This is a genomic window from Marinobacter sp., from assembly GCF_040904845.1.
Lineage (GTDB): Bacteria > Pseudomonadota > Gammaproteobacteria > Pseudomonadales > Oleiphilaceae > Marinobacter.
The window spans coordinates 1-55,327 of record NZ_JBBDSR010000003.1; the positions used below are offsets into that span (position 1 = coordinate 1).

Annotated in this window: 51 protein-coding genes and 1 pseudogene; 24 read left to right on the plus strand and 28 right to left on the minus strand. The window is 59.1% G+C overall.

Annotated elements, in window-relative coordinates:
- The coding region (locus WD429_RS00390) for a DNA cytosine methyltransferase (protein WP_368420184.1) at window positions 1-1,064 on the minus strand (1,064 nt) is incomplete at its 3' end.
- Between the two features lie 162 nt (window positions 1,065-1,226).
- Between WD429_RS00390 and WD429_RS00395 the strand changes: the two genes are divergently transcribed.
- The gene (locus tag WD429_RS00395) at window positions 1,227-1,355 is read left to right on the plus strand and encodes a hypothetical protein (RefSeq protein WP_368420185.1); all 129 of its coding nucleotides are present in this window, start codon (window positions 1,227-1,229) and stop codon (window positions 1,353-1,355) included.
- Window positions 1,356-1,409: 54 nt separating this feature from the next.
- Entirely contained in the window at window positions 1,410-2,030 is a 621-nt protein-coding gene (locus WD429_RS00400) for a type IV toxin-antitoxin system AbiEi family antitoxin domain-containing protein (RefSeq protein WP_368420186.1), read from the plus strand.
- 172 nt (window positions 2,031-2,202) lie between these two features.
- On the opposite strand, the gene WD429_RS00405 is transcribed toward WD429_RS00400, so the two are convergent.
- The 7 genes from WD429_RS00405 to WD429_RS00435 form a co-directional block, all read right to left on the minus strand.
- Window positions 2,203-2,640 carry a hypothetical protein gene (locus WD429_RS00405; protein WP_368420187.1) on the minus strand — a complete coding sequence of 146 codons (438 nt, stop codon included), beginning with the start codon at window positions 2,638-2,640 and terminating at the stop codon, window positions 2,203-2,205.
- 18 nt (window positions 2,641-2,658) lie between these two features.
- Window positions 2,659-3,009: a hypothetical protein gene (locus WD429_RS00410; RefSeq protein ID WP_368420188.1), complete on the minus strand. Its 351-nt coding sequence runs from the start codon at window positions 3,007-3,009 to the stop codon at window positions 2,659-2,661.
- Window positions 3,010-3,079: 70 nt separating this feature from the next.
- Window positions 3,080-3,598 (minus strand): Hcp family type VI secretion system effector, encoded by a 519-nt coding sequence (locus WD429_RS00415; RefSeq protein WP_368420189.1) that lies wholly within the window; start codon window positions 3,596-3,598, stop codon window positions 3,080-3,082.
- A 245-nt stretch (window positions 3,599-3,843) separates the two neighbouring features.
- Window positions 3,844-4,593 carry an energy transducer TonB gene (locus tag WD429_RS00420; protein ID WP_368420190.1) on the minus strand — a complete coding sequence of 250 codons (750 nt, stop codon included), beginning with the start codon at window positions 4,591-4,593 and terminating at the stop codon, window positions 3,844-3,846.
- Window positions 4,590-5,003 (minus strand): ExbD/TolR family protein, encoded by a 414-nt coding sequence (locus WD429_RS00425; RefSeq protein WP_368420191.1) that lies wholly within the window; start codon window positions 5,001-5,003, stop codon window positions 4,590-4,592. The genes WD429_RS00420 and WD429_RS00425 overlap by 4 nt, the downstream gene beginning before the upstream one ends.
- Window positions 5,000-5,401, minus strand: coding sequence for an ExbD/TolR family protein (locus WD429_RS00430; protein ID WP_368420192.1), 402 nt, complete (start codon window positions 5,399-5,401; stop codon window positions 5,000-5,002). Before WD429_RS00430 ends, WD429_RS00425 begins: the two co-directional genes overlap by 4 nt.
- The gene (locus tag WD429_RS00435) at window positions 5,388-6,188 is read right to left on the minus strand and encodes a MotA/TolQ/ExbB proton channel family protein (protein WP_368420193.1); all 801 of its coding nucleotides are present in this window, start codon (window positions 6,186-6,188) and stop codon (window positions 5,388-5,390) included. The genes WD429_RS00430 and WD429_RS00435 overlap by 14 nt, the downstream gene beginning before the upstream one ends.
- A 200-nt stretch (window positions 6,189-6,388) precedes the next feature.
- Here WD429_RS00435 and WD429_RS00440 point away from each other — a divergent pair, with 200 nt between their 5' ends.
- Window positions 6,389-8,734, plus strand: a complete 2,346-nt coding sequence (locus WD429_RS00440; RefSeq protein ID WP_368420194.1) for a GGDEF domain-containing protein — start codon at window positions 6,389-6,391, stop codon at window positions 8,732-8,734.
- An 11-nt stretch (window positions 8,735-8,745) separates the two neighbouring features.
- Here the strand turns inward: WD429_RS00440 and WD429_RS00445 are convergent, their stop codons facing one another.
- Window positions 8,746-9,504, minus strand: coding sequence for a sulfite exporter TauE/SafE family protein (locus WD429_RS00445; protein ID WP_368420195.1), 759 nt, complete (start codon window positions 9,502-9,504; stop codon window positions 8,746-8,748).
- A 13-nt stretch (window positions 9,505-9,517) separates the two neighbouring features.
- Window positions 9,518-10,636 (minus strand): hypothetical protein, encoded by a 1,119-nt coding sequence (locus tag WD429_RS00450; RefSeq protein WP_368420196.1) that lies wholly within the window; start codon window positions 10,634-10,636, stop codon window positions 9,518-9,520.
- A gap of 52 nt (window positions 10,637-10,688) precedes the next feature.
- Between WD429_RS00450 and WD429_RS00455 the strand changes: the two are divergent.
- Window positions 10,689-12,162, plus strand: a pseudogene (locus WD429_RS00455) (amidase).
- Between the two features lie 108 nt (window positions 12,163-12,270).
- The gene (locus WD429_RS00460) at window positions 12,271-12,888 is read left to right on the plus strand and encodes a hypothetical protein (protein WP_368420197.1); all 618 of its coding nucleotides are present in this window, start codon (window positions 12,271-12,273) and stop codon (window positions 12,886-12,888) included.
- 17 nt (window positions 12,889-12,905) lie between these two features.
- Here WD429_RS00460 and WD429_RS00465 read toward each other — a convergent pair whose 3' ends face one another.
- From WD429_RS00465 to WD429_RS00480, 4 genes are all read right to left on the minus strand, one after another.
- A complete protein-coding gene (locus WD429_RS00465) occupies window positions 12,906-14,051 on the minus strand; it encodes a HupE/UreJ family protein (RefSeq protein WP_368420198.1) in 1,146 nt (381 codons plus the stop codon).
- A complete protein-coding gene (locus WD429_RS00470) occupies window positions 14,048-15,139 on the minus strand; it encodes a hypothetical protein (RefSeq protein WP_368420199.1) in 1,092 nt (363 codons plus the stop codon). The genes WD429_RS00465 and WD429_RS00470 overlap by 4 nt, the downstream gene beginning before the upstream one ends.
- A 109-nt stretch (window positions 15,140-15,248) precedes the next feature.
- Complete coding sequence (locus tag WD429_RS00475; protein ID WP_368420200.1) at window positions 15,249-15,467, minus strand: hypothetical protein; 219 nt, start codon at window positions 15,465-15,467, stop codon at window positions 15,249-15,251.
- Between the two features lie 12 nt (window positions 15,468-15,479).
- Complete coding sequence (locus WD429_RS00480; protein ID WP_368420201.1) at window positions 15,480-16,937, minus strand: DUF4331 domain-containing protein; 1,458 nt, start codon at window positions 16,935-16,937, stop codon at window positions 15,480-15,482.
- 196 nt (window positions 16,938-17,133) lie between these two features.
- Between WD429_RS00480 and WD429_RS00485 the strand changes: the two genes are divergently transcribed.
- On the plus strand, window positions 17,134-17,691 hold the full coding sequence (locus WD429_RS00485; RefSeq protein WP_368420202.1) for a sigma-70 family RNA polymerase sigma factor: 558 nt from the start codon (window positions 17,134-17,136) through the stop codon (window positions 17,689-17,691).
- Window positions 17,688-18,389 (plus strand): anti-sigma factor, encoded by a 702-nt coding sequence (locus tag WD429_RS00490; protein WP_368420203.1) that lies wholly within the window; start codon window positions 17,688-17,690, stop codon window positions 18,387-18,389. The genes WD429_RS00485 and WD429_RS00490 overlap by 4 nt, the downstream gene beginning before the upstream one ends.
- 27 nt (window positions 18,390-18,416) lie before the next feature.
- Here the strand turns inward: WD429_RS00490 and WD429_RS00495 are convergent, their stop codons facing one another.
- Window positions 18,417-19,805, minus strand: a complete 1,389-nt coding sequence (locus tag WD429_RS00495) for an HDOD domain-containing protein (protein ID WP_368420204.1) — start codon at window positions 19,803-19,805, stop codon at window positions 18,417-18,419.
- A gap of 239 nt (window positions 19,806-20,044) precedes the next feature.
- Between WD429_RS00495 and WD429_RS00500 the strand changes: the two genes are divergently transcribed.
- The 4 genes from WD429_RS00500 to WD429_RS00515 all read left to right on the plus strand — a co-directional run bounded on the left by WD429_RS00500 (window position 20,045) and on the right by WD429_RS00515 (window position 24,114).
- Window positions 20,045-21,052, plus strand: a complete 1,008-nt coding sequence (locus WD429_RS00500; RefSeq protein ID WP_368420205.1) for a methionine ABC transporter ATP-binding protein — start codon at window positions 20,045-20,047, stop codon at window positions 21,050-21,052.
- Complete coding sequence (locus WD429_RS00505; RefSeq protein ID WP_368420206.1) at window positions 21,052-21,717, plus strand: methionine ABC transporter permease; 666 nt, start codon at window positions 21,052-21,054, stop codon at window positions 21,715-21,717. Before WD429_RS00500 ends, WD429_RS00505 begins: the two co-directional genes overlap by 1 nt.
- Window positions 21,718-21,899: 182 nt before the next feature.
- Window positions 21,900-22,682 carry a MetQ/NlpA family ABC transporter substrate-binding protein gene (locus tag WD429_RS00510; RefSeq protein WP_368420243.1) on the plus strand — a complete coding sequence of 261 codons (783 nt, stop codon included), beginning with the start codon at window positions 21,900-21,902 and terminating at the stop codon, window positions 22,680-22,682.
- A 166-nt stretch (window positions 22,683-22,848) separates the two neighbouring features.
- Entirely contained in the window at window positions 22,849-24,114 is a 1,266-nt protein-coding gene (locus WD429_RS00515; RefSeq protein ID WP_368420207.1) for a YncE family protein, read from the plus strand.
- 63 nt (window positions 24,115-24,177) lie between these two features.
- On the opposite strand, the gene WD429_RS00520 is transcribed toward WD429_RS00515, so the two are convergent.
- Both WD429_RS00520 and WD429_RS00525 read right to left on the minus strand, forming a co-directional pair.
- On the minus strand, window positions 24,178-24,831 hold the full coding sequence (locus WD429_RS00520) for a peroxiredoxin (RefSeq protein ID WP_368420208.1): 654 nt from the start codon (window positions 24,829-24,831) through the stop codon (window positions 24,178-24,180).
- A 97-nt stretch (window positions 24,832-24,928) separates the two neighbouring features.
- Window positions 24,929-26,296: an alanine/glycine:cation symporter family protein gene (locus WD429_RS00525; RefSeq protein ID WP_368420209.1), complete on the minus strand. Its 1,368-nt coding sequence runs from the start codon at window positions 26,294-26,296 to the stop codon at window positions 24,929-24,931.
- A 216-nt stretch (window positions 26,297-26,512) separates the two neighbouring features.
- Here WD429_RS00525 and WD429_RS00530 point away from each other — a divergent pair, with 216 nt between their 5' ends.
- The 3 genes from WD429_RS00530 to fghA all read left to right on the plus strand — a co-directional run bounded on the left by WD429_RS00530 (window position 26,513) and on the right by fghA (window position 28,889).
- Complete coding sequence (locus WD429_RS00530; RefSeq protein WP_368420210.1) at window positions 26,513-27,478, plus strand: alpha/beta fold hydrolase; 966 nt, start codon at window positions 26,513-26,515, stop codon at window positions 27,476-27,478.
- A gap of 104 nt (window positions 27,479-27,582) precedes the next feature.
- Window positions 27,583-28,014: a CBS domain-containing protein gene (locus WD429_RS00535; RefSeq protein WP_368420211.1), complete on the plus strand. Its 432-nt coding sequence runs from the start codon at window positions 27,583-27,585 to the stop codon at window positions 28,012-28,014.
- 29 nt (window positions 28,015-28,043) lie between these two features.
- Entirely contained in the window at window positions 28,044-28,889 is an 846-nt protein-coding gene (gene fghA / locus WD429_RS00540; protein WP_368420212.1) for an S-formylglutathione hydrolase, read from the plus strand.
- 11 nt (window positions 28,890-28,900) lie between these two features.
- Here the strand turns inward: fghA and WD429_RS00545 are convergent, their stop codons facing one another.
- On the minus strand, window positions 28,901-30,022 hold the full coding sequence (locus tag WD429_RS00545; RefSeq protein ID WP_368420213.1) for an HD-GYP domain-containing protein: 1,122 nt from the start codon (window positions 30,020-30,022) through the stop codon (window positions 28,901-28,903).
- Window positions 30,023-30,300: 278 nt separating this feature from the next.
- Between WD429_RS00545 and WD429_RS00550 the strand changes: the two genes are divergently transcribed.
- Window positions 30,301-31,311 (plus strand): GGDEF domain-containing protein, encoded by a 1,011-nt coding sequence (locus WD429_RS00550; protein ID WP_368420214.1) that lies wholly within the window; start codon window positions 30,301-30,303, stop codon window positions 31,309-31,311.
- A 6-nt stretch (window positions 31,312-31,317) separates the two neighbouring features.
- Here the strand turns inward: WD429_RS00550 and WD429_RS00555 are convergent, their stop codons facing one another.
- Window positions 31,318-32,715, minus strand: a complete 1,398-nt coding sequence (locus tag WD429_RS00555; RefSeq protein WP_368420215.1) for an MATE family efflux transporter — start codon at window positions 32,713-32,715, stop codon at window positions 31,318-31,320.
- A gap of 178 nt (window positions 32,716-32,893) precedes the next feature.
- Between WD429_RS00555 and WD429_RS00560 the strand changes: the two genes are divergently transcribed.
- On the plus strand, window positions 32,894-33,763 hold the full coding sequence (locus WD429_RS00560) for a carboxylate/amino acid/amine transporter (RefSeq protein ID WP_368420216.1): 870 nt from the start codon (window positions 32,894-32,896) through the stop codon (window positions 33,761-33,763).
- A 47-nt stretch (window positions 33,764-33,810) separates the two neighbouring features.
- On the opposite strand, the gene WD429_RS00565 is transcribed toward WD429_RS00560, so the two are convergent.
- Both WD429_RS00565 and WD429_RS00570 read right to left on the minus strand, forming a co-directional pair.
- Window positions 33,811-35,220 (minus strand): TolC family outer membrane protein, encoded by a 1,410-nt coding sequence (locus tag WD429_RS00565; RefSeq protein ID WP_368420217.1) that lies wholly within the window; start codon window positions 35,218-35,220, stop codon window positions 33,811-33,813.
- Complete coding sequence (locus tag WD429_RS00570; RefSeq protein ID WP_368420218.1) at window positions 35,217-35,840, minus strand: TetR family transcriptional regulator; 624 nt, start codon at window positions 35,838-35,840, stop codon at window positions 35,217-35,219. The genes WD429_RS00565 and WD429_RS00570 overlap by 4 nt, the downstream gene beginning before the upstream one ends.
- Window positions 35,841-36,024: 184 nt before the next feature.
- On the opposite strand from WD429_RS00570, the gene WD429_RS00575 reads away from it, so the two are divergent.
- The 3 genes from WD429_RS00575 to WD429_RS00585 all read left to right on the plus strand — a co-directional run bounded on the left by WD429_RS00575 (window position 36,025) and on the right by WD429_RS00585 (window position 41,834).
- Window positions 36,025-37,227 (plus strand): efflux RND transporter periplasmic adaptor subunit, encoded by a 1,203-nt coding sequence (locus WD429_RS00575; protein ID WP_368420219.1) that lies wholly within the window; start codon window positions 36,025-36,027, stop codon window positions 37,225-37,227.
- The gene (locus WD429_RS00580) at window positions 37,227-40,343 is read left to right on the plus strand and encodes an efflux RND transporter permease subunit (RefSeq protein ID WP_368420220.1); all 3,117 of its coding nucleotides are present in this window, start codon (window positions 37,227-37,229) and stop codon (window positions 40,341-40,343) included. Before WD429_RS00575 ends, WD429_RS00580 begins: the two co-directional genes overlap by 1 nt.
- Before the next feature lie 108 nt (window positions 40,344-40,451).
- Entirely contained in the window at window positions 40,452-41,834 is a 1,383-nt protein-coding gene (locus WD429_RS00585; protein ID WP_368420221.1) for a sodium-dependent transporter, read from the plus strand.
- Window positions 41,835-41,920: 86 nt separating this feature from the next.
- Here WD429_RS00585 and WD429_RS00590 read toward each other — a convergent pair whose 3' ends face one another.
- The 6 genes from WD429_RS00590 to dctP form a co-directional block, all read right to left on the minus strand.
- Complete coding sequence (locus WD429_RS00590; RefSeq protein WP_368420222.1) at window positions 41,921-43,495, minus strand: methyl-accepting chemotaxis protein; 1,575 nt, start codon at window positions 43,493-43,495, stop codon at window positions 41,921-41,923.
- Between the two features lie 179 nt (window positions 43,496-43,674).
- Entirely contained in the window at window positions 43,675-44,280 is a 606-nt protein-coding gene (locus WD429_RS00595) for a hypothetical protein (protein WP_368420223.1), read from the minus strand.
- Window positions 44,281-44,345: 65 nt separating this feature from the next.
- On the minus strand, window positions 44,346-46,202 hold the full coding sequence (locus WD429_RS00600; RefSeq protein ID WP_368420224.1) for a methyl-accepting chemotaxis protein: 1,857 nt from the start codon (window positions 46,200-46,202) through the stop codon (window positions 44,346-44,348).
- Between the two features lie 69 nt (window positions 46,203-46,271).
- The gene (locus WD429_RS00605; protein WP_368420225.1) at window positions 46,272-47,582 is read right to left on the minus strand and encodes a TRAP transporter large permease subunit; all 1,311 of its coding nucleotides are present in this window, start codon (window positions 47,580-47,582) and stop codon (window positions 46,272-46,274) included.
- The gene (locus WD429_RS00610) at window positions 47,579-48,124 is read right to left on the minus strand and encodes a TRAP transporter small permease subunit (protein ID WP_368420226.1); all 546 of its coding nucleotides are present in this window, start codon (window positions 48,122-48,124) and stop codon (window positions 47,579-47,581) included. Before WD429_RS00610 ends, WD429_RS00605 begins: the two co-directional genes overlap by 4 nt.
- 79 nt (window positions 48,125-48,203) lie before the next feature.
- Window positions 48,204-49,250: a TRAP transporter substrate-binding protein DctP gene (dctP, locus tag WD429_RS00615; protein ID WP_368420227.1), complete on the minus strand. Its 1,047-nt coding sequence runs from the start codon at window positions 49,248-49,250 to the stop codon at window positions 48,204-48,206.
- 172 nt (window positions 49,251-49,422) lie between these two features.
- Here dctP and WD429_RS00620 point away from each other — a divergent pair, with 172 nt between their 5' ends.
- Window positions 49,423-50,163, plus strand: a complete 741-nt coding sequence (locus WD429_RS00620) for an enoyl-CoA hydratase/isomerase family protein (protein ID WP_368420228.1) — start codon at window positions 49,423-49,425, stop codon at window positions 50,161-50,163.
- Between the two features lie 16 nt (window positions 50,164-50,179).
- Here WD429_RS00620 and WD429_RS00625 read toward each other — a convergent pair whose 3' ends face one another.
- Window positions 50,180-51,772, minus strand: a complete 1,593-nt coding sequence (locus tag WD429_RS00625) for a class I adenylate-forming enzyme family protein (protein WP_368420229.1) — start codon at window positions 51,770-51,772, stop codon at window positions 50,180-50,182.
- 140 nt (window positions 51,773-51,912) lie between these two features.
- Between WD429_RS00625 and WD429_RS00630 the strand changes: the two genes are divergently transcribed.
- The 4 genes from WD429_RS00630 to WD429_RS00645 all read left to right on the plus strand — a co-directional run bounded on the left by WD429_RS00630 (window position 51,913) and on the right by WD429_RS00645 (window position 55,307).
- Window positions 51,913-52,707 carry an SDR family NAD(P)-dependent oxidoreductase gene (locus WD429_RS00630; protein WP_368420230.1) on the plus strand — a complete coding sequence of 265 codons (795 nt, stop codon included), beginning with the start codon at window positions 51,913-51,915 and terminating at the stop codon, window positions 52,705-52,707.
- A complete protein-coding gene (locus tag WD429_RS00635; protein WP_368420231.1) occupies window positions 52,707-53,147 on the plus strand; it encodes a PaaI family thioesterase in 441 nt (146 codons plus the stop codon). The genes WD429_RS00630 and WD429_RS00635 overlap by 1 nt, the downstream gene beginning before the upstream one ends.
- 24 nt (window positions 53,148-53,171) lie before the next feature.
- Window positions 53,172-54,374 carry an acyl-CoA dehydrogenase family protein gene (locus tag WD429_RS00640; RefSeq protein ID WP_368420232.1) on the plus strand — a complete coding sequence of 401 codons (1,203 nt, stop codon included), beginning with the start codon at window positions 53,172-53,174 and terminating at the stop codon, window positions 54,372-54,374.
- Window positions 54,375-54,539: 165 nt separating this feature from the next.
- Entirely contained in the window at window positions 54,540-55,307 is a 768-nt protein-coding gene (locus WD429_RS00645; protein ID WP_368420233.1) for an SDR family NAD(P)-dependent oxidoreductase, read from the plus strand.
- The last annotated feature ends 20 nt before the right edge of the window (window positions 55,308-55,327 follow it).

Genomic DNA, 55,327 nt, shown 5'->3' on the forward strand with positions numbered 1-55,327 from the left:
ACGGCAACGCCATCGCCCGCCAGGCGATAGGCATCGTTGTATTTCTCAGGCAGCTTGTAGGTGTCGGGAAGTCCCATCAGTCTTGCCGCTTCGCGGGTCGATAAAAGCCGCGATCTGATTGAGTCGCGCTCCACCACCATAATGACCTGCCGGCTCGAGCCACCGGCTGGCGTCCGCAAACACCCTGCAACGTCGTCAAACCGGACTTCCGCGCGTTGGATGCGACCACCCTTGCCGTCTGGCCTTGTGCGCTTGTAGATGGTGCCGACTTTTTTAGTGCCGGCGTGTTGCGCTGCTTTTACTTTCTCCAGGTGAAGGTCACTCATCATACCCAGAAGCTTTTTTGTTTCTTCCTCTGTGTGCCACCTGGTTCCCGTTGGGGTTTCCTCAACAAGGTCAGAGAATGCCGTCTGACGGTGCGGTGGGGCGGGTAAATTCCACCACACCCACTTTGACTGGTGAGGTTGCGGCACTTTCAGACACGCTTCTTTTAACGTCCTTGGGTGCCAGGGCATCAGGGGGCCGTTGCTTGTCACGATGCTATTGATGGCGATTGAAGAATCCACTGCGATAATGAAAAGACGCGGGCGCGATTGAGGGACGAAATCCACAGCATTGGCGACTACAGCGCCAAACTGATACCCAGCTGACCCCAGCGCGCTGCAGATTGCGGAAAAATCCTTTCCCTCATGGGAGGTGAGTGCCCCGCTTACATTCTCCAGAACGATCATGCGGGGAGCGCGGCTTTCCTCTTTCAGCTGCAGCATAAGCTTCCAGAATGACCAGAAGGTTCCGGACCTCTTTCCTTGCAGCCCTGCGCCAGCTCCGGCCAATGACAGGTCCTGACAGGGGAACGATGCCCAGGCGAGATCAGCGTGCCCCGGCAAATTGTCTGATGTCAGATTGGCCACATCCTGATGAATCATGTCCTCATCGCCCCAGTTTTCAGCGTAAGAGGCGGCCTTTTTGGCATCGAAATCGTTAGCGAACAAACACTGCCAATCTTGCCCCAAGCCAGCGCGAGCCATGCCTCCACCGGCAAAAAACTCGTAAAATGTACGCATTGCCCATGCTCTCCCTGACGAAAATGGCGGGTTCTTTTTATCGGTAACCCTGTACGCGGCGCGGATTTTCTGCGAGCTTAGCACATGTATGAAAGCTGTGCATTTGTACAGTATAAAGTGAGGAGTACCCCTCCCCTCAACCCGGCGTCCTGGCAGCGAGGCATGTTGCAGTTACTGGACGTGTTGGATGACACACAGGGCAAACAGGCCTTGGGCGAACTGGTCAGTCAGTGGCAGGGCCTGAAAGCCCTGCAGCAGGCCAGCGATGCCTACACCGAAGTTGCCGCTTGAACCCTCAACGGTAATCAGACAAAATGTCACCAGATATCAATAAGTGGTGACATTTTGTCTGATTTCGGCTCTGCCCGATCTTCCCGGGTACAACTTCAAACCCTGTTCCGCCAGCACGGCGGCCAGCTTCGTCTGAGCGAGGCGCTGGTCCGGGGCTTTAGTCGGTATCAGTTCTATCAGCTCCGGGATGAGGGCTTAGTCGAGCCGGTCAGCCGGGGTCTCTACCGGCTGGCGGATCTGCCACCCATTGAAAACCCGGATCTGGTGGCCGCCGCCTGCCGTTTTCCTCATGCGGTGCTGTGCCTGATTTCCGCCCTGGACTGGCACGGCATCACCACGCAGATTCCCCATCAGGTGCATCTGGCAGTAGAGCGGGATGCCCGCCTGCCGGTTCTGGATTATCCGCCAGTGGCAGGTTACCGGTTTTCCGGGCGTTCGTTCAGTGAGGGTATCGAGCGGGTGGATGCGGATGGCATCACGCTGCAGGTTTACAGCCCCGAGAAAACCCTGGCGGACTGCTTCAAGTTCCGCAACCGCATTGGCATGGATGTGGTGCTGGAGGCGCTAGAGCTCTATCGCACCCGGAAAGCCTTCCTGCCCGGCAAGCTGATGGAGTACGCCGGAATCTGCCGGGTCGCCAATGTGATGGCACCCTACGTGGAAGCCAAGCTGTGAAGGGAACCACTCTGTAAAGGCTGCCATTGAAGAAGTCTTGTATAAGGATTTTCCGGACAGCTACGACCGGGTGGCTCTCAAGGAAAAGTGCGACAACGTGTTTGAGCTCGTGGTGGAGTTTGCAGCCTGTGGCCGGAAGTGGGTAGCGTAATCCGGATGCTCCGGGAACCCTTTAGATACCGGAAGAAATCGTGTCAGTCACTTCCTCGAACGTACCCTCTGGAAAGCTGAGTATAAGGATGACATCTGGATCTTGTTCATTTATCAGATACCCCGTCTGATAATCACCAACCTTTGCAGAGAACCCATTAAACCCAGGGGAAACTTCAAGCGTCTTGGTTTGGACGGTGTCAGACTCTGAGGCCGATTTCAGGGTAGACAGAAATTCTGATGTGGGAGGGGCGTCGGCGGGGACTGGCTCCACCCGAATGAATCCCAAGGCCTTTCCCTCGTTGAATAATGTTATGTCATTGTTGTCGATACGGACGGCATCAAATAATTCTGCTCGGACCGATACTGCGTAATCCTGGCTTGGTGAGAACTGGATTGACTGTGTCGAGGCGCACCCGGCCAAGATCAGGGCTAAAACGATTGATGCGATGACTTTCATTTTTTTAAGAGTCCCTGTTTAACGCAACGAAGCTTCCAGCAGGCTTCTGAACTGTAATCCGCGAGTAAGTTTGCAGGTGTAGTTAATTTTTATGGTACCACGTGCAAACGGCTCGCCGGCAGCCCTGATTACCCGGATTGCCCACTTACGAATGCTATTTGTTGGAGTCAGAAGGTCTTTGGGATTTGGAACAGCATCAATCCATTTGCTGCATACTTCAGTTCCGGTGATGAGTTGTGCAGCAAGTTCCAGTGTTTGCGCCGTTATGCTGCCGGCGTGGTAACGGTTTGCGACCCGTTCACCGTAAAATGCGGTGACGATCGCTTGAACTGCTGCAACTTCTTCCTCAGTGAGATTAACGTCGCTCACTATCAAGCTCCTTTTGATAGTAGGGAAAGGGAGGGCAGTTGCCGCTCCCTCTTTGTCGTCGAGGCTGAATTTACGCCTCGAACGGCGAACGCCAGTCGTCTGCACCGGAAGTACCGGCAACAGCGTGTTCCCAGGTGACTTTGCGGTAGGAAACGGACACGGTGACCAACTGAGTGAAGTCAGCATTGCCGGCGTCCTGGCAGTGAGGCATGTTGCAGTTGATGTCGATAATGGTGGCGTCTTCGAGGATGGTGGAGAAGAAGTGCTCCTGCTTGCCTTCCACGGAGGTGCGGTACCATTTCATTTCAACTTTCGGCAGCATTTCACCGGAAGCCAGAGCGTTGTACATAAGCGGGGTGGCTTTGTTCAGCGCCGAGGTGAACTTGAACGGCTTGTGAACGCGCTGACCGGACGGCTGACCAGACTGCGGGTCGGTCGGAACGGTTACAACGTGGCTGAATTCCTGGACCAGCACTTCGTCTTCGTGGCCTTCCACGTAGATGTTACCGACGGAATCGGAAGTGAATGCGCCCGCGGTGATGTTTCCCTGGGTCTGGCCTTCGATGCTGATATAACAAGGAGTTGGCATAGTCTGCTCCATGACGTGTAAATGAGTTGTTGTCCTCGGGCTCTTCCCTGGACGAACAGACTAACTACAAGACCTGTGCCAATTATAAAAAAGCGATAAAAAACAATAAGAAAACATTTTTTTTGACATGTCCGAAAGCGTTAAGGGCAATACCTTGCTTGGGGCTGGGCGAGAGTTTGCTGGCTGGGCGAAAAGTTGCCCGAACGTCGGGGTTTAACCTGGGCCGACCACGCCCAAGGCAGAAGTCAGCGTAGGCTGAAGCGCACGGGCAAGGCGTACTGGAAGGTTGACCCTTTCATGGCGTCAGGCACTTCGGGCAGTGGCGCGGCCTGTTGGAGCATCTCCATGGCGGCATCGTCCAACAGGTCGTGTCCGGACCCCTCTCGAAGAGAATGGCGGATCAGCGTGCCATCGCGGCTGAACTCGAACACGATGACGGGTGCCCCTTCCTGCCCCAACCGGCGTGCCCGCCTGGGGTATTCGTAGAACTGGCTAAGGTGCCGGCTGAGTTTGGTCAGGTATTCATCAATATTTGAGGAGTCGCCAGCGCTGAGTTCCACCTGCTGATTTTCGCTGGTGTCTTGCGCGCTGTCTTCCGTCGGCTCCTCGGTACTGTCTTCTGCTTCTGGGAGGTCAACTTCCTCAACAGGCTCCGGCACCGGTTCCTTGGCGGGCTCTGGTTCAGGTTCAGGCTTTGGTTCAGGCTCGGGTTCTGGTTCTGGTTCTGGTTCTGGTTCTGGTTCTGGTTCTGGTTGTGGTTCTGGCTCCGGCTCCGGCACTGGCTCAGGTTCCGGTGCCTCGGCCGGGTCTTCCGCCGTCTCGTTGCGGGGTGCGCCGGCCAGGGAAATTTTCATGGCCGGTGCGGAGTTGACGGCGGCTTCGCCCAGTGGTTGCAGCGTGGGTATCCGGGCCGGCGCTGCGATCACCACGGCCACAATGGTGATGAGTACCGACAGCAGTAACAGTGCGAGACGTGTTTTGTAGCCAGCCGTCATTGTTCCGAGGGCTCCGTGAGCAGGATGACTTCGGAATAGCCGTTGTCTTCCAGTATGGACAGCAGCTCTTCCAGGTCAGACATGGCGACGTCTTCGCCAGCCGCAATTTTGAGTGGAGCGCTTTCATCGGGAGCTGGCAACTGTGTGGTTAGCGTTTCCCGGGACACGCTTTCACCGTCAACCTGCCATTTTCCGTCGGCCAACACCATCAGGTCCGCATCCGGGGCCTGTCGCTGTTCGGCCTGGGAGGCGGCGGGCAAATCCGGTAGGGGCGTGTCGGCTAACTGGCCGGCCACGATGAAAAACATCAACAACAGAAACACCAGGTTAATCAGCGGCAGCAGCGCGTCTTCTACCCGCTCCATCAGTGATTTTCCAGACGTCGCGGGCGGCGGTACCAGATCGCTCATGGCTGACTTCCCGGGGCGTTCTCACGCTTCCAGTGTGCGGTGATGTCCTTACTCCTGAGCGTGCTCAGGGTTTGGGTGAAATCGCTCAGTGCCGTCTCGCTTGCGGTGCTGACATTCACCTCCGTGATGTTCTGCGAACGAAGGCTGCCTCCCAGGTCGCTCAGCGACAGGGTGTTGCCGTCCCATTCGACTGCCCCATCGCTGAGCACACGAATTTCCGGAATGGGGTCGCCGGTGCTTGGGCTGGTATTGGCCGTCTGATTGGCCAACTCGAGGTGATCCACCGGTAACAACCGGCTGGTCAGCATGAAAAATACCAGCAGGATAAACACCACGTCGATCAGCGGGGTAATGCGGATCGGCATCGGGCGGTTTGGTCTGGGCTCAACCAGCTGCATGGGCAAGGCGGCTATTGGGTTCGGTGGTGTCGTACTCTGGCCTGGCACCGGCCGGTTTGCGGGCAACCGGTTGGGCTGGCTCGACCACATCAACGTCCTGGCTGACGGTGTGGTCCGTAAGCTCCACGCTGAGAACACTGACCAGTGCCCCGTTGATGGTTTTGTGGATGCGGCGTAAACGGAACTCAATCCAGGCTGCCAGCGCGGCAAAGGGTATGGCCACTACCAGCCCGGCGGCGGTTGTGGTCAGTGCTTCGTAGATACCACCGCTGAGTTGAGTGGCGTTGGCGCGGCCTTCGGTGGCGGCCATGGCGCTGAAGGCTTCCATCATGCCCAGAACCGTGCCCAGAAGCCCGAGCAGCGGTGCCAGTGCGGCGATCACTTCAATGATTTTCAGCGGGGCTTCAAACGGCTCCAGCGCTTTCTGGGCATCCCTTGCTGCCGTTTCCCGTACTTGCTGAGGGCTGCGTCGGGCCAGCTGGTTCTCCATGGTATCAATCGTCAGATGATGGAGAGGATTCAGGCGGCACCAGAATGTCTGCTGCTGCCGAAGTTGCTCAGGTGCCTGTTCCGAGGGATTCTGTTGCCAAAAGGTAATCGTTTTTTTTAGTTTGGCCGTCAACCGCGGCGTGAAAAACGTGCCAAACAGAATCATGTAAATGAACGTGATGACGCCAGCAACCGCCAGTGCAAGCAGCACCAGCATGACCGGGCCACCCATGTCGATCAGCTGCCCGAGCGGCGTCGCGAACGATTCCGGCGCGTTAGTGAGTGGCATATCAGACATGGCGGTGCCCCGATCTCAAAAGTAGAAGTAAATAATAACGATTATCACTAAAATTTCAAGCCCGTAACGTCGGTACCGCCCCGGGTCTGTTAAAATGTTGAAACAATGCCAGTTCAATAAACGTCTTTATACGAATCTATGTTCAGGAAACCGAATTACCGCAGGCCACCCATGGCCTGTCTGTCCGGAGTAACGCTGTTGTGCTGATCAAGCGCTGGTTTGGCAGTCTGGTAAACCGGGCCGTCGCTTTTATCGTTCTGGCCGTGGTGCTGTCGGCCGTGGTGGTTACCGTTGCTGGTACCTTGATGAGTCGGGGTGAGCTGCAGTCCCAGGCCGAAGCCGAGGTCGCGAACATTGCCCGGCTGGTCGCGGAAGATCTGGACGAAAAACTGGCCCAGCGCCTCGAGATCCTCAGTCACATCGCCTCAGGCATGACCATGAGCGGCGATGTGTTCAACGTGCGGGCGAAAACACTGATCCGTCGCGAGGTAGCGCTTCGTCATCTGTTTAATGCGTTCTATCTGATTGATGCCGAGGGCGAAGTGCTTGCGGAGTACCCGGAGGCTTATGCCCAAACGGGAGCCGATGCCAGCCAGCGGCAGTACTTTCGTGAGACCACCCGGCAGTTGACCCCCCTTATCAGTCAGCCGTTCCATTCGTTTCACCAGGGCCAGCCTGCCATCATGATCACCGCCCCGATTTTTGACCATCGGGGTCGCTTGATTGGCATGATCGGCGGAGCCACTTTACTGGGTGAAAACAACTTCATGGGCGAAGTGAACAGCTTACGGATAGGCCGGTCTGGTTACCTCAGTGTGGTGACCCGTGAAGGAACCACACTGGCGCATGGCGGCGGCGGACAGGTCATGGAACCTGTGCTCCATCAGGGCGTGCCCATGCAAAAGGCCATGGTGGGGTTCGAGGGTGTGCTGCACGCCAGAAACGCCGACGATAAACCGACCATCAATGCGGTTCGTCAACTGACTCAGGTGCCCTGGTTTGTGGTCGCTGTTTGGCCCTCAAAAGAGGCCTTTGCGCCGGTGGGGCGTTTGGTCGACAGCCTGTTGTGGGTGTTGCTGGCGGTGTTGGCGGTGCTGGTTCCACTCGCCTATTTCGTGTTCCAGCGGCTGATGGCACCGATGCGGTCACTCGGCCGCCAGATAACGGAGCGGCACCTGGGGGTGCGGACTGAACCCGTGAATGTCTCCGGTGTCCATGAGATTCTTCAGGTGGCGGAAACCTTCAATACGGTCATGGATGAGCGGGACGAGGTGCTGGCCTCGATGGTGGAGCGGGAAGCCTTTTTCCGTTCACTCACTCAGAGTGCGCCCATCGGCATCGTGCAGACCGACGTGCTGGGCCGGATCGAGTTCGTGAATCCTGCGTTTGAGGTCATCAGTGGTCGGGACGCTTCCTCATTGCTCCACCATTATCTGATCGCTGGTGTTTATGAAGAAGATCGGCCGGGTATTATCGAACAGTGGTATGCGGCGATTAAAGCGCATCGCGTATTCCGGGGGCAACTGCGGTTACAGGGCCGGGGTGCCGGGGAAGTCATTTGGGCGGACGTGATGACTTCGGCGATTGAAACCCCCGAAAAATCCCTGGGGACCATTACCGTAGTGCGGGATATCACCCACGAACTGAAAGTCGAGGAGGCGCTGCGGGAGGAGCAGCAGCGGGCTGACAGCATTCTGGGGGTGTTGCAGGATGGCGTCCTGATGGTGGATGTCAGCGGAACGATCCGTTACGCCAACCGGGCCGCCTGCGCATTTATCGGTAGGGGTGAAAACTGCGAGGACTACAACTTTTTTGACCGGGTCACCATTGAGGATGAAACCCGGCAATGGGGCACGGAAGATTTTCTCGCTGGGGAGGACTTCGATAACCGGTACGTAACTCTGCGCAACAGTCGTGGCCAGCTGTTCGATATTGACTTCACTATACTGCACCTGCGCAAAGGCCGTGAAAACGAACGGCTGGTGTTCGTGCTTCGGGATGACAGTGAGCGCCGGCGGCAGGAAGAACGTCTGTCCTGGGAGGCCACGCATGACAGCCTGACCCAACTGATGAATCGACGGGCATTCAATGCCGCGCTGGTAAAAACTCTGAGCCAGGCTGGTATGCCGGGGGCGGAAAGTGTGCTGGTGCTGATTGACCTGGACTACTTCAAGCCGGTCAACGACAAGGGTGGCCACTTGCTGGGGGATGACATGCTCCGGCGGTTAGCGGACCTGTTCAAGGACTCCGTGCGCCAGTCAGATACCGTGGCCCGTCTTGGTGGTGACGAGTTTGGCATTATCCTCCCCGCCTGTGGGCTGGAGCGGGCCGAGGTTCTGGCGGAAACCATTCGATCATCCGTGCAGAACCTGCGTATAGAACATAATGGCAAGTCCTACGGCGTCACCACCAGTATCGGGCTCACCGTCCTGTCGGCGGGTGATTCGGGGCCGAGGGCGGCTATGGCCCGAGCCGATGAAGGCTGCTATAGCGCGAAGGATCAGGGCCGTAACAAGGTAGTCGTAGTGCCTGTACCGGCCGCCTGACAGGCCGGTTTTCACAGCAAAGCACTGACAGCCTGCCAGAGCAGCCGCAGCGCGAGCACTGTCAGCAACAGGTTAAAAATCTGGCTGAAACGCCGATTGGTTATAGTTCTGAGCAGATGAAGCCCGATCCAGGTGCCGGCAAAGCCGAAGGCGATCATGCCAAGGATAAATGCCAGCCATTCCCGGAACACAAAACCGGCGAGTCCGAACACCAGTGCCTTGGGTGCGTGTTGCAGGCACATCGCAGTGGCGAAGGTGGCCACCGTGGTAAACCGGTCGGCGTGCATCTGCTTGATAAACGCTGCGACCAGAGGGCCGGTGGCCCCCACAAACAGGCTGACAAAACTGGTGATGGTGGATGCGACAAACACGCCGAATGGCCCGAATGCGGCCTTTGGAAGTGCCGGCCCCCAGCACAGGTACAACACAAACAGCGCGATAGACAGCTGCCACAGGTGCGCTGGTAATTCCACCAGTAACCAGGCACCCAGGCCGGCTCCGGCGAGCACACCCGGGGCAAATGCCGCTATGGTTTTCCAGTCGGTGTGGTGCCGGGTCAGCACCGCCCGACCGCTGTTGGAGCCGAGCTGGATCATGCCATGGACAGGAATGATCGCTGCCGGTGGCACCCACATCGCCATCAGCAACAGCAGCAGGACCCCGCCACCGGCACCCAGGCTGGCGGTGATCATCGATGTGACCGCCGATGCCAGCAACAAACATAGGGCTACGGAGGCTCCCAGGCTCTCCGGAATCAGAGTCAGTTCCAAAGCGGTTCCTTCTTTATGGCTGGCAGAAGCCGGTATCCTTGAGCTCAGAGTTTTTGCACAGGGCTTCGGTGGCCAGTTGCACATCCGCCACGTAATACAATGAGGCCAGCCCGAGCCGGTCCCTGCCAAGGTTATGGAAGATCATGCCGAACGCAATGTCACCCGCGGTGTAGGCCTCATGGTGTTTGGCGAAGTAGGCAGCCGGTTTCGACAGAGTCTCATCCGCCATCAGCGCCCTGACGCGTCCGGCACCGCCGTGGTAGGCCTGCACCAGCAGCAGCGTGAACAGTCGATCCTGCTTCTTCTGCGGCAGATGTCCGAAACGATCCTCGAAATCCGCCCGGAGATTGCGGGCATTCTGGTTCATCAGCCGCAGGGCGCAGTCTATCTGGGCCAACCGGTGCCAGTAGTTTGCCGGCTGGATCCGACAATCGCTCAGCGCGGCGGGCGACAATTGCAGAATGCCGCGAGCGTTGGCGGTGGAGTGCGCGCGCTGCCGGCCGCCGCTTTCAATCAAAATCTGGGAGCCCAGATAGAGTGGCAGCTCCGGTGGAAGCGTCAGCCGTTGCCCCCCGGACCGTGCGGCGTACACATAGCGCAGCGCGTCGTGGAGCGAGCCGGGCTCCTCGGCGGAGGCAAAACTGAGGTCATCCCAGGCACCCCACACACGGTCCGCCGGCCCGGTGCCCAGATAGCGCGCCATGGCGTCGCTAAGGTCTACGTGAGGTTGGTCGCAGGCCAGCGCGAACGGGTATCCGGTGGTGTCGGGCCCGCCTTTCGCCCAGGCATCCACCCGGTTGCTGGCTGCCAGCCGCGCCCGGGTATCGTTCAGCCGCTGCTGGGTCTCCTCACGGCTGGCACCGTCTTCCATGTAACCGAGAAACTGCCCGCGCATGTTGTAGAGAATGTGCCGTTCGCTGTCGGAACAATAGCCCGTCTCCTTCAGCACCCAGCGACGTATGGTCACAATGTTGTCGTAGACTCCCTGGCTGACCCAGTAGGGTGAGCTGCGGACGACGGACTTCCAGTCCTCTACCGGCTCGGCGGCCCCGGCCACGCGGGCTAGGGCCATCAGTAGCATGATCGGTACGAGTGGGACAAACCGCCGCCAGCTATTGAGTCTTGTGTTCATAAGCGTTATACCCGTGATTCTCCAACGATCAGAATAACAAATGGACGCGACCATGAAGCAAACTGATTATCTCCGATACGACGCCGTTGCCCTGGCTGATCTGATTCGCCGAGGAGAGGTGTCAGCCCGGGAAGTCTGTGACGCCGCGATCGAGCGTGCGAGCCGGGTTAATGGACGCCTCAACGCCATTTGCTACCCACAGTTTTCCAGCGCGCTTGAGCAACCCTACCCGAAAGATGCGGTGTTTTCCGGCGTGCCGCTGTTGCTGAAAGATCTTGCCCAGGAACAGGAAGGTCAACCCTGTACCTATGGCAGCCGGAGTCTGAAAGACAACATTGCCGCCAAAAATTCGGAGTATGTTCGCCGGGCTCTGGAAGGCGGCCTGGTTATACTCGGGCGTACGGCAACGCCAGAATTCGGCCTGAAAGGCGTGACCGAGTCCCGGCTCTGGGGGCCTTCGCGCAACCCATGGGATTCCCGCCTCACGCCAGGGGGTTCCAGCGGCGGCTCCGGGCATCGTGCCCATGGCCGGTGCCAACGATGGCGGTGGTTCCATTCGCATTCCGGCGGCCTACAACGGGCTGTTCGGTCTCAAGCCTTCCCGTGGCCGCATTTCATCCGGTCCATCAGTGGGAGAAGCCTGGACCGGCGCGTCCACCGATCATGTCGTCAGCCGCACGGTTCGCGACAGTGCCACGATGCTTGATGTGCTCTCCGGGCCGGCATCCGGGGACCCATTTGTGATTTCGCCACCCCGTCAGCCCTACGCTGACCTCATGCAGCAAACGCCGAGGCCACTGCGAATCGGTGTGTTCACATCGTCACCTTACCAGACGGACGTGGCCCCGGAATGTGTGGCGGCCGTGGAGGAGACCGCGCGACTGCTGGAAAGCCTGGGCCATCACGTCGAATACGCTCGCCCGGAATTCGATGGCATGGCACTGGCGCGCTGCTATCTGGGGCTGTACTTCGGGGAAGTCTCGGTGCTGATGGAAAAAGCCCGGACCCAACTGGGGGCCAAAGACGACGATTTCGAACTGGATACACGGCTGATTGCTATGCTGGGGCAAACCATGCCGTTGCCGGAGTACGTCAGCCGGCGCCAGCAGTGGAACGATTTCGCCCGCGCCCTGGGTGCGTATTTCAGCCAGTATGACCTATACCTGAGCCCCACCACCGGGCAGCTGCCCGCACGAATCGGTGAACTCGACACCCCCGCGCACCTGCAGTTTGCAGCCCGACTGATGCTGACGCTGAAAGCCGGCAAACTGGTGCACAGAAGCGGCCAGGTCGATCAGATGGCATTGGAAAGCCTGGCGCGAACGCCGTTTACCCAGTTGGCAAATCTGACGGGCACACCCGCCATGTCGATGCCCCTGCACTGGACGGATGGGGGGCTGCCGGTCGGCGTGCAGTTCGGCGGGCCACACGGCAGTGAAGACACCCTGCTGCAACTGGCCGCGCAGCTGGAAGAGGCAAACCCCTGGTTTTCCCGTTACGAACGCCTTGATGATGGCGTTGCGTAAATGGACAATGCCACGTTTATCTTTATGGCCGTAACAGGCTATGCTGTCACTCAGGAGGGCGTAAGTTTTCCTGACAGACCCTGATGGCATCGAGGAGGCGAGCGCATTATGAACCAACCGATGGCAATCGACGAACTGGTGTCCGTAGCACAGGCCGAGGCCATGGGGGAGCTTGATGCCCCAATGATGGCCATCGTACTGTCCAGTGAACAAAGCTACGACTTGCCCATCAATTCCCTTGAAACCGATGCCGACAAGGCCCGCTGGGGGTTAATCCTCCGCGCTGCCCGAGAGCATGTGGAAGCGGATGCCGTGGCGGTGCTCTATCCCGCCTGGACCACCATTCGTCACAAAAAACCGGAAAATGAAGCCGAGGAATCGGCTGTGGAAATGACGGAAGACATCAGCGAGGAGCCGGAGCCGTCAGGCCCGATCGACACCCTGTTCGTGCAGTTGCATACCCGTGAACACGTTTACTGGCGGGGCTTTGAGCAGATCCGTGATCCCAAGCACCAGCGCATCATCGGGTTCCGCCGTATCAAGGCGCTGTCCACCGACTACAAGCGGGATGAAGCCCCGTCGGTGACGGCATGGCTGAGCACGCTGTTCGAGCCATTACCCGACGAAGGCGAAGAAACCGATGTGGACCGAGAGCTGGCGGACCTGCTCGAGGAGCCGGAAGTGAGCGCCGCCCTCTACCCAAGGCAGATGCGCGCTCTGCACTGACCTTTTTGTATGGGCGATCAGATGGCGGTCGCCCGCTCCGCCACCCAGTACAGGCTCAGGGCACCCACCATCAGCAACATGGCGGGTACAGCGGCGCGTTCATAAAGCCGGAAACGGCCGCACAGGTACAGCACCGGAAACAGAACCACCAGCAACCCCAGTTGCCCCAGCTCCACACCGAGGTTGAAGCCCGCAAGAGCGACCACCGTTTGTGACACGCCGGAGGTCAGGTCCCCCAACACGCTGGCGAAACCGAAGCCGTGGATCAGCCCGAACCCGAAGGCCAGCTTCCACGTTTTGTGCCCCAGGAACGGCCAGAATACGTTCAATGCCGCAACCGCAATGGACAACGCAATGACGGTTTCCACCCAGGCAATGGGCAGCGTCACAATATTCAGAGCCGCCAGCGCCAGGGTGATGGAATGAGCCACCGTGAACGCAGTGACAATGCCTACAAGCTCCAGCAGCCGCACTCGCAGGTTGTCGCGATGACGGGTCATCTCGGCCGGTTGGCGGGGTTTTAACGGCAAGGTGGCCGGTAGCATCAGCACCAGCAAAAACAAGATATGGTCGAGCCCGATCAGCAGGTGGATGACGCCCTCGTAGAGGAAGGTGCCAAACAGCTGAAAGCTGCTTCCCAGGGTGCCGGTGTTCACGTCCAGTGCCAGCTTCTGCTCATCGGGAGCGAGCACGGCCAAACGCTCGCCCTGACCGTCACTGATACTGACGAGCCCACGGTGCAGCGGGTCCTGATCAAACAGCAGCGAGTACTCCATCGAGGCCGGTGGTTGACTGTCCGGGCACGCCACCTGGTACTGCCCGGCGGCATAAGGCCCATCGCTGTGACGGGACAGCCCCCATTGCTGACCCACTAACTGGCAGCGACCGCTGGCGTTGCTCAGCGTCAAACCGCCATCGACCAGGCGCGTTATGGCGTCACGGCTCTGGCGTACTTCGGCCCCGTTGAGTTGACCATCGTTGTTGCGGTCCAACGGCAAGATCAGCGCCAGGTCCCGGAGCGCCAGGTCGATGCGCAGCTGAGGCTCGCTCTGGTCGACGTAGATAAAGCTGTCACTGGCTTTGTGGGCCCAGGATGTCAATGGCAGTGTCATCAGCAACAACAGGCCAAGGCTTGTGGTCAGCCTTTGAATGATCGGCGTCATGACTCCCCCTCCGGATAACGGGCATCCTGTTGATTGTGCCCGTTCAACCAGGCGCGGACGTCTGCGATGATCGAGTCCTCACTGGCGGCTTTTGCGGCGCGCAGCAGCAAGCGGGTGTCGAGGGGTTCTCGCTGGTCCTGCCAGTTGGCCCGGGCGTAGGTCAGGGCGGTGTCAGTATTGCCTTCGATGTCCAGGGCGTAGCGTGCGAGATCGCGCTGGTGTAACAGGTTGCCACGCCACCGGGCCTCGTTGAATCGCTCCTCTAACCGATCGGCAAGGGGGGCGGCATCGACGTGCTCGAGCCGTTTCAGCGCGATTGCGCGGATAACAGCGAGGCTGTCCACCTGCTCATAGCCATCGGTCAGGTTGATCACCGCCCTGGCGTCGCCTTGCTCCAGTAGCCAGTCAGACAGTTGGGCTCTGGCGTAGAGGTCGTCGGGTGTCAGCGTGAGCACCCGGCGCCAGTGTTGTTCGGCTTCGGGGCGGCCGAGCTGGGCGGCGATATCGGCCAGGGTGCCCTCTGCCCAGCTCAGGCTGACCGTGTCACTGGTGGATGAGCGTTGGGTTCGGGCCAGCAGTGATTTATAGGCGGTTTGCGCGCTGCCGGTTCGCGCGTCTACCTGGGCCTGACAGCTGGTGGCGATCAGACCGGGAAGCGCACTGAATAATTGCTCACAGTGCTCCCGGGCCGGGGCATAACGCCCTTGTACCAGCTCGAGGTTGGCCAGGGTCAGGTGTGCCTGGATGACCTGCTCGCGATCAGTCGATTGGTTGATGACGTCGGTCAGTTGTTCGCGGGCGGGTTCAAATTGGTGGAGGCTCTGGTTGAGGGACGCGTTGAGAATAACCAGCCGATCCGTCATCCGTTGTTCGGGCCAGCGGTCCAGCAATGCGCGGGCATAGCCAAGGTAACGGGGGTCGCCCTGGGTGCGAGCCTGAATCAGGTAGGTCTGTATCTGGTCTGCTGCTTTGTTGGCGTCAGCGGGTGGGGTGTCCGTTGCCACTGCCCCAGTTGGCAGGGTGATCAGTATTTCCTGATCGTCAAAATCGGTTTCAATCGCTGTGGGTGCTGCCAGTGCCGTTCCCATGGACAGCGCGGAAGTCAGCGCCAGTAAGGAAAAGACCCCGCGCCGAAGCGCGGGGTGAAGGGCCGTCAGCCCCGGATCACAAACAGGCCGACGGCGGAGCCCACAGGATTTAAAACAAGTCGTCAAAGGCTTGTTCGTTGTCCTGGTCATTGAAGCTGAACTCCAGTTGGTTGATGTTGACCGCTTCGCGGTCGTCCTCGGTGTTTTCGATTTCGCCTTTAACAAAGGTGGTGAAATCAACCGCCAGGACCGGTGCCCGGCTTGAGCTGTCGGAACAGCCAGCCAGCACCAGGGCGGTAAGCACAGTAAGCGCTATTCGAAGCATCATGATCGACCCCCTTTATGCGTCGTTGGGTGAACCGGCGATGGGCGTCGCGAGGTAAGGAAACACCTCCTGAAGCTCCGTCGGGTCCAGTTGAACGCCGTCAGTGAACTCAGCGTCCTTGTTGGGGGCATCGTCGGTCAGCGCACCCATAACGACCCTGAGTGCGATATCGACGGTGTCATCCACCGGACGGCGGCCGTTGGGGAAGCCGGCGTTATCGCCCCCGAGCACACCCAGATCATTCTGGGCACCCGCCATGGTTGCCGGGATGCTGGGGTTAAGCCTCAGCATTTCCGAGGTGGTGACACCCTCCGGGCTGTTCACATCCGGCACACCGGTCAGGAAGGCTGTAACCAGATCGTTGCGTGGTGTGGCCGGTGCAACCGCGGTTCCCGCGAACAGGATTTCAAGCAAAGCCGGCAGCGTGGGGTTGGTCACGTAAGTGGCGAACTGGCCGTCGTCCTTCGGTTCACTGGCGTTGAATCGGTCCTTGTCTTTCAGGCCGATCACCACCTCGTTGACCAGCGGCATGCCCAGCCGCGATACCTGGGTGTAGGCTCCGCCTTCCACGGTGGCCCCTTTACCATCGGCGGTCGGCGCTGGGTTGATCACCCGGGCTTGCCGCACGCTGGCGGTGGTCCAGCCACCAATGACAGGATCACCGGATGCGGTCTGGGCGCTGCCGGTCAGACAGGCACTGGGCAGTTCCAGAGCGAAGGAAGTGGTGTTCTTGTCCGCCAGGTCCCCCGCACCTTCGCCGTCGCGTAGCCCGAGCGGATTGGTATTGACCAGGTCAAAGATTTCACCCAGGTTGACGGCAAAGGCTTCTTTGCGCTGGCCGACGAACACTTTGCCCTCGGTGCTGCAGCCCGGTACGGCAATGTCGAAGATGTGCTGGTCGGCGTAGGCACCGTAATCAGCAAAGGACTTGCCACCAATATTGTCCAGCGGCTTGGCAAAGGTGCCCTGGCCGGTGGTGGCGTTGGTCGCGGTCTGGCGTGTTCCTGTGCGGCGATCACCGCGAATGACCGTCACCGTATATTCCTGGCGCATCTGGACATTGGCGTTGTCGGTGGCATCACCGATATTTTTCAGGGGCACGGAGACCATTTCCCCGCCGATATCCAGCTGGATGTCGTTCATCACATCCTGCATCTGGAACTGGAAGGTGATGTCTTCGCGGGCATTCCCGGAATTGTCGATATGAATTTCATAAATGGCGTCTTCGTCCAGATCGAAATAGTTCGGTCCGCCATAGGCATCCTGCAGTGGCAGGTAGTTGGCAATCAGGGTGACGAAATTCTCCCGGTTGGCTTCATAGCTCCGGAACATGTAAAAGTCAGTACCATCAACCTTGGGAATTTCGGTGATGAAGGGTGCCTCCCGGTGGCTGGAGGCATAGGTTGTGCCGGCTGTCAGACAGACTCCGGCAATCGCAAGGGCGAGGCCGGAGCGTTTTATCACTGCGTTCATGATGTTTTCCTCGTTTTTGTAGGATTACCTACAGGAAACGGGGCGGTTGCGAATAAAGATGCAGGCGTGAAGCAAAAAAAATGACATAAAAATGTGAATAAAAAACGGTGCCGGGATTTCAGCCGTCGATGCATCCCGATCCAGCTGATGAACGTATAGTTCACAGATAAGTTGCGGAGTAGCCATGGAGAAAACAATGACAACCCGTGAATTAAGCCAGGAAGAACTGATGAGTCTGCTTGTGTTGGTCGCCAGGGGTGATCGGCAGGCGTTTCAGGCCTTGTATCGGGCGATATCGGCTAAAATGTTTGGTCTGTGTTTCAAGCTGGCCGGCCAGCAGGAGTTGGCTGAAGAAGCGCTACAGGATGCCTTTGTCCAGATCTGGCACCACGCCGGGGAATATCACAGTGACCGGGGAGCGCCATCAAGCTGGATGCTGACCATTGCCCGTTACCGGACACTCGATCTGATGCGCTCCAGGGCTGTGCGTCGAACCGCCGGGGATGAGTATATCGAACACATCGAAGATCATCGCGGTGGCCCACTTGATGCTTCGCTACGCAACGCGGGTGCCGCACAACTGACGGGTTGTATTGAGGAGTTGAGCGATGTTCAGCGCGACAGCATTCTGTTGTCTTACTATCGGGGCTTTACCCACGATGAATTGGCGCAGGCGTTGAGCTCCCCTATAGGTACCGTCAAGAGCTGGATTCGTCGCGGGCTGATGGCACTCAAGAGGTGTCTGGAACAATGAAAAAGACACCGGAACGCATTGAAAGCCTGGCTGCAGAGTATGTGTTGGGTTCCCTGAATGGTGCTGCACGCCGCCGTTTTGAGCGGTGGATGATGGAGTCGGGGCGGGTCCGCCAGGAAGTCTGGTACTGGGAAGAAAAGCTGGGGCAGTTGGGCAGCCAGGTGCCTGCCCGGGAACCGCCAGCGGCGGTCTGGGCGGGTATAAAAGAGAAAATATGGCATAAGGATAAAGTGTCCGTTGCGCCGGTGCCTTCGCCGATCACCCGGGGTTTCTGGTCTGCCTGGAGCGTATTGGCCACCGCCGCTGCGCTGCTGTTGGCCGTGGTGTTGATGCAGCAGCCAGCTCCCGGGCCAGAATCCCGGCTCTCCGGTGCCATAGTCCAGGCTGACATCAGTGACCCGCTCTGGCTGGTCAGCGAGTCAAGCGTCGATAACCGGCTCAGGCTGCGGTCCGTTGCCGCCTCGTCTGCGCAGGCGGGTAAGGATTATGAGCTTTGGGTAGTGCCGGATAACGGTGATCCGATGTCGCTGGGCGTGGTGCCTGTGGGGGGCGTCCATCAGGTTGAGCTGACAGACCGCCTGCGGGCTATTCTCAGCGAAAGTCGCACGCTGGCCATCAGCCTAGAGCCGCGGGGCGGATCAACAACCGGCGTGCCTACGGGGCCCATCCTGCACGTGACCAAGCTCTATGAGCTTTGATTTTTTCGCTGTTAGTATCGCCAGCGGCTAGTTTGATGCCAGCAACGTAATGCACAGCTGGGCGTTCTGCACGAAATGCCCGAAGGCGGTCAGTTGCTCGTCTGAGGGCACGTAGTCGCCTGCGGCATTGTCTGCGTAAAACAGGCCGACCAAGCGGCCTTTTGCGGTCAATGGACCGATCAGCGCCGGGACTTTGCCGAGCCAACGGTCGTAGGGCACGCCTTCCTGACTGGCCTGGGGCTTGTACACGCAGCAGGCTGCCGGCGGTAACAGGCTCCCCAGGGGGCCGGCACCGTCTTTGGCGATGACGAAGTCTTCCCGCCAGGCCTCTGAACCACGGCCGCCCACTTTGCGGGGGATCAGGTTGTGGCCGGTTTTGTCACCCATCAGCAACGCCACCCGCTGCATACCGATGGCGCGGTGGATACCCTCCATCACCAGTTGGCACACTTCGTTCAGATCCGGTTTCTCGGTGAGGCTGACCGTGAGGTCCCGCAGAATCTGTAACTGCAGGGCCGGGTCCATGTCCGGTGCCTGGCCGGACTGCCCGCCGGAGCGGTCATGGCTGCCCGGCATCAGTGCGGTTACCTGTGGAATGCCGAGTGACACGGCCACCTTTGCGGCCTCCCCGGCATTGACCTTAAGCTGATCGCGAACCGCCGCCGGCGTCTCGTCAATGTCTTTGCCCAGTTGCACCAGGAGCTTGTCCATCTCCGCACCACGCCAGCCCTGCTCGGAGTGGATGGCCATTTCCACGGAATGGCGGACCAGGCTCGCGGCTGCGGAATTGGCCTGCCCCGGGGCGACGACGTCCTTGATAAACGGGCCGAGTGTCCAGGCGTCTACCAGCCCCCGGGTAATCTCGGTAAAGGTGGTGTGGAGCACGGCTTTTTGCGCTTCTACGGCCGGTTCTTCCAGACGCAGGCGCTGCTCCAGCTCATGGGCCTGCTCTGTATCACAGGACCAGAAGGCGAGTTCGCCAATGTTCATCAGCAGAGCGCCGATGAACACTTCTTCTAGCGCGTGGTCGCTGCGTTTGGGCATCAGGCAGCGAGCCTGAACGGCGGAATGGATGGCCCTGGCCAGGCACTTCAGTAAATGTGGGCGGTCATTTCGCTGCAGCAGGGAGTCCACCAGCAAGGATGAGATCGCCATGGATTTCACCGAATCGAACCCGATCAGTGTAATGGCACGGCTGACGGTACTGACCTGGGTCCGGGTCTGGTTGTAGAACACGGTATTGGACAGCCGCAACACCTGAGAGGTGAGCTGGGCATCGTTCAGTATCACGTTGGCCAGTTCATTCACCGTGCTGTTTATGCTGTCGGTTAACTCGTTGATGCGTTTGAGTGTATTGGCCAAGACCGGCAATTCGACCTTGCTCAGGTACGTGACCCATGCCTGGGTGGAATTCATCCTTGAGGGCGGTGTCTCTTTTGTTGTCACTGTTGTTGTCTCTGTTGGTGGTGCTGTCGTTGCTAACAGGGTGCACGCCTCAGGTTAAAGATGCTTTTATTACGGGAGTTTAACGCAAGGATGGTCGGGGTGTCGGTAACAAAACGTGTACGGGGATCTACCAAGCGTTGCAAGTTCGGGTTTGCCCGGGGATTGGTCTATAATGGCCGGTTTTAACGCTGCGCTGACAAGGCTGATCCGTGATTGTATTTGACCAGGTCCAGAAGTCGTACCGGGTAGGTGGGCGGGCGATCCCTGCGTTGCATCCCACCAGTATGACCATTGAAACCGGCGAAGTATTCGGCATCGTTGGGCATTCCGGTGCGGGGAAATCGACCCTGGTTCGCCTGATTAACCTGCTGGAGCCGCCCACCGGTGGTCGCATTCTTGTCGACGACGAGAATATCACCCGCTACACCGCCGCCGAACTGCGGGCCTTTCGCCGCAAGGTTGGCATGATCTTCCAGCATTTCAATCTGCTGAGCTCCAAAACCGTCGCGGACAACATCGCCTTTCCGATGAAGCTGGCGGGTATTTATTCCCGCACCGAGATTCGCGAGCGGGTGGATGAGTTGCTGGCGCGGGTCAGCCTGATGGATCAGGCCAGCAAATATCCCTCGCAGTTGTCCGGTGGCCAGAAGCAACGGGTGGGCATTGCCCGAGCCCTGGCCTGCCGACCGACCATTCTGCTGTGTGACGAAGCCACCAGTGCCCTCGATCCGCAAACCACGCAATCGGTGCTGCGCCTGCTGGCGGACATCAACCGGGAGCTGGGACTGACCATTGTGCTGATTACTCACGAAATGGATGTGGTGCGCCGCGTCTGCGACCGGGTCGCGGTGATGGACGCCGGAGAAGTGGTCGAAATGGGCGCGGTCAGCGATGTGTTCCTGCACCCCCAACACCCCACCACCCGGGATTTCGTGTTTGAGAGTGAAAATATTGATCGCGACGAAATGCAGGAAGACCTGCAGAAAGCCAACGGCCGCATACTGCGCCTGACCTTCCGTGGCGAATCCACCTACAAGCCATTGCTGGGCAGTGTGGCGAGGGAGTCCGGTGTGGATTTCAGCATCCTTTCCGGGCGCATTGATCACATCAAGGACACGCCCTACGGCCAACTGACCCTGTCTCTGGTGGGCGGTGATCTGGACATAGCAATGAAGGCGCTGGAAGCGGCGGACGTTCACGTGGAGGTGGTACGCTGATGGAAGCTTTACTGACAAACGTGGATTGGGGCGAAATCGGTATCGCCAGTTGGGACACCCTGGTAATGGTGGGCCTCTCGCTGCTGTTCAGCGTATTGATCGGCCTGCCGACGGGCGTTTTGCTGTTTCTGTTTGGTAAGCGTCAACTGCTGGAACAGCCGGTGGCTTATGCGGTGTTGTCATTCGTGGTCAACGTACTGCGCTCGGTGCCGTTTATCATCCTGTTGATCGTGATGATTCCGTTTACCGTGATGCTGATCGGCACCTCGCTGGGCGTTGCAGGGGCCATTCCGCCACTGGTCGCCGGCGGCGCACCTTTCTTTGCGCGGCTGGTGGAAACGTCGCTGCGGGAAGTGGATCGCGGCATCATAGAAGCGACGCAGGCGATGGGTGCCAACGTGAGGCAGATCATCGTCGGTGCCTTGCTGCCCGAAGCGCTGCCGGGCATCATCGCCGGCATTACGGTGACGGCGATTACGCTGGTGTCCTACGCTGCCATGTCCGGCGTTATTGGTGGCGGTGGCCTGGGTGACCTGGCGATCCGCTTTGGTTATCAGCGATTCCAGACCGATGTCATGGTTATCACTGTCGCGCTGCTGGTAATTTTTGTTCAAATATTACAAATGGCTGGCGACCGCCTGGTACTGTATTTCAGCCGCAAATAGCTTTGATTTTAACCGCTGACGGGAAGGTTCTCCCGAAAAACGCCCGTGAATACATCCCTGTAGGGCTCGGTCGCGCCATCCATGGCGCTCCACGTTTTCGGGAGAACCTTCCCGTCAGCGGCCCGGGCCATGTGCAGGCGTCCAAAAACAGATTGAATCGAGTAACAACAGGAGAACGTATGATGAACTTCAAGAAAACCCTGGTGGCCGTGGCCGCCGTAGCAACTTTCTCTTCCGCAGCTTCCGCGGAAAAACTGTCCGTAGCAGCCACGCCCGTGCCTCACGCCGAAATTCTGGAATTCGTGAAGCCGGCACTGGCGGAACAAGGCGTTGAGCTGGAAGTGAAGGTGTTCACCGACTACATCCAGCCAAACGTTCAGGTGGACCAGAAGGGGATGGACGCCAACTTCTTCCAGCACCAGCCGTATCTGGATGAATTCAACAGCGAGCGTGGCACGGAACTGGTGACGGTTGCCGGTATTCACGTTGAGCCTTTCGGTGCCTACTCCAACCGCATTGGGTCACTGGATGACCTGGAGGAAGGCGCGGTGATCGCGATTCCCAACGACCCCACCAACGGCGGCCGTGCGTTGCTGCTGCTGCAGGATGCGGGTCTGATTACCCTGAAGGACGAAAGCAAGATCACCGCAACGCCGCGTGACATTGCCGATAACCCGAAAGACCTCGACTTCAAGGAACTGGAAGCGGCTACCCTGCCACGCATCCTTGGGCAGGTGGATGTGGCGCTGATCAACACCAACTACGCGCTGGAAGCAGGCCTGAACCCGTCTGAAGACGCGCTGGTGATTGAAGGCTCCAAGTCACCTTACGTCAACATTCTGGTTGCCCGTCCGGACAACAAGGACAGCGAGGCCATGCAGAAGCTGGCGGCCGCGCTGCAGTCCGACGCGGTGAAGGAGTTCATTATGGAGAAGTACGAAGGTGCGGTCGTTCCTGCCTTCTGATCTTTACTGAGACTGAAAAAAAGGCCGGGTTCCGTTGGGATCCGGCCTTTTTTATTTCCCGCTTGGCCGAAATGACGTTGTAGGTGTCAACGATGTCATAGAGCCCTGCCGTTCCTTAGGTGTACAAGTGTTCTCGGATGTAACAACAATCGCAAGGAACATGACGATGACACTGACCGCCTCTGTCCGGGCATGGCTCCGGCTGTTCGCCCCTATTTTGCTGCTTGCTGTGTTTGCGCTGGCGTCGCCGGCCCAGGCCGGCCTGTTCGGTCTGGGGCCGGACGCCAGGGACACCAACCCCGGCAAAACCCGCCCGGTCATCTTCGTTGGCAATAATTGGGACGGCACCATCGACGTCATTGATGCGCAGACCTACGACAAGGTTGGTCGCATCAACGGCATTCCCGACAAGAGCCAACGGATGACCGAGATTCTTTTCAATCCGGTACGACTGGTATTTTTCCAGGCCGTTCGCCTGTTTATCGGCGAGGGTAACGACCAGTTCGTGGATGACATGTACAGCACCCCGGATGGTCGCTTGCTGGTGGTGTCCCGCCCCAGTTTTGCCGACGTTGTCGGTATTGAGATTGCCAGCGGCGACATTGTCTGGCGTTTTGAGGTGGATGGCTACCGCTCTGACCATATGGCCTTGTCGCCGGATGGCACCCGGGTGGCAGTATCGGCCTCTACCGGCAATGTTGTGCATGTGCTGGACGTGGAAACCGGCGAGGAAGTCGGCGGCTTTCCGACCGGAAATTCACCTCACGAAAACCTCTATTCCGAGGATGGCAAGCGCATCTACCACGCCAGTATCGGCTATGTGTTCACGCCGCTGGATCAGGATCTGATGGAATTTACCAAAGGCGAGCGGCTGTTCCAGGTGGTGGACGCGGAGAGCCTTGAAGTCATCAAGCGGTTTGACCTCAAGGATAAGCTGGAGGCGGCCGGTTACAGTGATCTGAGCCCGGCTATCCGGCCCATGGCTCACACCCCCGATGAGCGGTTCTTTTACTTCCAGTTGTCCTTTCTCCATGGCTTTATCGAGTACGACATGGAGGAGGACCGCGTGACCCGCCTGGCGGAGCTGCCCAACCTGATTCCCGATGTGCCGCGGGAGGCGTACATTAACGATTCTGCCCACCACGGCATTGCCATGAATGGCAGCGGTGACACCCTGTGCGTGGCCGGAACCATGAGCGACTACGTGGCCATTGTGGATCGCGAGACGTTCAATCACGACATTCTCACCGGCCTGGGCGAGAAGCCCTACTGGGTCACGTCCAACGAAGCCGGCGACCGCTGTTACATTTCCTGGAGCGGCACGGATCAGATGTCGGTGATTGATATTGAAACCGCCACCGAGATTGTCCGGGTGGACGTTGGCGATCATCCCCAACGCATTCGCGAGGGCCGGGTGCCGAGGGACTGGTAAGTAAAAAGGCCGGGCATTTGCCCGGCCTTTTCTTTGCGGATGCTGGTAATCGCGAGCAGGTGCTCAGTCACCGCTCCAGTTGGCTTTCGGGTCTGGTGTCATCCGCAGGTAGGATTTTACCGCTGTGTAGCCCTTTGGGAAGCGCTGCTTGATCTCGTCCTCGTCCTGCAGGGACGGCACAATCACGACGTCGCCACCGCGTTCCCAGTTGCCCGGGGTTGCCACCTTGTGCTCGTCGGTAAGCTGAAGTGAGTCGATCACCCGCAGCACTTCGTTGAAATTACGACCGGTGCTGGCCGGGTAGGTGATCGTCAGCCGGACTTTCTTGTTCGGGTCAATCACGAACAGCGAACGCACGGTCAGGGTGTCGTTGGCGTTGGGGTGGACCATGTCGTACAGGTCCGCCACTTTCCGGTCATGATCGGCGATGATCGGGAAGTTTACCGCGCAGCCCTGTGTCTCGTTGATATCTTTGATCCACTCTTTGTGCGAGTCGACCGGGTCAACACTGAGGGCAATGGCCTTGACGCCGCGCTTGGCAAACTCGTCTTTCAGTTTGGCGGTCAGGCCCAGCTCGGTGGTGCACACTGGGGTGAAGTCCGCAGGGTGAGAGAACAGCACACCCCAGCCGTCACCGAGCCATTCGTGGAAGCGAATGGTGCCTTCGCTGGAATCCTGTTCAAAATCCGGTGCGGTATCCCCAAGACGTAAACTCATGGCGTTCTCTCCTTTGACGTGATTTTGCAAGTCTCTACGATACTCTGTGGTGACGGATGAGGTGAATGCAAGGCCTTGATTCACCTCATCCGCTGTTTCAGTGATTGATGCCCAGCGCCTTCTCTTTGTCGAAATGCTCGCGGGTCAGTTTGAACACCACCGGGCTCAACAACAGCAACGCAATCAGGTTCGGCAAGGCCATCATGGCGTTGAGCGTATCGGCCACCAGCCAGATGAACCCGAGGTTGATGGTGGCACCCACCGGAATGGCCAGAATCCAGAATACCCGATAGGGCACGATGGCCTTCACGCCGAACAGAAATTCCACGCAGCGTTCACCGTAGAATGACCACCCCAGAATGGTGGTGAAGGCGAAAATCGCCAGGGAAATCGCCACCACATAGTTACCAAAGCCCGGCAGGCCATCCTCGAACGCGAGTGACGTCAGCGCGGCTCCGGTTTCGCCTGAAGTCCAGGCACCGGACGTGATGATTACCAAGCCGGTGATGCTACACACGATGATGGTATCAATGAACGTACCGAGCATGGCGACCATGCCTTGAGTCACCGGGCTTTTGGTCTGGGCGGCGGCGTGGGCGATGGGTGCGGAACCGAGGCCGGCTTCGTTAGAGAAGATGCCGCGGGCAACACCAAAACGAATAGCCGCCCAGACAGCCGCGCCGGCAAAGCCGCCTTCAGCAGCAACCGGGCTGAACGCATGCTCGAAAACCAGGGCGAAGGCTGACGGAATCTGATCGGCGTTGACCGCCAGGGCAATCAGACCAACAAAGACGTAAGACACGGCCATCAACGGTACCAGCGAGCTGGCGACCTGGCCGATACGCTTGATGCCACCAATCAGCACCATGCCGACCAGCACCATGAGAATGACGCCCGTCAGCCAGTGGGGTAGGCCAAAGTTGACATTCAATACGTCAGCGACCGAATTGGCCTGTACCGTATTGCCGATGCCAAAGCCGGCAACGGCGGCGAAGATCGCGAACAGTACACCGAGCCAGGCCCACTTGCCGCCCAGGCCATTGCGGATGTAGTACATCGGGCCACCGACATGGGCACCACGTTCGTCCACTTCGCGGAAACGAACCGCGAGAACCGCTTCGGAGTATTTGGTGGCCATGCCGACCAGCGCCGTCAGCCACATCCAGAACAGGGCACCGGGGCCGCCGAGGAAGACAGCGGTGGCCACGCCGGCAATATTGCCGGTGCCGACGGTTGCGGACAGGGCGGTCATCAGCGCCTGGAACGGCGGTATTTCACCCTCGCTTTCCGCGCCGGAGGCGGAGCGGCCTTTCCACATCAGCCGGAAACCGGCACCGAGCTTGAGAATCGGCATCAGCTTCAGACCGAGGCTGAGGAAAAGCCCCACACCGAGGATCATAACCAGCATGGGTGGGCCCCAGACCAGTCCGTTTATCGTACCTACAAAGCTTTCGATGGCTTCCATGGGCGCTCCCTGAATTCTGCCAAAGGCAGTGGTTATGGTTGGCTACCCCAATTGAGGGTATAACTGATTGAGTTTAGTCAGCTATTTGAATCTGTAAACCGTTTGTATGGGGAATTTGCCGGTGCCGTAGACCTTTGCGTCAGTACGGTGATTGGATTTTCCGGTGTTTGCGGTACTGTAAACCCATTCTTCGACTACCGTTCATGAGGACGCCAGATGACCCAGACTGCCACCACCCCGGTCACGCCGGATACCGCAACGTCAGGCTCAAGCCCTGTTAACAGCCGTTTTGTTGACGCGAACGGCCTGTCGTTCTGTGTGGAAACCCGGGGCGATCCGCAGGGCGAGCCAGTCCTGTTTATCATGGGTCTGGGTGCGCAGATGACGTTGTGGCCAGAAGCCTTGCTGGACCGTTATGCCGACGAGGGGTACCACGTTATTCGCTTCGACAACCGCGATATTGGCCTGTCCTCGCGCCTGAAAGACCGGCTTGAGGGCCACCCGGTGGCCATGATGGCCCGGTCCCGGGTCGGGCTGCCGATCCCGGCTCCCTATACCCTGCGTGACATGGCAGCGGACGCGGTGGGGGTGATGGACGCGTTGGAGCTATCGAGTGCTCATCTGGTGGGTGTGTCCATGGGTGGCATGATCAGTCAGGTGGTGGCTTCGTTGTGGCCCGAACGGGTGCGCAGCGCCACCCTGATCATGACCTCCACCAACAGTCCGCGGCTGCCGATGCCAAAAACCAAACTGATCTGGCGGTTGGCGGGCATTGGTGCCAAAGGGCATGACGAAGCGGCGGTGGTTGCCCGCTCGCTGGATTTCTGGAAACTGATTCAGAGCCCGGCGTTCCCGCCCCGGGAAAATGACGTGCGAGACCGGCTGGTCCGGGATTATCGGCGCGGTTATCACCCTGCGGGTATTTTGCGCCAGACCCGTGCGATTCTGGCAACCGGCAGCCTGTCAGCCCTGAGCCGACGGATCCGGGTGCCGACGGCGATCATTCATGGCAAAGCCGATCCCCTGGTACGACCGGTGGCGGCGGAGCAACTGAAACACCTGATTCCCCATGCCCGCCTTGAATTGATTGACGGCATGGGTCATGACCTGCCGGAGCCGCTGCTGGAACGCTTTGCGGAAACCAGCCTGTCTGTGATGCAGCCTTCGTCGTCAGGCAATTAACCACAGCTGTTGTTTTCATTTCCGCCGCCATTGCCTATGTTAATAGAAAGGCGTGGCGATTGTGTCACGCTGCGTTGGATGACCATCGGCAGGGAGAACTGGCCATGCGTTCTTTGAAAGCGTCTGATGTTATGTGGAATCACATTGATCCCATCCGCTGCGGTACGCAGCTGACCCGTGTGGTGAAAGTGCTTTTGCAGAATCACGTGAGTGGCCTGCCGGTGGTGGATGATCACCGGCGGGTGATCGGGTTCATTTCGGAGCAGGATTGCATACACGCCCTGCTGGTCAGCAATTATCATTGTGAAGGCGATCCCATCGTTGACGACGTCATGTTCCGTGATCCGGTGACCATCTCGCCGGAAATGGCCATGGTGGATCTCGCGCAGAACCTCGGGGCCGGCAAGCCCAAGGTCTACCCGGTGGTGGATCATGGCCGCCTGGTTGGTATAGTGACCCGCACAGCCATCCTGGCGGAACTGGCCAGATCAGGTTGTGGCATTGAACTGCCCAAGTTCGCTGGAGCGGAAGACTGATCCGCGTTACGAACCAACCCGAGGACACCATGGAACTGCTATCCACCAACGTCTGCTTTGAGGGCGAACACCGCCGTTATCGCCATACCTCGGCAACCCTGACCTGTGACATGGAGTTTGCCGTATTCCTGCCGCCCGCTGCGGTGGGAAACAACCCGCAGCCAGTGCCTGTGCTGTACTGGTTGTCAGGGCTGACCTGCACGGACCAGAACTTCATGCAAAAAGCAGGTGCCCTGAAGCACGCGGCCGAGCTCGGCATGGCCATTGTCTGCCCGGATACCAGCCCGCGCGGCCTTGGTTTGCCCGGAGAAGATGAAAGCTATGATTTCGGCACCGGTGCCGGCTTCTACATCAACGCCACCGAACAGCCTTGGGCACCTCATTACCAGATGCACGATTATGTGGTGAAGGAATTGCCACAGTTGGTTGAGGCGGAACTGCCAGTGACGGACCAACGGTCGGTCAGTGGTCACTCCATGGGGGGGCACGGTGCTCTGATCTGTGCGCTGAAAAACCCGGGGCGTTACGCCTCCGTGTCCGCGTTTGCGCCGATTGCCAATCCCACGGCATGCCCCTGGGGGCAGAAGGCGTTCACTGGTTATCTGGGCGATGACCGAAGCCAGTGGGAAGCGTGGGATGCGGCACTGCTGATCCCGACAGCGCGGGAGCGACTTCCGCTACTGATCGATCAGGGTACTGGTGATGAATTCCTCGAGACTCAGCTGAACCCGGAAGCCCTGGCGGATGCCTGTGAAAAGGCGCACCACTCCATCAACCTGAGAATGCATCGGGGCTACGACCACAGCTACTTCTTTATTGCCTCATTTATTGACGACCATCTGGATCACCACGCGGCGGCGCTGGGCCTCAGATAAGGATTGAGACGCTAGCGAAACCCCCAAAGCAGGCTGAAGTCCATGGAAGGCATGATTTCAGGTTGCTCGAGTGCCAGTATGCCAAACTCCGGTTCACTGCAATCCCGCTCGAATGTCCCGCTGTAACGGTTACCCCTGGGCCCGATGATCGCTTTCACAAAAGGGCCGCGGTGGCGAACCGGTCTGCCGGCAATCACTCCCACTTCATTGTTGACCAGGCGCACCAGTATGCCCGGTGGGTAGTCCGTGAGAATGCCGAGCAGGGCCCGGGGAATGGCCGGGCGGAACTTGCCATCCGCCAGGTTGGCAATCAGCTTGCGGGCCTCCGTAATGTTCATCCGGTTGCGGTAGGCGCGTTTGGTGATCATCGCCACATACCGTTCCGCCATGGCCAGAATTTCTGCCTCTGCCCGAATGCCATGACCGCTAAGCCCCTTCGGGTAACCTGATCCGTCCGCCTGCTCGTGGTGCTGGGCGATGATTTCAAACATCGTTTTGTGACGGATGCCAGCGTCGTGAAGGGCCTGCACGCTACGCTGAGGATGTTTACGGATCACCGCCCGTTGCTCGTCGCTTAAAATTTTTCGGGAGGCGTTAAGCTGGTTGGCCACCGGTACCAGTGCGAGGTTGGCGACCAGCGCAGCGCTGGTTAGCACACTGGTGCGGGCCCGGTCCAGACCAAAGGCCTGCCCGATGGTGTGGCACAGTATGCCGTAGAACAGAATCTGCTCATGGATGGTGGGCTCAATGGCATACAGGTGTACCAGGGCAAGGCTGGCCTCTGGCGCTTCTTCACAGGTGCGTTCGATCATCCGGGTCAGACCGAGCAGGCGTTTTAACGAACTTTCGTCACTGGCCGTAATGGCTTTCAGTGTGGATTCCAGCGTCTGAAGAAGGGTGGGGTATTCCGCGAATGGGTTTAACTGGCGGGTGTCGTCCGGCACATCCTCGTGGGCGCGTTCAATGGTGCGAGGGTGAAACAGTCCACGATCGAAAAGCTGTTCAAGTTGCATGTTGCTATGAATCACATAGCCCTGGCGCAACAGCACTGTGCCGTCAGCATCAAAGACGGTCCAGGGCAGCGGTCGCCCTATAACGAGTGCCCCGGGTGCGATACGAACAAGATTCGACACGGATGGTTTCCTGTTTGTTGTTTTTGCAACGCACGAGTCTAACTCTGAACTGAGGTTCAACTCCATAAGCTGCGATGGCGGACGTCATATGATACTGAATGTCCGTTAATGACGTCACAAAAATGGATCTGCGACCTGTATTTTGTAAAATTTCGTTGCTGCATAGCGAACGCTCAAGTGTCTTGGGCTATCCTAGGTTGCTATTAATACCATCGTCTAATGAAACATTGACGAGGCAAGATTTTGGCCAGAAAAGACAATCACCAAACGGACGCCACATGCTCTATCGCCTGAAAACCGATTTCCGGCTGTCCATCATGACGTTGCTGGGTGCCAGTGCAATTCTGGGGATCACTCCGTTCGCGGTTATGCGATTTTTGCAGGGTAATGTGGTGGCGGGCATTGTGGATACCTCTATCCTGCTGGCAATAATCAGTGGCCTGGCATACGCCTGGATAACCGGTGATACCCGGCGCAGTGGGTTGTTGCTGGCGATTGTGGCCTGTGGCGGTGCGGTTGCAGTGGGTGCGGTTGTCGGCGAGCCGGGTTTGTTCTGGCTTTATCCCTGCCTGGTGACCTCCTTCTTTCTGACCAACCCGAAAATTGCAACGCTCATCAATGTTGCAGCGGTGGTCACGTTGATGATTCACGGTGTGGCGTTCAGCTCGGATCTGCAGATGTGGTCATTCGCCGCGACCGCCCTTGTGGTCAGCGCCTGCGCCTGCGTGTTCGCCTACCGAAACGCGGATCAGCGCCGTCGCCTCGAGCACCTGGCGACCATTGACCCACTGACGGGCGTGAAAAACCGGCGCTCCATGGACGAGGAGCTGCAGTTGGCCATCTATAGCGCGGACCGGAATCGCGCACCCTATGGCCTGGCGTTGCTGGATATCGATCATTTCAAGGCGGTCAACGACACCTATGGGCACGTTGTGGGTGACCAGGTGTTGTCCGAACTGGTGGCGATGATCGAGCAGAACACCCGCAAGACGGATCAGCTGTTCCGCTACGGCGGCGAGGAGTTTGTTCTGCTTTTGCCGGGGGTGGATGAAACGAGTCTGCGGGCGGTGATTCACAACCTGCAGCAGGTTTTGCGTAAGTACATGCACGCGCCGGGCGGCCCCATCACGGTGTCTTTTGGCATTGCCATACTGCAGCCCGGTGAAGCCGTGGATGCCTGGCTGGGCCGGGCGGATGCAGCGCTCTATCAGGCCAAGGAAACCGGCCGTGACAAGGTGGTTTTCTCCGAGCCTGCCGCAAAAAAAGTGCCCGCTGAGGGGGTGGTCTGACGACGGTCAGCGGTGGCGGGCAGGCTCCGGTGCATAGAGAAACAGCCTGATGCCCAGTAAAACGCTGGCCGAGGCCAGCCCGCCGGTCAGCCCCACCCAGAATCCCGCCGCGCCCATCGCCGGCAGAATCCAGTCCGTAAACGTCAGCACGTAGCCCAACGGCAAGCCCACACCCCAGAACGAAAACAGCATGATCAGCATGGGAATGCCGGTGTCTTTGTAACCCCGCAGCGCGCTGATGCAAGTGACCTGGATGACATCCGCTATCTGGAAAAACGCCGCAAACACCAGCAGGCTGACGGTTACCTCACGGACCGCGGCATCGCTGGAATAGAGCGCGGCGATGCCACCCGCGAACACGAACAGCAGAATGGCAAAGACCAGCGCCACGGCCGAGGCCAGAATCAGCGAGCTGCGGGAGATCAGCCGGGCGGTATCCGGGGTGCCCGCGCCAATCAGAAAGCTCACCCGCAGGGTCAGCGCCATGCCGATGCTCAGCGGAAGCATGAACAGTAGGGAAACCACATTAAGGGCTATCTGGTGACCAGCCACCACCACCGGCCCCAACGGTGCAAGGAACAGGGCGATCACCGAAAACATACTGGCCTCCACGAAAATGGTGAAACCAATAGGAATACCAATTTTCAGCACGTAGCGAATCCCGGCCAGGTCGGGTTTTGCCCAGTCCGCTAACAGATGAAAGCGCCGGTAGACCGCGCTGCGGTTGAGGTACACCAGCAGGGCAATCGCCGCCGTACCGTTGGACAACGAGGTGGCCCAGCCGCAACCCACGCCCCCCATGGCGGGCAGCCCGAGCTTGCCGTAAATGAAGATGTAGTTCAGCGGCAAGTTGATAAGCGTGCTCAGTACTGAGAACGCCATGATCACACGGGTGTGGCCCAGGCCATCGGTCAGCCCCCGCAACGCGGTCATCAGCAGCAGCGCGGGCACACCCCAGGCAAACGCGTCCAGGTAGCCCTGGGTAATGCCGGCGGTACGGGGCTCCAGGTTAAATACGGCCAACACAGGGTGCACGTGGGTCAATAACAGGATCATGACTACCGAGCCAATCGCGGCGATGTACAGCCCCTGCCAGGTTGCGGGCATGATCTTGTCCGTGGTGCGGGCCCCGTTGTAGCCGGAGATGATGGGTTGTAACGCTCCCAGCAGGCCCATGAAAAACAGGAACAGGGGCATCCACAGGCTGCTGCCGATGCCCACGGCGGCCAGATCTTCGGCGCTGGCGTGGCCGGCCATCACGGTATCAATAACCCCATTGGACATCTGTGCCACCTGGGCAACCAGAATCGGGCCACCGAGCAGGGCCAGTGTTTTCCACTCGGTCAACGTGCGCTGGATCAGCGGTTGTCGGGTCGCCGGGAGCGGCTGATGAATGTCGTCCATGGGCGGGCGCTTGCCTTGGTCAGAAAGAGCGGTCTGGATAACCGATGAAAGGGCGCATGGTACCTGATCGCGGCCGGTGCTGGCATCGTGCTTTTCCAGTATGGTCAATAGCCTGGCTGTACAGCCTGTGGACGGAAGCGGTAAAGTGCCGGCTTTATCTGCAACCGGTGTGCATGTTATGGGTTTTCTGGCTTTTGTGACCGTTCTCTGGGCATTTTCCTTCAGCCTGATTGGCGAGTTTCTGGCCGGTCAGGTAGACAGCGATTTTGCAGTGCTGACCCGGGTGCTGCTGGCGGCCCTGGTGTTTTTACCGTTTACCCGCTGGCGCGGGGTGGCTTCGGGCCAGAAGCTGGGGATACTGGTAACCGGCATGCTGCAGTTCGGTATCACCTATTTGTGCCTGTATCGCTCGTTCAGCTACCTGTCCGTGCCCGAGGTGCTGTTGTTCACCATCTTCACACCACTGTACGTCACCCTGATCGACGATGCGCTTTACCGCCGGTTCTCGCCGGTCGCCCTGGTGGCGGCCGCCGTGGCGACTCTCGGTGCAGGCATTATCCGCTACGATGGACTGAGCCAGGATTTCATCACCGGGTTCCTGTTGCTGCAGGTCGCCAATTTCACCTTCGCCGCCGGCCAGGTGGGCTACAAGCATGTGATGAAACATTACCCGTCTGATGTACCCGCGTTCCGGACCTTTGGCTACTTCTTCTTTGGTGCCCTGATTATTGCGCTGCCCTCCTTCCTGATTTTCGGCGACAGCAGCCGGTTGCCCGAGACGGGGTTGCAGTGGGGCGTTCTGGCCTGGCTTGGGCTGGCCGCGTCCGGTGCCGGATTGTTCCTGTGGAACCGCGGAGCCTGCAATGTGGACGCCGGTACCCTGGCGATCATGAACAACGCGTTGGTGCCTGCGGGCCTGCTGGTCAACCTGCTGATCTGGAACCGCGATGCGGACCTGCTGAGGCTGGCGGTCGGTGGCGCGGTTATCGGCGTGTCACTGTGGCTGAACGCCCGCTTCCACCCTCGTGCGCATCTTGCGGCCGGGTGAGCGACCTGTCCAGCCTCCCTTCGTTCTCAGTTCTCAGTTCTCAGTTCTCAGTTCTCAGTCGGATCGTCGATGGTTTCGTCGTCCTCGGCCAGCGCTTCGATGCCCGGGGCCGTGGCACTGAGCCAGTTGTTCAGGTCGATCAGATCCTGCGGGCTGAGGGTGCCGGCGGACTGTTTCAGGTTGAGGGTGTTGAGCACGTAATCGTAGCGGGCGTTGGCGTAGTTCCTCAGGGCTTCGTAGTAGTCCCGCTCGGCATCCAGCACCTCGACGATGTTGCGGGTGCCGACGTCGTAGCCGGCGCGGGTGGCATCCAGAGCGCTGCGCCGGGAAATAATGGTCTGTTCCAGCGCTGAGGCGGATTCGATGTTGGTGTTGACCTGACGGAACAGGCTGCGGGTGTTGACCCGTACATCCCGGCGCACGGTGTTCAGGGCTTCATCCGCCACGGTGACCAGCGAGCGCTGCTGGCGCACGCCGGCCTGGGTGCCGCCACCGAGGTAGAGTGGCAGGTTCAGAGTCACGCCGATCACGCCTTCGGTGGTGGTGCCATTGCCGGTTCGACTGGCACCGCCGCTGCCAGCTGTTGAACCGGTGGCACCCGGACCGAGGCCTTCGATGTCGGTCTCGCCGTAGGAAGCGTTCAGGTCCAGGGTCGGGTAATGTCGGGCTTTGCGGCTTTCCAGGGTGGACTTGCTGGCGTCTAGCTCGAACAGCGCGGTCTGAATTTCCCAGTTCTGACCCAGCGCGATGTTTTCCCACTCGGTGGGGTCCATAGGCTCGGGCCGGGCCAGGGGGAATGGCTGACGCAGGTTGTCCAGTTGCTCGGTGTATTCACCGGTCAGCCGGGCAAGTTCTTCCCGGGCGATGTCCAGGTCACTTTCAGCGGCAATGCGCCGGCTTTTGGAGTCGTCGAAACTGGCGCGGGCCTCGTACACCTCGGTAATGGCAATCAACCCCACATCAAAACGTTCCTGAGCCTGGTCATATTGCCGGCCGATCGCCGTTTCGGTGGCGCGGGCGGTGGTCAGGGCATCGGCGGCGCGCAGCACGCTGAAATAGCCTTCGGCGACGTTAAGGATCAGCTGCTGCTGGGCGAGGTTGTACTGGGCCCGCGCCGCCTTACTGCGGATCTCGCTGGTCTCGAAGTCAAGCCAGGCGTCAGCCCGGAATAGCGGTTGAGTCAGTTCAACGCCGTAGCTGAAGGTCTTGTAGGAGTCACCGGTGGTGTTATCCGGTTCGGAGTCGGTGTGCTGGGCGTTACCGAACGCATTGATCTGAGGCAGCAGATTGGCGCGACTGACGTCGATGTTGGCCTGCTCGGCCCGGAGGGTGGCGCGGGCCTCGGCGATGCCGGAATCGTAGGATAAGGCTTTCTCGTAGGTTTCGACCAGGTTCATGGCGAGTACGGGTTGAGCCGTAAAGGCCGCTATCAGGCCCGGCAACAGGCGCTTGTTCATGATGTTTCCTTTGCAGTCAGTAATGAGTCATTGTCAGGGCAGATGCCCCGGAACAGGGTGTCGACCAGGCTCGTCGCCTCTGCCGCCAGGTCATAGGCGTCGGGATTTCTCAGCCAGTCGTAATAGATGCCCAGCATCTGAGTGTGCAAGGAGCGTGCGGCCTGGGCGGCCGTCAGCGAGGGATGGGGCGGGTGGTTGTTGAAGAACCGGGTTATTTTTTCAATGGATTCCTGCGCCATCTCATTTTGCATTCTCAGGCCGTGTTCCGACTCGGTGTGGTGAAACAGAATCTTGTAGACGCGGAAATGGCGTTGGTCTTCCACCAGGGTCTGAAGTGCGTATATGCATAGATTTCTGAGGGCCAGCAGATCGCCGGTTTGCTCGGCGGCGACGTTTTCGGTCATCTCCGCCATGGGCAGGCGAACGCGCTCCAGCATAGCGTTGAACACGTCTGACTTGTTCTGGAAGTGCCAGTAGACCGCGCCACGGGTGACCTGGGCGGTGCGGGCAATTTCCTCCAGCGAGGCACAGGCAACGCCTTTGCAAAGGAAGACCTGTTCCGCTGCATCCAATATCGCCTGGCGCGTGGTTTCGGCTTCTGCCTTGGTTCTTCTGACCATGGTGAATATCCATCGTTCGTTACGGGTATGGACGCCGCCATCTGGCAAGCGCCGCCCTGTTTGATGCGATATCATGCCAAATTTTTTTGCATACATCCATGAATGAATGTATTGTTTCGAAAATTCCAGCCCGTATTGCCCGAGGCTTATCGCCCGAGACGTATTATCCAAGGAGACTTCCGCCATGCCTTCGCATGCTGCCCTGCTGTATTCCCTGAAGCTGCTGTGCAAAACCTTACTCTGTTCTTTAATAGTGGTCAGTCTGGCCGCTTGCAGCAGTGACGATAACGAAGCGGCTGGTGGTGGCAGTGGAGGGAGCACTGGCGGCCAGTCTGCGCCTGGGGTCACGGTAGAGACGGTCAAAACCCAGGATGTGGAGGTGCGTCAGGACTACGCCGGGCGTGCCCAGGGTGCCCGGGAGGTTGAAGTTCGCGCCCGGGTTCAGGGCATTCTCGAAGAGCGTTTGTATAATGAAGGTCAGATTGTCGAGGAAGGCGACTCCCTGTTCCGGATTGACCAGAAACCGTCGGAGGCCATGGTGGAAAGTGCCCGCGCACAACAGCGGGTGGCCGAGGCGGAACTGCGTCAGGCGGAGCGGGAATGGAACCGGATTTCGTCACTGTACGAGCGCAATGCCGTCAGCGAACGGGATCGTGATACGGCGCAGTCGGATCGGGAACTGGCCGAGGCCAACCTCTCGGTTACACAGGCAGCGGTTGCCCAGGCGGAGCTGGATCTGGGCTATACCGATGTGAAAGCGCCGGTTTCCGGTGTCACCAGCCTTGAAGATCTGCCGGAGGGCAGCCTGGTGGAAGTGGGCACGCTGCTGACCACCATTGTTCAGCAGGACCCGATCCACGTCCGCTTTGCGCTGCCTGAAGACGATGCCAGCATCCAGCGCACCGCTCGTCGCGCGATGACTGGCGATGAAGAAAGTCAGTCCATCAGCGCCATTCTGATTCGTGCTGATGGCCGCACCTACGATCACGAAGGTGAGGTCGATTTTACCGCCAGTATTCTGGATTCACGTACGGGAAGCGTATCGGCCCGGGCGGTGTTTCCGAACACAGAAAGTGAAATCATCCCCGGTCAGTTTGTTCGGGTACGGGTAACTCTGCAGGATCTGGAAGACGTCGTTACCGTGCCGGAAGATGTGGTCAGTGAGGGTGCCGAGGGCGCTCAAGTCTTTGTTGTCGAGGATGACAAAGCGGTTGTACGCCCGGTGGAACTGGGTCCTGTGGTGGATGGCCTCCAGGTGATACTGGACGGCCTGAGTGAGGGTGACAAACTGGTGGTGAACGGCCATGTTTCGCTTCAGCACGGTGTCGAGGTTGACGTCAGTGAAGACGAAGAGGCATCGGGTCCCGGTGAAGAGGGGGCCAACTGATGCTGCGTTTTTTCATAGACAGGCCGATCTTTGCGTCGGTGATTTCCGTCATCATCACGTTGGCCGGTGGTATCGCCATTTTTGGTTTGCCGGTGGAGCAGTATCCGGATGTGGTGCCGCCGCAGGTTCAGATACAGGGAGTGTATCCCGGTGCCAGCGCGGAGGTGCTAGCCGATTCGGTACTGGCTCCGCTGGAACAGGAAATCAACGGGGTCGACGACATGATCTACATGGAGTCGAACAGTACCGACTCCGGCACCTTCCGCGTCACTGTCTCGTTTGATATCGGCACCGATGCCGATCAGGCTACCATCAACGTTAATAACCGGGTCCAGCAGGCCCAGGCGCAACTTCCGCAACAGGTCCGCAATCAGGGCCTGACGGTGGAGGCGCGGTCTACCTCTATATTGCAGGTGGTGACGCTGTCTTCTTCCGACGGCTCCATGAACGAAGTGGAAATCAGCAACTACGCCCTGCTGAACGTACTGGACGAGCTGGTGCGGTTGCCGGGTATTGGCGATGCCTCGTTGTTTGGTGCCCAGGATTACTCCATGCGGGTGTGGCTGCGCCCGGACAAAATGGCCCAGTATGAACTCACGCCCTCGGACGTGCAGGCCGCTCTGGAAGGGCAGAACGCCCAGTTCGCGGCAGGCCGTATTGGTGCCCAGCCGGCTCCGAAAGGCCAGGCCTTCACCTACACTGTCTCCACGCCGGGCCGCCTGACGACACCGGAAGAATTTGAAAACGTCATCCTGCGCAGCGACGAGCAGGGCGCGAGCCTGCGTCTGGGGGACGTGGCCCGGGTGGAGCTGGGTTCGCAAAGCTACGATTTCAGTGCCAACTACAATGGCCAGACCGCCGTGCCCATGGGGGTCTATTTGCAGCCCGGTGCAAACGCCCTGGAAGCGGCGGAGCAAGTTGAAAACGCGATGGAAAACATCAGCGCGCGTTTTCCAGACGGCCTGGAATACAAGATTCCCTACGACACCAGCCGTTTTATCGATATCTCCATTCAGGAGGTGATATCCACCTTTATGATCGCCGTGGTGCTGGTGGTGCTGATCACCTTCCTGTTCCTGCAGCACTTGCGGGCCACCCTGATCCCCCTTGTGGCCATTCCGGTGTCGCTGGTGGGTACCTTCGCGGGTATGTTGGCGTTCGGGTTTTCCATCAACCTGCTGACACTGTTCGGGTTGATTCTGGCGATCGGCGTGGTGGTGGACAACGCCATCATCATCATGGAAAACGCTGAACGGTTGATGAAAGAAGAAGGCTTGTCAGCCTACAACGCAGCCGTTTCCACGGTACAACAGGTGTCCGGCGCGGTGATTTCCTCCACCCTGGTGCTGGTGGCCGTGTTCGCCCCGGTGGCGTTCCTCGGTGGCCTGACAGGGGAGCTGTACCGCCAGTTTGCGGTGACCATCGCCGTCTCGGTTGTTATCTCCGGGATTGTAGCGCTGACGCTGACCCCCACTATGTGCGCCTTGTTGCTCAGTGGTCAGTATGAAAAACAGCCGGCGGTCTTCCGCTGGTTTGACGCCGGTTTCGACAAGCTCACCAACGGTTTCGTGCGTATTGTGGATTGGCTGCTGCATCACGCGATTATTGGCGTGCTGCTGTTCGCCGCGATGATCGGCGGCACGCTCTTGATGCTGAACACCATGGCGTCGGGGCTGGTGCCTCAAGAAGATCAGGGGTTTGCGCTGGTTGCAACCTCCCTGCCTCCGGTGTCGTCGCTGGACCGCACGGAAACCGTGCGCGACAAGCTGACCGAGGATCTGCTGGACATGGAAGAGGTCAGCGACGTGGTGTCGTTTGCCGGTTTCGATATTCTCTCCAGCGCGTTGCGCTCCAACAGCGGGGTGAGCTTTGTCACGCTGGAAGACTGGTCTGAACGTACCGGGCCGGGGCAGGATGCCGCCAGTGTTGCAGGCAAAATCATCGCGCTGGGTGCCGGCGTTAAAGAAGCCAATGTTGTCGCCTTCACGCCGCCGCCGATTCAGGGGCTTTCGACCACCGGTGGCGTCGAGGGGTATATCCAGGCCCGGGGTGGCATGACACCGGCTGATATCAAAGCGATGGCGGATAAACTGACCGCCAAGGCCAACGAACGGCCCGAGCTGAAAAATGTGCGCGTTACCCTGAACACCGGTGTGCCACGCTACGATGCGGAGGTGGATCGGCAGAAGGCCGAAGCCGCAGGTGTGCCGATTGACCAGATTTTCTCGACCATGCAGAGCACCTTTGGTGCCCTGTATGTGAATGATTTCACCCTGGGGGGGCGGAACTGGCAGGTCAATCTTCAGTCGGAGGGGGAGTTCCGCAGTCATCCGGATGATTTGCGCAAGGTCTTTGTGCGTTCCGAGTATAACGAGATGATTCCGTTGTCGTCGCTGGTCAAACTCGAGCGCAGCAGCGGCCCGGATATTCTCAATCGCTTCAATGTCTATCCGGCGGCGAAGCTGCTGGCCGATCCGGGCCCGGGCTACACCACCGGCGATGCGCTGCGGGCCCTTGAAGAAGTCGGTGCGGAAACTCTGGATCGTGACAGCCTGCTGGGGTGGATTGGCGAGGCCTACCAGCTGAACAGCGCAGGGGGTGCCGCGGGTATTGCCTTTGGTCTGGGCCTGCTGCTGGTGCTGTTGATTCTGGCGGCTCAGTACGAGCGGCTGGGCCTGCCCATTGCCGTCGCCACCGCCGTGCCGTTCGGGGTGTTCGGGGCCGCCGGTGCTGCGCTGCTGCGGGGCTTCCCCAACGATATTTACTTCCAGGTGGGGCTGTTGGTGCTGATTGGCCTGGCGGCGAAGAACGCCATACTGATTGTGGAATTTGCCGCCCAGAACCGCCGTACCGGCATGTCCGCCACGGAGGCAGCCAGTGCCGCAGCCCGTCAGCGGTTCCGCGCCATCATGATGACCGCACTGACGTTTATTGTCGGCTCCCTGCCGCTGGCCTTCAGTTCCGGTGCCGGTGCGGCCAGCCGTCAGGAGATTGGTACCGTGGTTGTCGGTGGTATGGTGGCGGCCAGCACGCTGGCGCTGTTCTTCGTGCCGTTATTCTACCGCCTGATAGAAGATCTGGGAGATTGGACTAAATCCCGCCGTGGGGCGGGTTAACTGGCATCCATGTGCAACTACTGGCAGAATCCGGCCCAAATGCTGGCGCAGACGCGCTGGCAAGGCTATTTTCAAAAGATTCATCGCCAATAAGCACAGGATGAAAACATGACTGACAACAACCAGGCCGTGCCCCAGCGCGGCATGTGGTCCTCACGGATGGCCTTTATTCTGGCGGCGACTGGCTCCGCCGTTGGCCTGGGGAATATCTGGAAATTTCCCTACGTGACCGGTGAGAACGGCGGCGGTGCCTTCGTGCTGGTTTATCTGCTGTGTATCGCCATCATTGGTATTCCCATCATGATGGCCGAAGTATTCATTGGCCGTAACGGCCGCCAGAATCCCATCGCCAGCCTGCGCCTGGTGGCAGAGCGCAATCTTGCGTCGCCCCTGTGGCGTGTGTCTGCACTCATCGGGGTGCTGGCGGCCTTTATCATTCTGTCGTTCTATTCCGTGATCGGCGGCTGGGCAGCCTCCTACATCGGCCACGCTGCCAGTGGTGACTTTACCGGGCAGGATGCCGACACCATCGGTGCCATTTTCGGAGACCTGCTGGCCAGCCCCGGCGTATTGCTGGCCTGGCACACTCTGTTCATGGCGTTGATTATTGTGGTGGTGGCTCGCGGTCTTAAATCCGGCCTTGAGCGGGCGGTGAACATCCTGATGCCGGCGCTGTTTGTGCTGTTGCTGGTCACGGTGGGCTACGCTGCCACCACAGACGGGTTTGGTCAGGCAGTGAGTTTCCTGTTTACCCCGGATTTCAGCGCACTCACGGTGAATGGTGTGTTGATTGCCCTGGGTCATGCCTTCTTTACCCTCAGCCTGGGTATGGCGATCATGATGGCCTACGGCTCTTACCTCAGCGGTGATGTGTCCATTGGCCGCACGGCGGTCACTGTATCGATTATGGACACCGTGGTCGCGCTGCTGGCCGGGTTGGCCATTTTCCCGGTGGTGTTTGCCAACGGCCTGGAAGCCGGTGCCGGCCCCGGGCTGATTTTCCAGACCTTGCCACTGGCGTTCGGTCAGATGCCGATGGGTAGCCTGTTCGGTTCGCTGTTCTTCATCCTGCTGCTGTTTGCTGCTTGGACGTCCGGTATTTCGTTGCTGGAGCCGGTAGTGGAGTGGGTTGAAGAGAAGCTGTCTATTGGTCGCGTTGGTAGCGCGGTGCTGGTGGGCGCGGCCTGCTGGCTGTTGGGCATTGCCTCGATCCTGTCGCTGAATGAGTGGTCCGGCTTTGCGCCGTTGGGCATGTTCGAGCGTTTCGAGGGCAAAACCATTTTTGACTTGCTGGACTTCTTTACCGCGAACGTCATGCTGCCGTTGTCCGGTCTGCTAACGGCGATCTTCGTGGGCTGGTTCGTGGCCAGGGAATCCCTGAAACTGGATCTGGCATTGGGGAGCGGCAGTTTTGCTCTCTGGTATAACCTGATTCGCTTCGTCACGCCCATTGCCGTTGCCATCGTGTTTATCTATAACCTGATGGCCTGAACAAAAAAGGGGCAGACCTTGCGGCCTGCCCCTTTTTTCATTCCTTTCGCGTCCTACCGGATTCCTTTGCCCTAACGGCCCCCCGGCTACACCCTGAACCGACCGACTTGTGTGCTCAGGCCTTCGGCCAGGCTGGCCAGCTCGTTGCTTGCCGAGGACACCTGTTCGGTGGATGCGGCTGACTGCTCGCCCACATCGCGGATCAGTGTGATGTTCTGATTGATGTCTTCGGCCACGGAAGTCTGCTGCTCGGCAGCGGTGGCAATCTGACTGTTGTACTGGCGAATTTCCTCCACAGCGGCGGCCATCTCACGGATGGTGGAACCAGCGGTCTCTGCCCGCTCCAGAGTCTGTCCTGCCAGGTTGGCCCCCTTCTCCATAGTAGTCACCGACCCTTCGGCGCTGGTGACCAGGGTATTGATGAGGGTTTCAATTTCCGAGGCGGAGCTCTGTGTACGCTGTGCCAGGGAGCGGACTTCATCGGCCACCACCGCAAAACCACGGCCCTGTTCACCGGCGCGGGCCGCTTCAATGGCCGCGTTGAGGGCCAGCAGGTTGGTCTGCTCGGCGACGGACTTGATCACGTCGAGTACGGTCCCGATGTTCTGGGTCTCAGACTGCAGGCCGCGCAGCTGGGTCATCGCGTGGCTGATCTGGGTGTTGAGGTCGGTGACGTAGGTCAGCGTCTCGTTCACTGCGGTTTCGCCATCGGCAGACTTCTCACTGGCGTGATTGGCGGCACTGAAGGCCGCTTCCGCGCTCTTGGCGACATCGTTGACGGTAGCAACCATCTCGTTCATCGCGGTGGCGACCTGGTCGGTCTGGTCCCGCTGCTGGGATACCCCGGCGCTGGTCTGCTCGGTGACCGTGGACAATTCCTCAGAAGATGACGCAATGTTGTTGGCCCCGGCGTCAATCTGCTGAATCAGGTCGCGCAGGTTGGTGACCATGGTGGAGAAGGCCGCCTGCAACTGGCCGAACTCATCGCTACGGTTGTTGTTGACCTGCACGGTCAGGTCACCAGAGGCCACCTTGTTGGCAATGTCCACCGTTTCGCGAATGGGCCCGGTAATGCTGCGGGTGAGCACCCAACCGACGATGCTGGCCAGCGCGGCAATGATGACCGCGATGGTGACCAGTGTGTTAAACGCGCGGTTGTACTGTGCCTGCATGCGCCCCACCTGCACTTCCTGCAGTTCCACCGCAAAGGCAACGGTGTCCCGCGCTTTATCCCGCAGCCGGTTGTCAATGGCGTTGACCACGTCTGCACGGTCGTTGATCCGGGATTCCAGATCGTTGATCAGCCGGGTGTAGTCGGCAACGCCATCGATGATGCCCTGCGCCCGGGCGTCGTCTTCAGGTACTACCAGCAATTCCTTGAGGTGCTTGGCTTTATCCGCCGCCTCTTTGGCGAGGGCTTTGGCTTGGTCGACAAACTCCTTTCGCTGGTAAATCCGGAAGTTTTTCTCCTCCGCCCGGGCCATCAGCAGGCTGGATTCGGTGCTGCTGGCGCTGGCGACGATCAGTGAACGCTCGCGGTACTCACTGAGGGTATTGATGCCGATGACGGCAATCACGATGGCGAGGAGCACCACGAAGGCAAAGCCGGCCGAGAGTTTCTTGCCGACTGAAATGGAATTGAGAGAGTTTGCTATGGACATCTGTGTTTCCCGATCCGGACGTCGTTTGTGGGCGTTCAAGGGCAGCACCGGGCCGGCGCTGAGCTTTGTACCCTCAGTATCGGCCCGGTGTCTGAAACCTTTACAGGAAAGACGTTTATTAATGCGGAGTCGAGAACAAATCGGTAACGATTTGTGGCCCGTAAGGACGGGTCTCGTTGTTACATGCCGTCGCCGGACTCAGTGACGGATCGCAATGCGTCCCGGTGCGGACGAACCGCCTGCTTGTCGGCTTCCGGGGCCTGATTGGCGCTTTCCATGGCGGCCGTGGCTCCCCCCATCATGGAGCGCATCTGCTCCTTCTGTGCTTCTGACAGGTTGGGGTTATTGTTGATCTGATCCATGGCCCCGGCCATTTCCCGGGCCATTTCGGGGTGCTGCTCTTCCATTTCGATGGCCATCCAGGCCTGGAATACCTGATCACCGGTGGTCCCCCATTCTTCCATGGAGTTGAAACCATGATCTTTAACAATGCCGGACATGCGGTCGTACGCCTCGTGGCCTCGCATCCGTTCCACCGAATCGGAGAAAATGGAGGAGAAGTCCGGCATCTCAGACCTGCTCTCGGAGCCCGGCATATCCTGATTCAGCTCTTCAAAATCGGCTTCAAGGGATTCGGCGTCTTCCAGCGTGCTGATGAAGGCCCGAACCTTGTCGTCGGTCAGGGTTTCGGCGGCGGCCCCGCTCATAGCGAAGGCCAGGGTGAAAAACAGGGTTAAAACAGGGGTTAAAAAAAGGGCAAGGCAGTGTGACGGTGCGCGTTTCATGAGTTCCCTCCGTGAGCGTTCTGCCCCCGAATCCTTTTACCGGAGGCTTGCCTATAAAATAGACGCTATACGTCGAATTGCGCAACCTGCTGGCGCAAGCCGGTACCGAGGCTTGCCAGTTCGGTGCTGGCACTGGCGACTTGATGAGTCGAGGTGGCGGCACGATCACTGACGTCGCGAATGGCGGTCACATTGCGGTTGATGTCTTCCGCCACCGAGCTTTGTTGTTCCGCTGCCGTTGCAATCTGCTGATTCAGGCGGGTGATGTTGTCCACCGCCTGGGCTATCTGTTGGATGCTTTCGCCGGTATTGCGGGCACTGTCCAATGTTTTCCCGGACAGGCTCGCACCTTCCGCCATCACTTTGCCGGTTTCATCGGCACTGTTGACCAGGTTGGAGATGAGCGTTTCGATATCGGCGGCCGAACTCTGAGTTCGCTGGGCCAGGGAACGCACTTCATCCGCAACCACGGCGAAGCCACGCCCTTGCTCACCGGCACGTGCGGCTTCAATCGCGGCATTGAGTGCCAGCAGGTTGGTCTGTTCGGCAACCGATTTGATAACGTCCAGAACGGTGCTGATGTTGCGGGTATCTTCCTGCAAGTTGCCCAGGCGCGCCATCACCTGCTCTACTTGCTGGTTCATGTCTGTAACCAGGGTGAGGGTGTCGTCGACCGCCTCTTCACCGGCGGATGCCTTTGCACTGGCGTCGGATGCAGCGGAGGAAGCCTCCTCGGCATTGCGTGCCACCTCACCAACGGTGGCGACCATCTCGTTCATCGCCGTGGCCACCTGATCGGTCTGATCCAGCTGTTCTGAAACGCCCTCGCTGTTCTGCTCGGTGATAGCGGATAACTGCGTGGACGAGGACGCGATTTCGGTCGCATGACCATTGATCCGGTTCACCAGCTCCCGAAGGTTGATGATCATCGTGCCCAGTGCATTGAGAAGTTGCCCGGTTTCGTCGTGACGGTTGCTCTGAACATCGCTGCGTAAATCGCCCTCGGCCACCCGGCGGGCCACCGTCACGGCCTGCCGGATCGGGCTGGTGATTGTGCGGGTAAGCAGCCACGCCAGCAGTACTCCAAGGGCGAGAATCACGATGGTGGAAGCGGTCATGAGCGTCCGGGACTGGTCGCGCTCCGCCCTCATATCGCGGACCTGCGCTTCCTGTAGTTGATTGCTGGCCGCCAGGCTTCCGCGAGCGGTGGAAACCATGTCTTCCTCAAGGGTCGTTGTGCGCTCGGTGTGTTCAGCCAGTGTGCGAAATGCTGTCGCGTAGGCGTCAAAGAGCTCACCGACTTCCTCTTTGAGATTGTCGTCCACAGGGGCGGATCGCAACGAGGCCTGGACGCGTCCGAGCCGGTCATCAAATTGCTTCAGCGAATCCGGATCACCGGTTTGCAGGTAGTCCCGCTCGTCCCGTCGCATCTGCTTGAAAATGGCGCTGGCAAGGTAAAGGCGATCTTCCGCATTCATCTGGGCTTCGAGAATACGACCGTCCAGCACCAGTTGTTCGCGCGCGGTACCGGTTTGCTCCAGCACTTCTGCAACGTCGGTCAGCAGTGCGGAATACCGGCGGGTGCCGTCGATAATGTTGGTCAGCCGTTCAGTGGCCTCCGGGCCGGCAGTTTTCAGCAGGTCACCGGCAAGGTTTTCTGCGGTTTCCAGTTTCAGTTGTGCCTCTTCGGCAAACGCCCTGTCACTGCGCAGCAGGAAGTTTTTCTCCTCGGTACGAGCCTCCAGAATGGCCCGCTCGATGGCGCTGGTATGAGCAACGCCGGTTGCGCTGTCACCGTAGTTGTCCAGGGCCAGAATACCGATCAGGCCCAGGATGATTGAGAGGATGATGAGAGTGGCAAAGCCAGAAGCGAGCTTCAGGCCAATGGTCAGGTTGGCCTGAAGCCGGGAGAGCAACTGCATATAGGCTCCGTATTGTGGTTGTTGTTATTGGGCCGGCATCGTTGATGGCCGGCCTTTCGGCAGATCCGCTTAGAAGAACAGATCCGGCAGGTAGGTGGCGATTTCCGGGAAGATCATGATCAGCGCGAGGCCAACGATCTCTACGATGACAAAGGGAATGATCGACTTGTAGATGTCCTTCATGGTGATGCTCGGTGGCACCACGCCTTTGAGGTAGAACAGGTTGAAGCCGAAGGGCGGTGTCATGTAGCCGATTTCCATGTTGATCACGAACAAGATGCCGAACCAGATCGGATCAAAGCCCAGGGATTCCACAATGGGCATGAACACCGGCAGAGTAATCAGCATGATGCCCACCGGGTCCAGAACCATGGCGAGGAAAAAGGTGATCACCATCATCGAAATGATAATGCCCCAGGGGCCGCCTGGAATGTGGGCCATCAGACCTTCGATCAGTTCCTGCGCGCCCATGCTCTGATAGGCCGCGCTGAAGGCGTGAGCGGCGAACAGAATCCACATGATCATGCCGGTCAGCTTGAAGGTGCGGATGGCGGCTTCCTGCAGGATGTTCCACTTGAACTGCTTGTACACCGCCGCGGAAATCAGCGCACCCAGAACACCCATGGCGGCGGCTTCGGTGGGCGTGGTGATGCCACCGATGATGGAACCGAGCACCATGACCACCACTCCGATGGGCAGTAGTACAGCCCGCAAAGCACGGAGTTTCTCCGGCCAGGTGCCGCGTTCTTCTTTCGGCAGCGCCGGTGCCAGATGTGGCTGCATATGGCTGCGCACCAGAATGTAAATGGCGGTGAGCACCATCAGCAGGATGCCCGGCATGATGCCGGCCGCGAACATTTTGCCCACCGACACACCGGTAATCAGTGCGTACAGGATCATCAGAATGCTGGGTGGAATCAGAATGCCCCAGCCACCGCCGGTGTTGATCACGCCCAGGGCCATGCTCTTGTCATAGCCACGCTCCAGCATGGAGGGCAAGGCAATGGTGCCCATGGCCACCACGGCAGCACCGCTGATACCGACCATCGCGGCGAACACCGCGCAGATGCCCAGGGTACCGATGGCCAGCCCGCCTTTCAGACCGCCGCACCACAGGTGCATCATGCGGTACAGGTCCTTGGCGACTCCGGTTCGCTCCAGAATCATCGCCATGAACACGAACAGGGGAATGGCGACCAGGGTAAAGCTTTCCATGGTGCCCCAGATCTGGGAGGCCACCATATAGAAGGAATCAAAGCCCCAGGTGAAATAGAGGAAAATCACCGATACGCCGCCCAGCACAAAGGCCAGCGGCAGGCCAAGAATCAGGAAAAACAGCAGTGAGCCGAAAAACAGCAGGGTCAGGGCTTCAATACTCACAGCGCTTCTCCTTCTTTTTTCTGCTCTTCAGGGGTGTAGTAACTGAGGTTGAAGGCCACTGCGATGTCTTCCAGTAATTTGACGATGCCCTGCAATACCAGCAGTCCGGTACCCAGAGGAATGGCTGCCTTGACCGGCCAGATCGGCGGGTTCCAGGCGGAATAGGAGGTTTCCCAGCTGGCGATGGATTCGCTGGCCATGCTGACGCCGAAATACAACAGCGCCAGGGTGAAAATGAAAAATATAACGGAGGTCACAATGTCGAGTACTGCCCGCCCCCGGGGCGGCAGGTGCGATTGCAGAAGATCGACGTTGACGTGTCCCCGGTGCGCCATGATGTAGCCGCCGGACATGACCGCGTAGATGCCGAACAGCATCTGGGTCAGTTCGTTGGTCCACACGGTGGGTGAGTTGAAGAGATAGCGGAACGCCACTTCCAGAATCAGGAAGGCAAACATGGCGAAAACGAGCAGGGCTATCCCGCGCCCGATAACATCATTGAGACGGGTAACCCCTCTCATGAATGCAGTCAGCACACCCATGGCACTCTCCGGGAGACGGTTGGTGAATCAGAAAAGCCGGGCCGCTGTACGCAGGCCCGGCTTTGATTTTAAGTACGGATCAGAGGTAGCCGAGTTCTGACAGGTAGCCCTTCAGTATGCCCAACGCCTTTTTGGCGTTTTCGCTACGCTTGGCTTCCTCGTCCCAGAGTTTCTGGGCGGTTTCGGTCAGCTTTTGCTGGACGTCTTCCGGCAAGGTGTTCACTTCCACACCTTCCTCTTGGATGGCCTTGGCCAGGGTAATGCGCTCTTTGTATTGGTACTCGTTGGTGCGCACCCAGAACTGCTCATCCAGTGCCTGTTTGACGATTTTCTCCATGTCTTCAGGCAGTTTGTCCAGCGCCTTCTGGCTGACGATGATCACGTCCGTGCCGGCAATGTTCAGCGCCGGCTGCACGTGGTATTTCGCCACTTCGTACAGGCCCATGCTGGAGGCACCCTGGGAAGCACCCCAGTGCGCGCCGTCGACGATACCGGAGTCCAGGGCGGAGTAGAGTTCACTGCCCGGAATGTAGGACGCCGCCGCGCCGGCTTCGGTCAGGAACGTCTGCAAGGCACCGGAGGAGCGAATCTTCAGTTTGGTGAAGTCCTCCCAGCTGTTGACCGGCTCCTTGATGACCATCTCGGTCGGGTAGACCTTGTCAGTGGCCCAGTAAACACCGTGCTCGGCCGCTTCGTCGCGGAGCATCTGCTCAAAGCCGAGGCCCTGGTGGAAATAGGCCGCCTCCCAGACGTTGCGGAACGCGAACGGCAGGCCGGAGGCAATGCCCGCGAGAGACATTTTGTCCTGTGCGTAGGATGGGGAAATCGTACCCATCTCCAGGATGCCGCGGCTGACGGCGTTAAAGGTGTCCTTGGCCTTGAACAACGAGCCGGCTTCGTACAGTTTCAATTCCAGGCGGCCGTCGGTACGCTCTTCCAGAACCTTCTGCAGGCGCACCAGGCTGTCTTTATAGGAGCTGCTGGAACCCGGCCAGTGGGACTGGACCTTCCAGGTAAAGCTTTCCTCAGCGGCGGCCGGCGCACTGGCAAAGGCTGCACCCAGCCCCAGGGTCAGGGCTGAGGCGTAAATAGTCAGGGATTTTCTGGCGGTGGATAGCATCTTCATTGCTGGACCTCGATCATTATTGTGTTGGTCGTCCTGTTTTAGCGTTTCGCTCTGCAAAACTTCTGACTGCAGAATGAATCCATGTGTCTGAATCTATCACAAGCTTCGTGTTTTGCAATAGGATAGACGTCGATATTCTGTTACCAAATTTTAGGATGCGGGGGTAAGTATAGTGATTAATGCTCATCATCAAGCCGGATACGTGCACCTGGTGATTGCCAGGGCGGATAAGAAGAACGCGCTCACCCGCGCCATGTACCAGCGCTTGTCGGAGGAGATCCACCAGGCAGCGCGGGATGAGAGTGTGCATGCCATCGTCCTCAGTGGCGACGGTGGCGTGTTCACCGCGGGCAACGATCTGGACGATTTTCGCACCCGCGCAACCGATCCCGACCCCAAACCCTCTGCCGGGCTCGCCTTCATCGAAACCCTGATGGACTGTGATACCCCGGTTATTGCCGCCGTTGAAGGCCTGGCGATTGGCATCGGCACCACCATGCTGCTGCACTGCGATTCGGTGCTGACCGGCCGGTCTGCCCGCTTTAAAACCGCCTTTGTGGATCTGGGCCTGGTACCGGAAGCTGCCTCTACCGTGACCATGCCGCTGCATCTGGGCAGCCGGCGTACCAGTGATCTGCTGTTGATGGGGGAAACCCTGAACGGCGACGAGGCCGGTGACTGTGGTCTGGTCAGCCGCGTGGTGGAGGACGGCCAGGCACTGGAGCAAGCGCTGGCGCAGGCCAAAAAACTGGCTGGAAAGCCCCGGGAAGCACTGCGAGCCACCAAGCGGTTGATTCGCGCACCCTGGCGGGAGGCGGTCCGGGATGCGCTGGAGCGGGAGCGCCCGGTGTTTGCCGAACGGCTCCGTTCCGACGATTGTCACGCCGCGTTGGCGCGCATGGAGAAACGCTAATTCATACCCCGGTCATTCATGCCCAGTAGGGCGCTCGCAGTTCCCGCTTCAGAACTTTGCCGATGGTGGAGCGGGGCAGCTCTGATCGCTGTTCAATCAACGCCAGCCGCTGTGCCTTGCCGAGCTGTGCGTTCGCCCAGTCCTGAATGATCGCTTCGCTCGCGGTTGCGCCGGGTGTGAGAACCACCAGTCCCAGCGGTGTTTCGCCCCACTGGTCGCTGGGAATGCCGATGACAGCGGCATCGGCGACTGAGGGGTGATCCAGCAGCACCTTCTCCAGATCCACGGCGTAGATGTTGAATCCCCCGGAAATGATCATGTCCTTGCGACGGTCGAGGATATGAACGAACCCGTCATCGTCGACCTTGCCCATATCGCCGCTGCGATAGAACACCAGGCCTTCCGGGCTGGTCCAGAGCATCTCGCGGGTCTGTTCTTCGCGGTTGATGTATCCCCGCATCATGGAAATGGCGCGGCCGACGAGTTCCCCGGTGTCGCCCCTGGCCAGTTCGTTCCCGTCGTCATCAATCACTCTGACGTCTGCGCCCTCGGTGGGTTGCCCGACGGTATCCCATTTGTCCGGGTGGGCGGCGCAGTCCAGGCTGGTGGAAATGCCGCCTTCGGTGAGGCCGTAGACCTCACGAATATTGCCGGGCCAGCGCTCCATGGCTTCTTTGATGACCGCCGCCCGCAAGGGTGCGCTGGTACAGAGTTTGAGTTCGAAGGCGGACAGGTCAAACCGGTCGAACTCCGGCTCGGCGAGGATGCGCTGGTATTGCACCGGCACCAGCATGGCGTGGGTCACGCGGTGTTGTTCAGCCAGCTCCAGGAACTGCCGGGCGGAAAATTTCGCCATCAGCACCAGAGTGCCGCCATAGAACAGCGTAGGCAGCATCGATACCAGCGTGGTGTTAGAATACATCGGCGTGGACACCAGATTAATGGCGTGGCCATCGAGCCCGAAGCGGCTCATTCGTGCCATCTGGCGCTGGCGGAACCGGTAATCGTGGAGAATGCCCTTGGGCGTACCGGTGGTGCCGGAGCTGTAGATGACGTTGAACGGATCGTCCAGGGACACCGCCGCCGGGTTACTTCCGGTGCTGATGTTACCCAGCCAGGACGCAAGGTTCTGGCCATCGTCCGGGCAGTAGCCGTGCAGGCCGATATAGTGAACAGGCGCGACTTCGTCTGATTGCAGTTGGCTGGCCATGCCGCGGTTCAGATCGCCGTTTTTTTCCGAGACAAACACCCATTGCGCACCGCAGTCCTTCATCATCAGCGCCAGGCTGTCCTCACTGGCCATGCCGGATAACGGCACCATGCAGCCGCCGGCCACCAGCGTGCCCAGGTACACCGCTACATAATCCATGCTGTTCTCTGACAAACCCGCCACTGTTTGGCCTTTCTGCAGTCCGTCGGCTCGCAACCGGTTGGCAATGCGGTTTGCCTTTTTGACCAGCTCACGCCAGCTAAGTTGGGCCTGGCCATCGATCAGGGCGGGGTGATGGGGGCGCTCGGCGGCCACGTACTGGATGCGTTGACCGATCGACTCCATGGTCTCTTCGGGATCGGTAGGCGCGTAGATCGGCATATGCATCGGACTTTTCATTTTTTCACCTCTTGGTGTTATTGTGTTTTATCTAGTGAAATTAACTTCCGAATATATTGACTCAAAACCGGAAGGCGTGACAAATTACCATCGAACTGAATTTGTGACGGCGCGAATAAACCACAACAAGGAGCATCGGCATGGGGCGTTTTGACAACCGGGCAGCCATCGTTACCGGAGCCGGCAGCGGCATCGGCAGAGCCACTGCGGTGCGTTTGGCCCGCGAGGGCGCACGGGTGATGATGGTGGATCGGTCAGAGGCGGGTTTGCTGGACACCGAAAGCCTGTTGCCCGAGGGCGCGCAAACCCTGCGGCGGATCGCCGACGTTGCTGACGAAAGTCAGGTCAAAGCCTTGGTGGGCGAAGCGGCCAGCGCGTTCGGCAAGATCGACGTGCTCTGTAATATCGCCGGCATTGCCAGCACCGGCAACGGCCACCCGGGCATCACCGGCAATGACCGGGAAGAGTGGGAAAAGGTGCTGTCGGTGAACCTGATCGGCACCATGCTGTTCATCAAACACGTGGCACCGCATATGCAGGCCCGCAAACTGGGCGCGATTGTGAATACCGCGTCTGTGGCGGGCATTCGCTCCGGTGCCGGTGGTAACGCCTACAGCGCGTCCAAGGCCGGAGTGATCAACCTCACCCAGACCGCCGCCTGCGATCTCGGCGACGACAACGTGCGGGTGAACGCGGTGTGCCCGGGGCTGGTGGAAACCGGCATGACCCAGGCGGTGTTCGACTATGCCCGCACCCATGAAAAGGCCCATAAGCTGGGCTCACGGTGTGAATTGCGACGCTACGGCGCGCCGGAAGAAATCGCCGCCGCGATCTTGTTTCTGGCCAGTGACGACGCCAGTTACATCACCGGCCAGGCCTTACCTGTCGACGGCGGCAACACTGCCTCGCTGAACCTGCCGGGGATGAAAGTGTAATGACTGACGATAGCCTGCATATCGGTGGTGGCGGAGACCTGCCCGGATTTCACAGCCTGCTGGGTTACCGCCAGGTGTTCTGGGAAGAGAACGAAGCGGTGATCGAGCTGGAGCTTCAGCCCCATCACCTTAACCTGGGCGGCGTGATACACGGCGGTGTGCTCACCTCTCTACTGGATATCGCGTTGGCCGAAGCGGGCACTTACTGCCCTTACCCCGGCCGCATGCGCAAGGCCATCACTCTATCGCTGACCACCACCTTTACCGGCCAGTGTTCCGGCGGGACCATCCGTGTGACTGGTCGAAAACGGGCGGGCGGCACCCGCATCTTCAACAGCAGCGGCGAAGTCCATGACGATCAGGGCAACCTGCTGGCCATCGCCGAAGGCACATTCCGCATCCGTTCCGGCAGTGAAAAGCCGGAAGGCGTGCCGATCTGATAATCAACCAACGAGGTACAGGACATGTTTGAGCTGTCTGACAAAGCCAAAAAACTGCAGGCGCAGCTTCAGGAATTCATGGATTCCTACATCTATCCCAACGAACACAAGCACCATGAACAGGTCGAGCAGGCGGAAAACCGCTGGGCTCCGGTGCCGATCCTTGAGGAGCTGAAGGTCAAGGCGAAGGCGGCAGGCCTATGGAACCTGTTTCTGCCTGAGAGCGAATTCGGTGCCGGCCTGACCAACTTCGAGTACGCCCACCTGTGCGAAATTATGGGCCGTTCCGCCATGGCTCCGGAAGTGTTCAACTGCTCCGCGCCGGACACCGGCAACATGGAAACCATTGCCCGCTATGGCAATGAACAGCAGCAGGAGCAGTGGCTGAAGCCGTTGCTGGCGGGGGAAATCCGTTCCTGTTTCTCCATGACCGAGCCGGATGTGGCCTCGTCTGATGCCACCAATATCGGTTGTGAAATTCGCCGCGACGGCGATGAGTATGTGATCAATGGCCGTAAGTGGTGGTCCTCCGGTGCCATGACCACCAGCGCCAAAATTGCCATTGTGATGGGCAAAACCGATCCGAACGCCGAGAAGCACAAGCAGCAGTCGATGATTCTGGTGCCGCTGGATACCCCGGGCGTGAAGATGATTCGTCCGCTGACGGTATTTGGCTACGATCATGCGCCTCATGGCCACGCCGAGATTCACTATGAGAACGTGCGGGTGCCGGTCAGCAACCTTCTGTTGGGCGAGGGTCGCGGGTTCGAGATCGCCCAGGGCCGTCTCGGACCGGGGCGTATTCACCATTGCATGCGTACGATTGGTGTTGCGGAGCGCGCGCTGGAGCTGATGTGTCAGCGCGCCAATGAGCGTCAGGCGTTCGGCAAGAAACTGTCGGATTTTGATTCCATCCGCAAGGACATTGCCCGCAGCCGCATTGAGATTGAGCAGGCGCGGCTGTTGACGCTGAAGGCGGCGCACATGATGGACACCGTGGGTAATAAGGTGGCCCGTCAGGAAATTGCGATGATCAAGGTGATCGCGCCGAGCATGGCGTTGCAGGTTATTGATCGTGCTATTCAGGTGCACGGTGGTGCCGGCGTGTCTCAGGATACGTTCCTGGCGGAAGCCTGGGCCAAGGTGCGGACTTTGCGGCTGGCGGATGGTCCGGATGAGGTGCATCTGGATTCTGTGGCCAAGATTGAGCTTCGCCATTATCGCTGATTATTTTCGGCCCGCTTCGTCGGGTGCATGAACGAACGGGGAGGAACCTGCCGGGACACGCCGTGAATACGTCCTTGTAGGCTTGAGCAAAACATCCATGTTTTGCACAGTCCCGGCAGGTTCCTCCCCGTTCGTTCTCCAAGCATTGAGCATGAGGATCGAATTATGACTAACCCACTGTTTGATATGACCGGAAAGGTCGCCCTGATCACCGGTTCCACCAAAGGCATCGGCCGCTCCATCGCCGAAGAAATGGCCCGCCTGGGTGCCAAAGTGGTGATTTCCAGCCGCAAGGCCGACGCCTGTGAGCAGGTCGCCAACGAGCTGAAGGAACAGGGCTACGAAGCCATCGCTATTCCCTGCCACGTCGGCAAGAAAGATGACCTGCAGAACCTCGTCGACAAGACCAATGAGGCCTGGGGCGCGATCGACGTGCTGGTGTGCAACGCCGCCACCAACCCGGTCTATGGCACCACCGCCGAGATGACCGATGATGCCTGGGACAAGATCATGGACACCAACGTCAAAGGCACCTTCTGGCTGACCAACATGGTTCTGCCGCAGATGGCGAAAAAAGGTGAAGGTGCGGTTGTTCTGTTGTCCAGCATCGCGGGTATTCGCGGCAACACTACCATCGGCACTTATGGCGTCTCCAAGGCTGCCGAAGCGGCATTGGCACGCAACCTGGCGGTCGAATGGGGCCCGAGAGGCATCCGCGTCAACAGCATCGCCCCTGGCCTGATCAAAACCGACTTCGCCAAGGCGCTTTGGGAAGACCCAGTGCGCGTCAAACGTGCGGAAGACAAAACCCCGCTGCGTCGAATCGGCGACCCGGTTGATATCGCCGGTCTTGCGGTGTTTCTCTCAACAAAGGCCAGCGCCTACGTAACCGGGCAGGTGATTGTGGCCGACGGTGGTGAAACTATCTGCTAAGGGTTGCCCTCAGTGGTGGG

What these genes read in the sequence shown, in the direction of transcription:
- WD429_RS00430 (WP_368420192.1), bottom strand. Translation starts at nt 5,401, where the DNA reads ATGCAGCTGGTTGAGCCCAGACCAAACCGCCCGATGCCGATCCGCATT.
- dctP (WP_368420227.1), bottom strand. Translation starts at nt 49,250, where the DNA reads ATGAAGATGCTATCCACCGCCAGAAAATCCCTGACTATTTACGCCTCA.
- WD429_RS00550 (WP_368420214.1), top strand. Translation starts at nt 30,301, where the DNA reads ATGCTCTATCGCCTGAAAACCGATTTCCGGCTGTCCATCATGACGTTG.
- WD429_RS00595 (WP_368420223.1), bottom strand. Translation starts at nt 44,280, where the DNA reads ATGAAACGCGCACCGTCACACTGCCTTGCCCTTTTTTTAACCCCTGTT.
- WD429_RS00475 (WP_368420200.1), bottom strand. Translation starts at nt 15,467, where the DNA reads ATGATGCTTCGAATAGCGCTTACTGTGCTTACCGCCCTGGTGCTGGCT.
- WD429_RS00580 (WP_368420220.1), top strand. Translation starts at nt 37,227, where the DNA reads ATGCTGCGTTTTTTCATAGACAGGCCGATCTTTGCGTCGGTGATTTCC.
- WD429_RS00555 (WP_368420215.1), bottom strand. Translation starts at nt 32,715, where the DNA reads ATGGACGACATTCATCAGCCGCTCCCGGCGACCCGACAACCGCTGATC.
- WD429_RS00505 (WP_368420206.1), top strand. Translation starts at nt 21,052, where the DNA reads ATGGAAGCTTTACTGACAAACGTGGATTGGGGCGAAATCGGTATCGCC.
- WD429_RS00585 (WP_368420221.1), top strand. Translation starts at nt 40,452, where the DNA reads ATGACTGACAACAACCAGGCCGTGCCCCAGCGCGGCATGTGGTCCTCA.
- WD429_RS00480 (WP_368420201.1), bottom strand. Translation starts at nt 16,937, where the DNA reads ATGAACGCAGTGATAAAACGCTCCGGCCTCGCCCTTGCGATTGCCGGA.
- WD429_RS00460 (WP_368420197.1), top strand. Translation starts at nt 12,271, where the DNA reads ATGAACCAACCGATGGCAATCGACGAACTGGTGTCCGTAGCACAGGCC.
- WD429_RS00435 (WP_368420193.1), bottom strand. Translation starts at nt 6,188, where the DNA reads ATGTCTGATATGCCACTCACTAACGCGCCGGAATCGTTCGCGACGCCG.
- WD429_RS00645 (WP_368420233.1), top strand. Translation starts at nt 54,540, where the DNA reads ATGACTAACCCACTGTTTGATATGACCGGAAAGGTCGCCCTGATCACC.
- WD429_RS00420 (WP_368420190.1), bottom strand. Translation starts at nt 4,593, where the DNA reads ATGACGGCTGGCTACAAAACACGTCTCGCACTGTTACTGCTGTCGGTA.
- WD429_RS00560 (WP_368420216.1), top strand. Translation starts at nt 32,894, where the DNA reads ATGGGTTTTCTGGCTTTTGTGACCGTTCTCTGGGCATTTTCCTTCAGC.
- WD429_RS00635 (WP_368420231.1), top strand. Translation starts at nt 52,707, where the DNA reads ATGACTGACGATAGCCTGCATATCGGTGGTGGCGGAGACCTGCCCGGA.
- WD429_RS00625 (WP_368420229.1), bottom strand. Translation starts at nt 51,772, where the DNA reads ATGAAAAGTCCGATGCATATGCCGATCTACGCGCCTACCGATCCCGAA.
- WD429_RS00465 (WP_368420198.1), bottom strand. Translation starts at nt 14,051, where the DNA reads ATGACGCCGATCATTCAAAGGCTGACCACAAGCCTTGGCCTGTTGTTG.
- WD429_RS00395 (WP_368420185.1), top strand. Translation starts at nt 1,227, where the DNA reads ATGTTGCAGTTACTGGACGTGTTGGATGACACACAGGGCAAACAGGCC.
- WD429_RS00485 (WP_368420202.1), top strand. Translation starts at nt 17,134, where the DNA reads ATGACAACCCGTGAATTAAGCCAGGAAGAACTGATGAGTCTGCTTGTG.
- WD429_RS00640 (WP_368420232.1), top strand. Translation starts at nt 53,172, where the DNA reads ATGTTTGAGCTGTCTGACAAAGCCAAAAAACTGCAGGCGCAGCTTCAG.
- WD429_RS00630 (WP_368420230.1), top strand. Translation starts at nt 51,913, where the DNA reads ATGGGGCGTTTTGACAACCGGGCAGCCATCGTTACCGGAGCCGGCAGC.
- WD429_RS00570 (WP_368420218.1), bottom strand. Translation starts at nt 35,840, where the DNA reads ATGGTCAGAAGAACCAAGGCAGAAGCCGAAACCACGCGCCAGGCGATA.
- WD429_RS00470 (WP_368420199.1), bottom strand. Translation starts at nt 15,139, where the DNA reads ATGGGAACGGCACTGGCAGCACCCACAGCGATTGAAACCGATTTTGAC.
- WD429_RS00425 (WP_368420191.1), bottom strand. Translation starts at nt 5,003, where the DNA reads ATGAGCGATCTGGTACCGCCGCCCGCGACGTCTGGAAAATCACTGATG.
- WD429_RS00515 (WP_368420207.1), top strand. Translation starts at nt 22,849, where the DNA reads ATGACACTGACCGCCTCTGTCCGGGCATGGCTCCGGCTGTTCGCCCCT.
- fghA (WP_368420212.1), top strand. Translation starts at nt 28,044, where the DNA reads ATGGAACTGCTATCCACCAACGTCTGCTTTGAGGGCGAACACCGCCGT.
- WD429_RS00405 (WP_368420187.1), bottom strand. Translation starts at nt 2,640, where the DNA reads ATGAAAGTCATCGCATCAATCGTTTTAGCCCTGATCTTGGCCGGGTGC.
- WD429_RS00520 (WP_368420208.1), bottom strand. Translation starts at nt 24,831, where the DNA reads ATGAGTTTACGTCTTGGGGATACCGCACCGGATTTTGAACAGGATTCC.
- WD429_RS00535 (WP_368420211.1), top strand. Translation starts at nt 27,583, where the DNA reads ATGCGTTCTTTGAAAGCGTCTGATGTTATGTGGAATCACATTGATCCC.
- WD429_RS00565 (WP_368420217.1), bottom strand. Translation starts at nt 35,220, where the DNA reads ATGAACAAGCGCCTGTTGCCGGGCCTGATAGCGGCCTTTACGGCTCAA.
- WD429_RS00495 (WP_368420204.1), bottom strand. Translation starts at nt 19,805, where the DNA reads ATGAATTCCACCCAGGCATGGGTCACGTACCTGAGCAAGGTCGAATTG.
- WD429_RS00590 (WP_368420222.1), bottom strand. Translation starts at nt 43,495, where the DNA reads ATGTCCATAGCAAACTCTCTCAATTCCATTTCAGTCGGCAAGAAACTC.
- WD429_RS00490 (WP_368420203.1), top strand. Translation starts at nt 17,688, where the DNA reads ATGAAAAAGACACCGGAACGCATTGAAAGCCTGGCTGCAGAGTATGTG.
- WD429_RS00575 (WP_368420219.1), top strand. Translation starts at nt 36,025, where the DNA reads ATGCCTTCGCATGCTGCCCTGCTGTATTCCCTGAAGCTGCTGTGCAAA.
- WD429_RS00530 (WP_368420210.1), top strand. Translation starts at nt 26,513, where the DNA reads ATGACCCAGACTGCCACCACCCCGGTCACGCCGGATACCGCAACGTCA.
- WD429_RS00525 (WP_368420209.1), bottom strand. Translation starts at nt 26,296, where the DNA reads ATGGAAGCCATCGAAAGCTTTGTAGGTACGATAAACGGACTGGTCTGG.
- WD429_RS00600 (WP_368420224.1), bottom strand. Translation starts at nt 46,202, where the DNA reads ATGCAGTTGCTCTCCCGGCTTCAGGCCAACCTGACCATTGGCCTGAAG.
- WD429_RS00450 (WP_368420196.1), bottom strand. Translation starts at nt 10,636, where the DNA reads ATGAACACAAGACTCAATAGCTGGCGGCGGTTTGTCCCACTCGTACCG.
- WD429_RS00610 (WP_368420226.1), bottom strand. Translation starts at nt 48,124, where the DNA reads ATGGGTGTGCTGACTGCATTCATGAGAGGGGTTACCCGTCTCAATGAT.
- WD429_RS00415 (WP_368420189.1), bottom strand. Translation starts at nt 3,598, where the DNA reads ATGCCAACTCCTTGTTATATCAGCATCGAAGGCCAGACCCAGGGAAAC.
- WD429_RS00510 (WP_368420243.1), top strand. Translation starts at nt 21,900, where the DNA reads ATGAACTTCAAGAAAACCCTGGTGGCCGTGGCCGCCGTAGCAACTTTC.